Here is a 54,535-nt window from a genome sequence, read left to right as displayed (position 1 = left end):
TCAGTTCGCCCAGTGCGGCCTCGATGGCACCGGTGAGCTGCACCGTGTCGGCCGCGGGCTGCTTTTGCACGCTCACGATCACCGCCGGTGCGCCGTTGTAGCCGGCGTCACCGCGCTTCATGGCGGCTGCGTAGCGCACCTCGGCCACCTGACTCAGAAGAATCGCACGGCCTTCTTTCCAGGCCACCGCGACGCCCTGCAGGTCTTCGACGCGGTTGGTCCGCCCGATGTGGCGGATGAGGTATTCGCGGCTGTTGAGGTCGATGAAGCCGCCGCCCGCATTGCCGGCGAAGCCGCGCAGCGCCTGCTCTACCTGCGTGAGCGAAACGCCGAACTGCGCCATGCGCGCCGTGTCGGGTTCCACCCGCAACTGCCGCACATCGCCGCCAATCGGTATCACCTGCGACACCCCCGCAATCGACAGCAGGCGCGGCCGCAGCACAAAGTCGGCATATTCCCGCGCCCGCATCGGGTCGGCGGCCGTCTTGCCATCGCCCGCGGACAGCGGCAACGCGATCAGCATCACCTCGCCCATGATCGAGGAGACCGGGCCCATGACCGGTGCAATGCCCGCCGGCAGTTGCTCGCGCACCTGTGCGAGGCGCTCGGCCACGAGCTGGCGGTTGCGGTACACGTCGGTGCCCCAGTCGAATTCGGCATACACGATGGAAAGGCCCACGCCCGAAGTCGAACGCACGCGGGTCACGCCCGGCATGCCGTTGAGCGCCGTCTCCAGCGGAAAGGTGACAAGCTGCTCTACCTCCTCGGGTGCCATGCCACCCGCTTCGGTCAGCACCGTGACCAGCGGCTTGTTGAGGTCCGGAAACACATCGACCGGCGTGCGCCACGCCGTGATAGCACCGTAGACCAGCAGCAGCAGCGCCATCGCGAGCACGAACAAGCGGTTGCGCAGGCTGTTTCGAACGATCCAGTTGAACATGTGGAGCGGCTCCGTTCAGCGGATCTGCGCAATGAGCGGTGCGCCTTGCACCACCACGCGGTTGTCGGCGCCCAGGCCCTGGGTAACGATCACGGTGGCGGCGTCGAGCGCGCGGTATTGCACCGGCTGCGGTATGTAGCGTTCGGCGCCGGACTTGATCCAGACGATCGGCTCGTTGGCGCTGTTGCGCACGACGGCCTGCGCGGGCAAGACGAACCCTTTGATGCGCTCGTTGAGCGATGCGACGACCGTGACCGGCTGACCGACCGCGAGGGGCATCGGGGTGCCCGCCTTCTCGGGCTGCGCGCGAAAGGTCAGCGGCAACACGCCGTCGCGCAAGGACCGCGCGGCACCGAGCAACTTCAGCCTGACACCTGGAATGCCCTGCAAGAAGGCGTCGCCGACTCGTGTCGGCAATGCCGGGTCGGCGGTCGTCGCCTCGACCAGCACGCGGCTGGGGTCGATCACTTCGAACAGCACGTCGCGCGCTTCGACGATCTGCCCGGCGACCGCATCGGCGCGCGCGACGACGCCGGCGACAGGTGCCGTCAGTGCCTCCCGCGAGCCCAGGCTGGCATCGATGCTTCTCTCTCGCGCCGTGAGGCTCTCGAGCTCGGCCCGGGCGGCTTCGATCTCCTTGCGCGGCACGGTGCCCTCGAGCGACTGCAGGCGCTGCACACGCTTTGCCGCCAGCTCCCGGTTGCTTCGCAACTCGGTCAGTTGCGACTGCTGCGCCGCGAGTGCATAGGGCTCGGCATGGTGCTGCACATAGGCGAGCACCTCGCCGCGCTGCACGGCCTGCCCCGCCACCGGCAGCCCCGCCGGCCCCGGCATGATCCGCCCGCCGTGCGCCGGCTGCACGCGCCCGCCGGCATTCGGGTCCATCACGATGCGGCCGGAAAGCTCCACGGTCGCGTGGGCCTCGGTTTCGTTCGCGAGCACCGTCCGTACGGCCATGCGCCGTTGCGCCAGCATCGGCACCTGCACGCTTCCGTCGGGCAGCCGGGCCAGGCCGGAGGTGCTTCCACCGGTCGGCGCATCCAGGTGCTCGCCGTTGGGGCCGTGGGCGCCTGGCGCGGCGGATGCGGTGCCGAGGGCGGCGAGGTGCAGGGCGACAAGAATGCCGAGCGCTGCGCACCGGTGATTGCGCGTCATCCACCGCGGCGCTGAAAAAGTCATCTGCTTCATCGAGCGTCTCCAGAGCGTGTTGCCGTGCGGCCGCCGGGCCTGCGGCTCAGCGCGTAGATCACAAGACCCAGCGCGACGAGCGCCAGGACCAGCCATGCCGTCGTCGGCATTCCATGGCCGTGCCCGTCTTCATGCGAATGCGCGTCGGCGCCTTCGCTCGTGAGCGTGCCTTCCAGCAGATCGGATTCGGCACCCGCCACGACGGTGACCACCACCGCATGCGCGCCGGGGGCCTTCAGTGCCTTGAGAAACGCCGCATCGTCCACCGCGTAGTCGCCCATGTCCGCGTGGAACTTTGCGGGCGCCTTCAGTGCGCCGGTCTCGATCTCGACCTTTGCGTCCAGCACGGGTTCGCTGGTCTCGAAGCGGTTGATCAGCATCGAGAACTCGTCATCGCGCAGTTGGCCGACCAGTTCGAAGGCCTCCGACCTGGCTTCCATGCGTGGTGCCTTGCTCGCGCCGGACGCCGCCTGGGTGGGGCCATCGAGATGCTCGCCATTCGGGCCATGGGCCCCAGGCGATGCCATGGCACCGGCTGCGAAGAAAAGGAACAGGGCCGCTGCGAGTAGCACCAGGCGTTGATGCCACCTGCGCTGTGTGGCGTTCGATGAATCGATCATGGAAGAAGTCCGAGTGCTTGTTGGAGTTGGGCGTGGGCAAGGCCCAGGGCGGCCTGCTGGCGTGCGAGTGCCGCATCGGCCTGCGCCGCCGCGTTGGCGGCGCGCAGAAGTTCGGGGAGCGAGGTCTCGCCGGCCTTGAATGACGTGTCGACGAGTTGGGCGCGTTCACGAAGCAGCCCTGCGCGATCGCGAGTGCCGTCGAGTTGCTGCGCGGCGCTCTGGAGCGCACTTCGCGCCAGGGCCAGGTCAGCGTCTTGCCGCTCGCGCAAACGCTGCTCGGTGGCCTCGGCCACGTCGAGCTCGCCCACCGCCGCCGCCTGCAACGGCGCGTTGCGGCTGTCGGTGCCGAACGGGATTCGAAGGCCGATTCCGATGCCGCGTTGCGCCGCCTCTCCGAAACCGGGGGATTCCTCGCGGTATTTGACGGAGAGCTCGGGCGGGTCGCGGCGCGACAGGTTGACTGAATCCAGCCGCTTGCGCGCACGCTCGACGGCCTGCGCGGCCAGGCGCAGTTCCGGGTGTTCTTCGGTGGGCATATCGGCAAGGCTCGCCGCCGGCGGAGGCTGCAAGCGCGGCATGGCCTCCAGCCCGGTCAGCGTTTTCCATTGCGCGCGCGCGGCCTGCACGCGCTGGTCGGCGTCGCTCTGCGCGGATCTGGCATCCAGAAGCTCGGCGCGCGCCGCCAGTGCATCGGCTCGTGCGAGATCGCCGGCTTGGACGCGACGCTGCACGTCGTCGGCAATGCCTTGGAGATAGCGCGCCTGCGCGGCCACCGAAGCGGCTTCGGCCTGGGCTGCCGACAGCTTCCACGCCGCCTCCCTCACCTGGCCGGCCACGCGCAATCGGGCGGCTTGCGTTGCGGCGTCGGCAAGCTTCGACTCGGCGTCGGCCGCCGCGGCGCGCGCGTCGCGCTGGCCGGGCAACCAGAGCGGCCAGACAAGACCGACTTCCGTTTCGCGCCGCCCCGCATTCGAGTGCGCACGGTCGTTGAGATGGTTCAGCTCGACCGCGGGCGGCGCTGCCCAAAGGCTGGACGCGGCGGTCTGCTCGGCCCGGGCGCGCCGGGCCTGCGCATCCGATTCCCGGGCCTGCACGGCACGCTGCCAGGCGGCCTCGAGGGCGTGGCCGAGCGTTACGCCGGCCGGCAAAAAGGACGAAGGAACGGGCGCCTGCGCAGTTGCGGGCGCGGCTCCCAGAAGCACGCTTCCTGCGACGGCGCAGGACACGAACCATGGAACGGGTTTCACAAGACTCCTGACTGACGTGGAGGCGAGGAGCCCCGCGGATCGCGTGCACCAAGGCACAGCATCGTCCGGCGGGTTTCGCCTGCATGAAAACGACCCACCCGCGCAAGCGCTGGGTGAGCAAGGGCGTTTTCAGGCGGTCAGTCTTGGAGGTCGTCGAGGGCCGTCGGGATGCGGCCCGGCTCTTGGCAATTCGTTCACCGCCAGCGGCGGTGCGCCGACGGCCGGCGCAAAGGTGAACGACATGGTCGCCCAGACTGCCGAGCTGCCCAGGCAACCATCGGCGGCAACGTGCTGCAGGGATTCGTCGGACTCGTCCAGCGCGACCGATCCGTCATCGTGATGATGGTGGGCTTCGCCTTGCCAGTGAAGAACGGCGTGCCCGATTTCCTGCGCATCCGCGAACGCCGTCGTCTGCCCGGCCATGGCAAAGGCCTGCCAAAAGGCAGAGAGCAGCAGAAGAACCATCGCGAAGCGCCGACGCATGCAAACAGTCTACCGGAAGCTCCCGGCGCGGCTTCGAATGCCCGTGCTCCTGATAGGCTTGCCGACTCCCCTTCCCTGTTCCGTCCACCCATGCATGTTGAAAGCGACCGTCTGGCGCAAAGCAGAATCCCGTTTCCGCCCGCTCCGCAAGCATCGCCGCTGCGAGTCACGCCGGCACCGAAAGACACGCTCGGGTGCATGTCCAGCCATCTTCAACGGGACCAGGGCCTGAGCGCAAACGGCGTCGGAATCCACCGCAAGACCATGGCCCAGCCTCACCTCCACCATGTGGAGACGGAGCCCAGCGCTCGCGGCGTGCTGCTCGGCATCTCGATGCGCGACGGCCACAGCCGGCGCATCGTGGCCGGGCGGCATGCCTCGTGCCACGACTTCGACAGGGGGTCGATCTACATTCGCGGTTTTTCGGAACGCTATCGTGCCGACATCCGGCGCCCTTTCGATTTTGTGCTGCTCGAGATATCGCAGGCCAGCCTGGACCGGGCCATCGAGGAAAAGCCGGGCAAGCGCGTCGGCAGCCTGGCCCATGTGGCGGGCGTCCGGGACGAGGTGCTGCTCAACCTTGCCGAGGCCCTGGCGCCGGCGCTCGAGAACCCCGCCGGCGCGAGCATGTTGTTCGTCGAGCAGCTGAGTGTTGCCATGACGAGCTATCTCGTCGAAACCTACGGCGGCGCGGCAACGTCGGCCCCCCGCACCAACCGGATCCTGTCGCGCTCGCACGAGGCGCGCGCCAAGGAAATGCTGCGCAGCAAATTCGACGGCAGCATTTCAATCACCGAGATCGCCGACGCATGCGGGCTGTCGCGCAGCTATTTCATTCATGCCTTTCGCGAGACCACCGGCTGCACGCCTCATCAATGGCTGATTGCGCAGCGGCTGGAGCACGCGCGCGCGCTCCTCATGAACGCCGGCGCTTCGCTGGCGGACATTGCCGCGGCCTGCGGCTTTGCCGATCAAAGCCACTTCTCCCGTGTCTTCTCGCAGCATGCCGGCGTGCCGCCAGGCATCTGGCGGCGCAGGATGCGGGTTGCAGACACAGCGCCGCCGCGGCCAGGCTTTTGATGGCCCGTGTAGCGATCAGCCCTGGATGAACGCGAGCAGGTCGGCGTTGACCTGGTCCTTGTGCGTGGTGCAGGTGGCGTGCGGCGCACCGGCGTACACCTTGAATTGGCTGCCCTTGATCATCTTGGCTGCCAGCCTGCCGGTGGCGTCGATCGGCACGACCTGGTCGTCGTCGCCGTGGATCACGAGCGTGGGCACGTCGATCTTGGCCATGTCGGGGCGGAAGTCGGTCTCGGAGAACGCGGTCACGCAGTCGATCGTGGCCTTGATCGAGGCTTGCAGCGCGATCTGCAGCGTCTGCTTGAAAACGCCTTGCGACACGTTGGCACCCGGGCGGTTGGTGCCGTAGAAGAGCGTGCTGAAGTCGTCGAGAAACTGCGGGCGGTCCGCGGCCAGGCCGGCACGAATGCCCGCGAACAGCGATGCGTCGGGGCCCACGGGGTGGTCTTCGGTCTTCATGAACAGCGGCGTCACGGCGCTGATGAGCGCAAGCTTTGCCACGCGCGCACTGCCCTTGCGCGCGATGTAGCGGGTGACGTCGCCGCCGCCCATCGAGAAGCCCGCCAGGATCACGTCGTTGAGGTCGAGCTTTTCGATCAGCTCGGCGATGTCGTCGGCAAAGGTGTCGTAGTCATAGCCGGTCCAGGGTTGGCTCGAGCGGCCGAAACCGCGGCGGTCGAACGCGATGACGCGGTAGCCGCGTTCCGCGAAGAACAGCATCTGCGCGTCCCACATGTCGGCGCTGAGCGGCCAGCCGTGGCTGAAGAAAATGGGCTGCCCCGTGCCCCAGTCCTTGTAGTAGAGCTCGGTGCCGTCGCGCAATGTCAGTGTGGTCATGGTTTTTCAGTGGTAGTGGAGTTGAGGGAAAGGAGAAAGGAAAAAGAAAGCCGACATCGAAAAATCAGAGGGAAAGAAAGTGGTGCACCTCGGGCTTTCCGGGTCCGATGTGAAAGCGCACCGCTTCGTTCTGCAGGTCGGCATCGGCATGCGACACGCGCTGGTGCTGGCGCAGGTGCTCGGCCCAGGACTCGACGAGAAACCACTCCATCACGCGCTCCGCGTCGCCGGTGTGCTCGGTCACGCCCCATGCATAGGCGCCGTCGCGGCGGCGTTCGAGCGACAGGCGCTTCATCGCTTCCATGAACGCAGGCCGGTCTTCCTTGCGGATGCGGTACTCGACCTGCACCATCACCGGCCCGCGGTCATGCGCCACGGGTTCGGCCAAAAGCGGCTCGGGCCAGTGGTTCGAGGCCTGCAGGTCGGCTTCGCCGGTGGGCAGGCGCACCCGGTGAAAGATGAGGCCCGCAACCACCAGGCCCACGGCGCCCGCCACCAGCGTGTAAGGCACGCCGATCTGCTGCGCGACGAGGCCCCAGCCCAGGCTGCCGGCCGCCATTGCGCCGTTGAACACCGTGAGGTACACCGCCAGCCCGCGACCGCGCACCCAGTTGGGCAAGATGGACTGCGCCACGCCGTTGAGCGTGGTGAGCGCGATGATCCAGCCCAGCCCCAGCAGCAACAACAGCACCACCGCGAGCCATTGCGGGGGTGCAAAGACCAGCCCGCCCATTACGGCAGCGCTGAGCAGCGAAGCCAGCAGCAGCATGCCGTCGGCATCGAGCCGCGCGCGCAGCCGTGGCATCAGCAGCGCCCCGCCGATGGCGCCCGCGCCCACGGCGCCGAGCAACACACCATAGAAGCCCGCCGTGCCGCCGAGCATCTGGCGCGCCACGAGCGGCAGCAGCGCCCACACAGAGCTTGCGAACACAAAGAACACCGCAGCGCGCAGCAGCACCACGTGCAGCTCCTTGCTCGCCCGCGTGTAGCGGATGCCGGCGCGGAAGGCGCCGAAGAAGTTTTCGGACAGACCGGTGTCGGCGGCCGCGGGGCGCTTCCACCAGATGAGCGCCGCAATGACGAACACATAGCTCAGCACATCCAGGCCATAGGTCACCGCGGCGCCGAAGCTCGCGAGAATGAGCCCGCCTGCCGCCGGCCCGATGGAGCGCGCGATGTTGATGCCCAGCGAGTTCAACGCCACCGCACTCTTCAAGTCGCTGCGGGGCACCAGCTCGGGCACGATCGATTGCCAGGTCGGCCCCATGAGCGCCGCACCGATGCCGCCGACGAAGGTCAGCGCGATCAGGTATTCGACGGTGAGCGCGCCGGTGTGGGAGAGCACCAGCAGGGTGCCGCTCACGGCCGCGAGCACCAGCTGCACGAAGATCAGGAAGCGCCGCCGGTCGAGGATGTCGGAGAGCACGCCCGCCGGAATCGCCAGCAGAAAGATCGGCAGTGTGGCCGCGGTCTGGATCAGCGCCACCGCGGTCGGGTTGGCCGAGAGATCGGTCACCAGCCACGAACTCGCCACGTCGCGCATGAAGCTGCCGATGTTGCCGAGCACAGTGGCCGCCCACAGCACCGCGAACACCGGTTGGCGCAGGGGAGCGAAAGCGCCGGGCGGCGAAGCGCCAGCGCCCTTGGGGGAATCAGTCATGGGTGCGCTCCTTCAGGTCGAGCCAAGCCACGAGCACAAAGCCGCCGACCAGGCCCAGGTGTTCGAAGAATGAATTGGCGGCCATGAAGCGCTCGGGCTGCGGCATTTCCCAGAAGCGCAGCGCGACGAAGGTCGCCATCAGCGTGAAGCCGCCCAGCGCCAGCGCGCCGAGCCAGCGCAGGAAGCCCGTGAGAATGAGCGCCGAGGCGCCCAGCTCCAGCATGATGACCCCCACCGCCAGCGGCGCGGCGGGCGACAGGCCGAAGTGGTTCATCTCGGCGATGGCCGCGTTGAAGTCCATGGCCTTGTTGATGCCGCCCTGCAGGTAGGCCGCGCAGAGCAGCAGCAAGGCGACCCAGCGCACCGCGGGTGAAGTGGTCCAGCGCATGGCCATCACACCGCCCAGCAGGCGCAGCCCAGCGCGCCCCAGAAGCTCTTCAGGTCGGCAATCGGCAGCTTGCTGCTCCAGGCGGTTGCATGCTGGTGGCCGTGCACGCTGCAGTTGTTGGCACACGCGCAGGCCATGGCCGCGCGGCGCATCGCCTTTTGCAGCGGCGCGCCCTCGGTATCGCCCCAGCCGGCATAGCCGCCGAAGCTGCGCACCGGCGACCAGTCGGGCATGGCCGGCGGCGGCGCGCCTTCGTCGTGCGGCTGGAACGGCCCCGCGGCATACACCACCTTGCCGCCGACCATGGTCAGGAGCGCCGTGGTGTCGGCAATCTCGGACTCGGGGCAGGCGAAGAAGTCGAGATCCGGCACCATCAGGTCGGCCAGCATGCCGGCTTCGATGCGGCCCTTCTTGCCGACCTCGTTCGAGAACCAGGTCACGTTCTCGGTCCACATGCGAAGTGCGGCCTCGCGGTCCAGGCAATTGCGCTGCGGGTACAGCTGCATGCCGCCCACGGTCTTGCCGGTGACCAACCACGAGAGCGACACCCACGGGTTGTACGAGGCAACGCGCGTGGCGTCGGTGCCCGCGGACACCTTCACGCCCTTCTCGAGCATGCGCTTCACCGGCGGCGTGGCTTCGGCCGCACCGGCGCCGTAGCGCTCGACGAAGTATTCGCCCTGGTAGGCCATGCGGTGCTGCACGGCAATGCCGCCGCCGAGCGCGGCGATGCGGTCGATCGATTTTTCGGAGATGGTCTCGCAGTGGTCGAAGAACCAGTTCAGGCCCGCGAGCGGGGTGTCGCGGTTGACCTTCTCGAACACGTCGAGCGCGCGGTCGATGGTTTCGTCGTAGGTGGCGTGCATGCGCCACGGCCACTTGTTCTGCACCAGCACGCGCACCACTTCTTCGAGATCACCTTCCATTTCGGGCGCCATGTCCGGCCGCGGCTGGCGAAAGTCTTCGAAGTCGGCCGCCGAGAACACCAGCATTTCGCCCGCGCCGTTGTGGCGAAAGTAGTCGTCGCCCTGCTTGTACCTGGAGCTGGCCGTCCAGTTGAGGAAGTCCTGCTTCTCCTGCTTGGGCTTTTGCGTGAACAGGTTGTAGGCCAGGCGAATGGTGAGCTGGCCGGCATCGGCCAGCTGCTGGATCACCTGGTAGTCCTCAGGAAAATTCTGGAAGCCGCCGCCTGCGTCGATGGCGCCGGTCACGCCAAGGCGGTTGAGCTCGCGCATGAAGTGGCGCGTGGAATTGAGCTGGTATTCGAAAGGCAGCTTCGGCCCCTTGGCCAGCGTGGCGTAGAGGATGCTCGCGTTGGGTTTGGCCAGCAACAGCCCGGTCGGGTTGCCGGCTGCATCGCGCACGATTTCTCCGCCGGGCGGTGCCGGCGTGTCCCTGGTGTAGCCCACCGCACGCAGCGCCGCGCCGTTGAGCAGCGCGCGGTCGTACAGGTGCAAGAGGAACACCGGCGTGTCGGGTGCCACGGCGTTGAGTTCTTCGATGGTCGGCAGGCGCTTTTCAACGAACTGGTGTTCGGTGAAGCCGCCCACCACGCGCACCCATTGCGGCGCGGGCGTGATCGCGACCTGGCGCTTCAGCATCGCCATGGCGTCGGCCAGGCTGCGCACGCCATCCCAGCGCAGCTCGAGGTTGAAGTTGAGCCCGCCGCGAATGATGTGCAGGTGGTTGTCGATGAGGCCCGGCAGCACGCGCCTGCCCTGCAGGTCGATGACCCGGGTGCCGCCGTCCGCCAGCGGCAGGATGTCTTGCGCGCGGCCTACGCGAGTAAAGCGGCCGTCCGCAATGGCGACGGCATCGGCCACGGGGTTGGCGCGGTCCAGCGTGGTGAAGCGGCCGTTGTGCAGGATCAATTGAGGGGCGGTGGTGCCGGCCATGTCAGACGTCCTTCTTTCCGGCTGCGGTGCCGGCTTCGGCCTTGGCGCATTGCGGCAGTTCGCCGAACACATGCAGCTTGACCTGGTGCCGCAGCCACGAGGTGGCCACGGCATCGGGCTTGATCACGCTCTTGATGAGCGGCGGGATCTGCTCGCCGAGCAAGATGCCGAGCAGCCCCACGAGGGCAATGACCGGCGGGGCCGGCGAGCGCACCTGGAACAGTGCGTAGATCACACCGACCAGCAGGCCGAGCGCGAGCGACAGGACGTAGGGCTTCATTCCGTTCACCTGGCCATCAGCCTTCGTGGGCGCCGAACATGGTCTTGGCGTAGGTCACGCCCAGGCCGTAGGCGCCGCCGAACTTCTTCGCGATGCCGGTGGTGAGTTCGTAGGTGTCGGTGCGGGCCCAGTCGCGCTGCAGTTCGAGCAGGTATTGCAGCGAGGTCATCGGCTGCGCGCCGGCCTGCACCATGCGATCCATGGCGCGGTTGTGCGCTTCGGTGGACACATCGCCGCAAGCGTCGGCAATCACGAACACCTCAAAGCCCTGGTCGATGGCCGACAGTGCCGGGCCGACGATGCACACGCCGGTCCACAGGCCCGACAGCACGATGCGCTTCTTGCCGATCTCGTTCACGCGGTCGATCACCGCGGCGTCTTCCCAGGTGTTCATCGAGGTACGGTCGAGCATTTTCTGGCCCGGGAAGGCATCGGTGATCTCGCTGAACATCGGGCCCGAGAAACTCTTCTCGGCCACGGTCGTGAGGATGGTCGGCACGCCGAAGCCGGCGGCCGCGTTGGCGACCAGGGCGGCGTTGTTGCGCAGGTTGACCGCATCGATCGAGTGCGTGGCAAATGCCATCTGCGACTGGAAGTCGATCATGACCAGCGTGTGGTCGGCGGGGGTCAGCAGCTTGGAACCGGCGGTGGGGGTGGCTTTGATGGACATGGGACTCTCCGTGAGTTGGTGAAAAAATTTAGGTCTTGCGTTGCCATGCATCGTCGTTTCGGCGCCGATGCCTGTCTTGTCGATTAGTGAGGCCGTTTGGACATTTGCCGTCCGCGCCGGCCACGGGCGCATGTGCAATGTCAGAAAGAAGGCAACTCTTTCGGGCGCAGGTCGAACACCAGCACCTCTGCGCCCTGGCCGCGCGCCAGGTCGAGCCGCTCTTCGCCGCGCACCCGCGCACCGTCGCCCTCTCCCAGCCGCTGGCCGTTGACTTCCACGCTGCCGCGCGCCACATGCACATAGGCATGGCGATCGGGGCCGAGCGTGAGCGAGGCGGCTTCATCGCCGTCGAACAGGCCGGCGTAAACGCGGGCGTCCTGGTGCACGGCAAGCGAGCCGTCGGTACCTTCGGGCGAGACGATCAGCCGCAGGCGGCCGCGCTTTTCTTCGGGCGCGAAGTGCACCTGCTGATAGCGCGGTGCAACGCCCTTGGCATTGGGCACGATCCAGATCTGCAGGAAGTGCAGCGGATCGGTGGCGGACGAATTGAACTCGCTGTGGCGCACGCCGGTACCGGCGCTCATCATCTGCACGTCGCCGGGGCGGATGACGGAGCCGGTGCCCATCGAATCCTTGTGCTCGAGCGCGCCGTCGAGCACGTACGAGAAGATTTCCATGTCGCGGTGCGGGTGGGTGCCGAAGCCGCGGCCGGGGTGCACGCGGTCGTCGTTGATCACCAGCAGGTCCGAGAAGCCCTCTTGTTCCGGGTCGTGGTAGTGGCCGAAAGAGAAGGTGTGGCGGGACTTGAGCCAGCCGAAGTCTGCAAGTCCGCGGTCATTGGCGCTGCGAATTTCCAACATGATTGAGGTCCTTGGTGGTTGCTTGGTTCGATGTGATTCACAATCGCTTCGGAGAAGAATCTCCGAGGCATGGCTGAATCATCTTTCTTTCACCAAGGCCTGTTGACGAAACTTTTAGCCGTCAATCATCGAATTTTTCGATGATTCAATTCTTGAAGGACTTGCCGTGCTCAAGCTCAGCCTCGAAGCCATCGAACTGGTGGACGCCATTGCGCGCCACGGCTCGTTTGCCGCCGCGGGCACGCGCCTGAACAAGGTGCCCTCGACCATCTCCTACGCCGTGGGCAAGCTCGAGGAGCAGCTGGGCATGCTGCTGTTCGTGCGCAACGGGCCGCGCGTGACACTCACCGCGGCCGGCGAAGAAATGCTGAAGGAAGGCCGCTGGCTGCTCGGCGCCGCGGGCGATCTCGAATCGCGCATGCGGCAGATCGCCACCGGGTTCGAATCGGAGCTGCGGCTGGTGCACGACTCGCTGATTCCTACGCAGGCATTGATCGACGACATTCGCGCGTTCGAGGCGCTGCGCTGCGGCACGCGGCTGCGCATCGGGTGCGAGGCGCTCACCGGCACATGGGAGGCATTGCGCGAAGGGCGCGCCGACATCGTCATTGCCGCAGGCGAAGGACCGGCCGGCGGGGGCTACCAGGCGGTGATGGTGGGCAGCCTCGAGTTCGCGTTCTGCGTGGCGCCCACGCATCCGCTGACCCGGCTCGAGCGGCCGCTGCATCGCGGCGATCTGCTGGAACACAACGCCATCGTGGTGAGCGACAGTGCGCGCACCCTCTCCGACCGCACCGTGGGGCTGCTTGCCGGCCAGCACCGCGTGGCGGTGCCGAGCATGGCCGCGAAGATCGCCTGCCAGGCCGCGGGCCTGGGGCACGGCTTTTTGCCGAGGGCCTGCATCGAGGGCGAACTGAAGCGCGGCACGCTCATCGAGCTGCAAACCGAAGAGCCCCGCGCACCCGAGGCGTTCTGGCTTGCATGGAAGACCGGCGCCAAGGGAAAGGCGCTTCAGTGGTGGGTGAAGCAGCTGAACCGGCAATTGGTTCCGGCACTGCTGCCGAGATCGGCCTGAACCCGTCCGGGCCGCGCGCGAATCAGCCCGCGATCAACCCGCGATCACCCCGCGTTCAAGCGCCGCCAGCGCGCGGGAGACGTGCCCATGTGCGCGGTGAACACCCGCGTCAGATGGCTCTGGTCGGAAAAGCCGCAGGCGGTGGCAATCTCCGCGATCGGAAGATGCGGCTGCCCCAGCAGGCGGCGCGCCGCTTGCACGCGCTGCGCTACAAGCCATGCATGCGGCGTATGCCCCGTGGTCTGCTTGAAGGCCTTGCTGAAGTGGCTGCGCGACAGCGCACATTCGCGCGCGGCGTCGCCCAGCGACACGTCCCCGGCAAGGTGCTCCATGAGAAACGCCTTGGCGCGGCGCTCCTGCCAGGGCGCGAGGCCACGGGCTTGCACCGGCGCCGGCCCGGCCACGCCGCCGTAGGCATGCACCACATGCGCCTTCAGCGCCAGCGCCATGTGTTCCACGAACAGCCGGCTCGCATCCTGCGGATGCATCAGCACCGGCAGCATGGCGCGCCCCAGATGGGCGACCACCGGATCGAGCGTGCCCGCGGCGCAGCCCAGCCGGTCGACACGCGGCATTTCCATTTCTTCGGTGAACGCATCGATGGTTGCGCGCGGCAGATGGAAGAACACCGAATGGAAGGGACTGCTCACGTAGGCCGAGGCGCGCCGCGAAAGATCGGCAATGTGAAAAGCGCCCTCTTGCTGCAGGCCCAGTTGCCGGCTCTTGCCGTCGCGGATGATGCGCCGGCTGCCGCCCGGATTGATCTCCACGCTGAGCAGGAACGCGTCTTCGGTGGGCAGGGGCGCGAGCACGAAGAGATGCGGCAGTTCATAGCGCATGCGCGCAATGCCCAGTTCGCAGCCACGCCGTGACCTGCTCACGAAGGACTGAACCGCGTCGATGCCGTACTGCGATGCGAGCCGTTGTCCGAAGTGGCAGCCGATACCAGGAGCACTCAGCATTTGGGAACGATGCGCAGGGTCATGGAACGATTGTCGGCTGGGAGAAACCGCATGGTAGCCAGTTGGGCTGCTCGAATATGCGGGCGGCGGGTGCATTACTGGGGAACGAATTCGGTGCCGGCGACCTGTTCAAGCGGCAACCAGAGCGTGAAGCGCGTTCCGGCGCTGCCGGACTCCCAGTTGACGGTGCCGCCGATGGCCGTTGCGCGCCGCTGCTGGTTGCGCAATCCCCGGCCTCGTCGATGCAGGGCCTCCTCCACGGCAAAGCCCTCGCCGTTGTCTTCGATCACCACGCATACGCCCTGCCCGTCCGTTGCGGTGCTGAAGCGGATGGTGGTGGCCCGGGTGTGGCGCAGCACGTTGGCCACGCACTCCTGCATGATGCGCAAGATGTGCAGTGCGCTGCCGGGGTTCAGCCACGACAGCGCGGGCACCGACTGCACTTCCCAGCGCAGCGCGAGGCCGGCGCTCTCTATGCGTGGTGCCAGGCGAAAGCGCAAGGTGGCCAGCAACAGCAACAGATCGGCATCCACGCTCTCCATCGAATCGATGGCAAGCTTCAGGTCGTCCATGCAGCCCTTGAGCACGCCGGAGATCTCGCTGTCGGTCATGGCGCCTTGCTCGACCGAGCGAATAGCGCTGATCAGCGAAGACCCCAGCCCGTCGTGCATGTCCTGCATCAGGCGCCGGCGCTCGGCGCCGAGCATTTGCTCGTTCTCGACCACGCGCAGCCGCTGGTAGCTTTGCTCCAGCTCGGTTTCGCGCGCCTGCAGGCGTTGCGCCAGCCCCTTGTTCAACCGGGCCACTTCGGCAAACGCGCCCGTATACCGTTGGAACATGATGTACGAGAAGATGAAGAACAGGCTGATGATGGCGTAGGGAGAGGTGTACACGCTCTCCGGGCTGACCAGGTTGTTTTGCAGCAGCCCGTCATACGAGGTGAATGCGACGGCCGCCACCGCCCAGCCGGCCACCAGGCGCCCCTCGGGCAGCTTCGCACGCAATGCCTTGCGCAGGTTCACGGCAAAGATCAGTACCGCAACGGGCAGCACCGCCAGGTTGAGCAGCGGCGTGAACAGATAGAGACTCGGCATCGCCTCGGATGCATGCGGCAGGGTCGCGACGCTGCAGGCCAATGCCAGGACGACAGACAAGCGGGTCAGCCAGGCCGAGGGCTGCTGATGCAAGCGCTGCAAGAACAGGTGGATGAGGATGATCAGCCAGAGCAGCGAGACAACGGTGATCCATTCGAACCATTCGTCCGAAATCGGCAGGTAGTCGCCGCTCACAAAATAGTGGAGCGTGCGTAAGTAGGCCAGTGCCGAGATGGCAAAGAACAGCAGGTAGAGCAATTCGCGCCTCCGGCCCAGCCACACCGCAAACGCGAATGCGCCCACCGCCAGGAATGCGGCACTGCCCATGAACGGCAACTGCACTTGCAGCAACTGGCGCACCTGGTAGCGCCAGCCGAGCGAGTGCTGGTCACCCACCCACACCGTCGAAACTCCGCTGCCGCTGCTTCGCAGGCGATCGATGCGAATCAGCACCGAGCGCGGAGAAGGCGTGTTGGCCGCCGCGTTCAGCGGCACAAGCAAGGGTTGGTTGTAGCCGTTGTGCACGGCGCTGCCTTGCGATTGGTAGAGCAGCACGCCGTCGCCGTACACCGCAATGCGGCCCAGGGTCTTCCAACGCGGCAGGTAGAGAAGGCGCGGCTGTGCTGCCGATGGCGCCAGGCCGGCCAGCTCGATGCGGTACCAATCGGTGATGGTGTTCACACCGCCTGACGACGTGGGAACCAGTTCGCGCTCGGCCGTGTGCGGCAGGCTGACTTCCAGCCATCCGTCGACCGGCAGCCTGGCTTCCTCGATGCGTCGCGGCGGGGCCGAATAACCCGTACCCGGGATGGACAGCAACTCGGCCCGCGTGATGTGGACGGCGCCATCGGGCTGCCCCGCAGCCGCATCCGCACCCGGCGGCTGCATGGCGCTCGCACATGGCAAGGCCAGCCACAGCGCCACGGCCCACCAGGCCATCTGCTGATGGTTCCTGCGGCGGGGGGTGGAGTCGCGATGCATCGGCCGAGTCTGTGGTTCGTTACCACTAATGTATGAGACAAGGTCGCCTGTGACGGCCAGCGAGCGTCAGTGGCGTATCTGCCTTGCGTCCGGGACCGCAGGAAGCCGTCCAGTTCCGCGGGGTCAGGCTCCTGGCCGGCCGGGCTTGCGGAGCATGGGCGTGACGAGCGGGGCCGAACCCACCTGGATCTGGCCTATTACCTCGAAGCCGTGGTGCTGGTAGAACGGAATGTTCTGCGTCTTCGACGCCTCGAGGTATGCCAGCGATCGCTCCTCATCGCAACGGGCGAGAGCGTGGCGCATCAACGCCGCCCCAATGCCTTTGCCCTGGGCGTTCGGCTCGACGCCGATCTGGGGCAAGTACCAATGAGCTTCTCGAGGATGCGACTTTTCGATCTTCTCGAAGGTGGCCAGCAGGTCGTCCATGTGCTCGGGCTTTGCCGTGTCACGGAACACTTTTTCGAGAGCCTGGCCGTTCGGCGCCACGCCGGGAGGCAACCAGAGTGCGGCGCCGCAGAAGTCCACGGACACATAGGCCGTGCCGTACTGGAAACTGCTGCCTGCGAACTCGCCTGTGGCCACGGGCATGGCCAAGAGATAGTCGTGCACCGAAGGCCACGCGAACCGCGCAGGCGGATCGGTGAGGAATGCCGCCACGATCGCTGCGACGGCGCGCGGAATCTCGTCGGACGTGGCACTGCGGATCTCAATCGACTGCTGGTTCATTTCGTCCTCCTCATGTGAAAACGGAAGGTTCGCACTTGCCGGAAAACTCGGGTTGTCGCACATATAGTAGGCCTCGCGCGGGATTCGCGCAGGCATTCGTCGACAAGCGGCAGTCCAGCGACCGCTTGACTCGGAGGAGACTCGTATGGGACTTCTAACCTTCAGCCTCAACCTCACCCTGGACGGCTGTGTCGACCACCAGGAGGGAATCGCAGACGACGAGACCCACGCCTTCTTCACCCGCCTCATGGACGACGGAGGGGCGATGCTGTGGGGCCGCACCACCTACGAGATGATGGAGAGCTACTGGCCGGCCGTCGCCCACGGCGATGCGGACGCGCCGCCAGCAGTGCGCGAATGGGCGATCAAGCTGGAGACTAAGCCGAAGTACGTCGTGTCGTCGACGCGAACGGACTTTTCGTGGGCCAACAGCCACCACATCGCCGGCGACTTGCGCTCGGGCGTGCAAAGGCTCAAGGACGCGACCCCGGCCGGCGTGCTCCTCGGTAGCGGCAAGCTCGCGGCCGAGCTGGACCGGCTGAATCTGATCGACGAGTACAAGTTCCTCGTTCACCCCAGGATCGCCGGCCACGGCCCGACCCTGTACCAGAGCGGGTTGCCCAGCACGCGACGACTCGAGCTGGTTTCGGCGAAGCCGCTCGGCAACGGCGCGGTGGCAATGCATTACCGGCGAGAGCGCGGCTAGCAGTCGGTTGTAGCGCACGCCTGCCGCGCGGCCCGTCGCTGCACCAAGGCTGCGACCGGATACAGTCGGCCAAAAGCGGGCCATCCGCCTCTCCTTGCAGTGAAGCATGCTTCCGGCCGCCGACATGGCAAGATTGAATTGCACGCTCAGCATTGGGCGGCTACACGAATCAATGCTCAACCACAAATGAAGTTCGGATACACCATCATCTACGTGCCAGATGTCGAAGCCTCGTTACGGTTCTTTGAGCAGGCATTTGGCTTCCCTCGACGGTTCCTGCATGAGTCTGGAACGTACGGCGAGGTTGAGACTGGGAGTACGACGCTTGCCTTCGCGCACCACGAACTGGCATCCACAAACTTTGACGGCGGCCATGTAGCCGCCTCGGAGTCGAAGAAGCCTTTGGGCATGAAACTGGGTTTCGTTACCGACGACGTTGAATCTGCGCACATGCGCTCGTTGGCGGCGGGCGCGACAGAATTGGCCGAACCTCGCACCAAGCCCTGGGGACAAGTCGTGTCGTATGTGCGCTGCCCAGACGGCACGCTCGTTGAGCTCTGCTCTCCCATGGGGGGCTGATATCGGTTGACTCGTTCAGGCCAGGAGCTGACGGTCAGACCTGTGGCAGGATTCAAAGATGTCGCCTCGCGTCATCGAAGAATTGAACCAGGAGCTTCAGGATGCCGTTTGTTCTTGACGGTGGCTGCCTCTGCGGAGCGGTCAAGTTCCGCGTCAAACAGGCGCCGCTTAGAACCCTTGTTTGTCACTGCACTTTCTGTCAGCGGATGACGGGCTCCTCGTTCTACGCCAACTCCGTATTCCCCGTCGAGGCAGTCGAGTTCAACGGTGGCGAGATACGCAAGTACGAGCACACATCGGATGTAAGCGGGAAGAAGGTCTATGTCGAGTTCTGCCCAACTTGCGGAACGACCGTCGGCCTTACCTTTGAGCGCTGGCCCAATCTGCGCGCACTCTCTCGGGGCTGCTACGACAACCCCAATGCGGTGGAGGTAGCGGCGAACATTTGGACCCGCTCGGCGCAATCGGGCGTCGCCCTGCCTGCTGAGATTGACTGCTTTGCGAAGGCAAGGCTGAGCCCCGAAGGGCAGCCGGAGCATCCTGCCAAGTATCCAGTACCAGTCATGGCCCGGTAGTCGCTCAACGATGCTCAATGTCTCATTGGCGCTTGGTGGAGGTTCTCGCCGATTGGTCGATTACAGGGCCAAGGCCGTTCCTGCATCACGCCAGTGGCGCTACATCCCGGTTCCGTTCGCGTTCTTCTCGCGCGGCTGGTTGCTGTCTGACAACTGCTCCGACGGCGGGCCGAGTGCCCCGCTGTCAGCACCCGCGCTTTTTGAAGTCCCGCCGCGCCGGCTGTTGTTACCAGTGCCTGAGTAGATCTCATCGTCGTCGAAATTAACTTCGGCTTCCGCTCCGGGGTCACCGCCGCTCACTCGGCCGTGCGACGGCGGATTGGGGCCATGAGGGCCGATGGGGTCGAGGCGGCCCGCCTCGTCACCAGGATCTTGTGCTCGCTTGGGCATGCCTGCTCCTTTTCATCATTTCGGCAAGAAGCCAAGATTCAATGCTCGTGGCGATGCCGTGGCGTGGGCTAAACGGGATTGCCGGTGTAGGAATTGCGCCCAGGTATCGGGGTCTTGGTCATTGACGCACCTGGCCGGCGGCGGCGTCACCTGTATGGTTGAACGTTTCGATGTCTCGACCTCAACGGCTCGTTACGGCCAGGACCGGACATTCTGGCGGACGTCCAGTTTTGTCTTCCAGAAGCATGTGCCTCATACAAAGGAGCGAGGAAGAGTGGCTACCACTATGTATTGCTGGCGATGCAAGATCGATCTCCCGATTCTCACGGAGGAGGAATATGAACTGGTCTTCCCTAAGAGTTTCATAGAGCAGATACGGGAATATCGCGAGAAAACAGGGGTCGACTTACGTCAGGCACAGACGGACGTCGGAGAGCAAGCGCTAGCAACTTATGAGCGCATCACCGGCTTCAAAGAGACCAATCCTCTTGCTCTTTACCACCATCGCCTGAGCCTCTATGGGCCGCCGTGTTCTGAATGCGGGAAGCCGCTTCGCACTCCCGCCGCGAACTACTGCGCCACTTGCAGCGCGCCGCGCGTCGGTTCCGACGCTGGGCATTGACCTTGGCGACCAGCCGACCTCTGAAGCAGAATCCTGCGGGTAGTCATTCGATCCTCCGTCATATTCGTCATGCTCAAACAACCTCGGTTCGTGATCGCAGTGCGCGACCTGGCCCGGTCCGCCGATTTCTACCGCGACGTCCTGGGGTTCTCGATCGAGTGGAAGGAAGTGCCCGGCTGGCGTCTGTTCAGACGCGACGCCTGCACCATCATGGCGGGAGAGTGCCCGGACACACCTGCCGCGCGGGAACTGGGCGAGCATTCATATATGGCCTACGTTGAGGTCGACGATGTCACTGGCTTGCACAAGGATCTGGCTGCGCGGGGTGTTCAGATGGTCAAGGCTCTTCGTACAGAGCCCTGGGGCATGCGAGAGTTTGGAATCGAGACCATTGACGGTCACCGCATGATGTTTGGAGAGGATGTTTCTGGCCCTGACTGAGCCGAGGAAGCACCGGCGGTTGCCGGCCAGAACCGGCCGTTCACGGTGCCCCTCCACAACTTCAGAACACTCGGGGATGATGAAGGTTCAACCGTTGACGCGACGACGACTTGCTACCTACATGGCTCTTGCGAGTACCGGCCTGTCGAGCCATTTACTTAAGGCTGCCGAACAGAGCCACCCTGTCGCTGAGACCAGAAACGCAATGCAGCTTCAAATCGATCACGTCATGTTTCCGGTGTATTTCAACAATGCATTCTTGGACATTGTTGAGAAGACCTGGAAAGGCAAAGCAATCGGAAGAGTTTTTGCCCAACCTCAGAACGCCGCCTTCAAGGCGGTGTACCTCCAGGGCAAGAGCTTCTACGTCGAGCATCTATCGACAGTTGAGTCCGAACCGTATTGGTCCAACACCCTGTATATCGTCGTACCGAAGGAATTTTGGTCGTATTACGCAGCGCCGGCTCTTCGCTCGGAACACTTCCTCATGCCTCGCTTCGGATGCGGCTATTCGCTCGTGAGTCCGGAGTTTCCTCATCTGCACTCAAGTCTTCCTGAGCAAAGCAATGACGGTCTTTCCATCCTGATTTCCTCCGCGCTCGAAGCCGAGTTGAAGACGCTCGCCGGGAGAACGTGGAGTTTGCCGCCTCACGTGCGGGTGCACAACGGGCTGCATCACGCGCACGACATGGTTGTGGTCGATGGCAATTCGAAAGTCATTGCGCCGTTGTACCAAGCCAACCCACTCTTACGGGAATACCTCTAAGCCGCATCGACGGTCAGCTTTGGAGAAAACTGTACAGCCGGTATGGGCCCACACCAGCCGTACGCTTTGCTCCAAAGCAGCCCCCCCGGATCAAGAATTCAGCATTCTTGCAACAACCGCCTCCAGCACGCCAGCTCAAATCAACCATCAGTATTTCTCTGCTTGCTGCCCGGGCAGCGGCCCGCGATGCAATGCGACCCCAGGCGTATCCAGCACCAGCTTCAGCACATTGCCGTGGGTGGAGTCGGTCACGAAGAGCGTCGCTCTGCCGGGCCCGCCGAACGCGATGTTGGTCGTCGACGCACTGGCCGGGCCGCGCAGCACCATCACAGGTTCCGCGCGCTGGTTGAGCACCCACACGTAGCCGAGGCCAGGATTGGCGACCAGCAGGCGCCCCTGTGTGTCGACCGCAAGTCCATCGGGGCCGCTGGGGCCGTAGGAGGTAAAGAACTGGCTCACCTTGGCCACGCTGCCGTCGGGCAGCAACGGAACGCGCCAGATGCAGTTGCCGCGCGTCACCGCGAGATACAGCAGCCTGCCATCGGGGGACAGCGCCACGCCGTTCGGACTCGGCACGTTGGAGAGCAGCAGGTCGAGCTGCCCATTCGGGCGCAAGCGATAGAGCCGGCCCGACGGATCGTGCAATCCGCTCTGGCCCTGGTCGCTGAAGTAGATGTTGCCCTCTGCGTCGAGCACAAGGTCGTTGACGCCCTTGAAGCTCTCGGTGTTGCGCCGCTGCAGGTGCGGCGTGACATGGCCGGTGCGCACGTCGACGCGCATCAGTCCGTTCTTGTAGTCGGTGACGAGAAGCGTGTGCGCGTCGATGAACTTCATGCCGTTCGGCTCGCCGTCGTACTCCGCAACCTGCGTCCATTCGCCCGCGGCGTCTATGCGAAAGATCCGGCCAAAGGGAATGTCCGAGACGTAGAGATTGCCGGCGTCGTCGAACACGGGGCCTTCGAGAAAGGAATCGGTGGGTTGGCCTCCGCGGTTGGCGTCCGCCCAGGCGCTCCGCTCTTGCCGCCGGAAGATGCCGGGCATGGTGGTGAAGGTCTGGAGCTCCAGCACCTGGGGCGCATGCAGTAGGTACAAGTCTGTCTCCTTGAGGGCCTCGGCCCCACGGGTTTAAAGGGGCGGTCTGCCCGGCAAGTCAGCCGGCCGCAAAGCCGTAGAGCTTCGCGGGGTTGTCGACCAGGATGCGGCTGCGCACCGCCACGCTCGGGCACCAGGCCGCGAGCACATCGGCCAGGTCGGCGTCGTTCACGGTGTTGGGATTCTCCGTGGTGTGCGGCCAGTCGCTCCCCCAGACCAGGCGCTCGGGTGCCGCTTCAACCAGCGCCCGGCCCATGGCAGCGCAATCGCGATAGGCCGGTGCGCCGTCGCGCGAGCGCATGTACACGCCGGAGAGCTTGACCCAGGTGTTGCCTGCGTCGAGCAGTCGCCGCATGGCCGTGTAGGCCTCGCCATGGACCCCCTCGGCCGGATCGATGCGGCCGATGTGGTCGATGACCAATGGCACCGGAAGCGCCGCAAGCACGGGTGCGAGCTCGACCAGTTGCTCCGGCTGCATAAAGACCTGGACGTGCCAACCCAGCCGAGCCGCCTTTCCCGCGAGCGTGATGAGCATCTGCGCGGTGGTCGTGCCCCAGGACTGCGGCGTGACGAAGTTCACCCGCAGGCCGCAGATGCGGCGCGCGGCAAGACGGTCGAGCTCTTCGTGGGAAACATCCTGCCCGACGACGGCAATGCCGCGCGCGTGCTCGCCCAACTGCGCCAGCGCGTCCAGCGTGCAGGCGTTGTCGGTGCCGTAGGTCGAAGGATTGACGACCACTGTGCGCGTGGTGCCAAGCCGCCGCTGCAGCAAACGATAGTCGCCCACTTCGGCTCGCGGCGGCTGGCGCTTCCAGTGCTTCGATGCGGCAAATCGCGGATCGAAGATGTGCATGTGGCTGTCGCAGGCGTCCGGCGGAAATGCGAGCACGGGCCGGTTCAGTCCCACCGAATGAGGAACCGGCTGCGAGAGCGGGTTGGCGGTCATCGACGACGGCTCAGTCGAGCTTGATGCTGCCCTTGCGGATCACGTCCGCCCACTTGGCATCTTCCTTCTTCAGGAACTCGGCGAACTCGGCCGGCGTCGAGCCCACCGGCTGCACGCCCACGTCGACGAAGCGCCGCTTGACCTCGTCCTCCTTCAGCACCTCGACCACGGCCTTGTGGAGCTTCTCGGCGACAGCGGCAGGGGTGCCGGCGGGCAGCAGCAGGCCATTCCATTCGTACGCCTCGTAGCCGGGCGCGACGGTCTCGGCAATGGTCGGCACGTCGGGCAGGCGCGGCGAGCGCTGCGGCGACGACACCGCCAGCGCGCGCAGCTTGCCGCTGGACACCAGCGGGTATGACGCGGCGATGGTGCTGAACATGAAGTCGACCTGTCCGCCCATGGTGTCGACGATGGCCGGGCCGCCGCTCTTGTAGCCGACGTGCACCATGTCCAAACCGAGCCGCTGGCGCAACAGTTCGGCTGCAAGGCGCTGCACGGTGCCGCTGCCGCCAGATGCGAAGTTGATCTTCCCGGGCTCCGACCTGGCCTTGTCCGCGAGGTCCTTGATGGTCTTGACGGGCGACTCCGCGCGCACGATGACGATGTTGGGTGCCAGCGAGACCAATGCCAGCGGCTGCAAGGCGTTGGCGGCGAACGGCATGCGCGGAAAAAGGTGCGGGTTGATCGAGTACGGCGTTGCGTCGTACAGCACCGTGTAGCCGTCGGGTGCGGCCTTGGCGGCAAAGCTCGCCCCGATGGTGCCGCTGGCGCCTGGCTTGTTGTCGACGATCACGCTGGTGCCGAGCTTCGCGCCGACGCGCACCGCGAGCACCCGCGCGAGCGCATCGGCGGAACCGCCGGGCGCATACGGCACCACGAGCGTGATGGGCCGCTCCGGAAAGGCGGCCTGCGCAGACGCGGCGGCGGCAAGAAGGCAGGCGCCGAGCATGCGCCGGATGGTGTTGTGAATCATGGGTTCCTTGCGATATTCAAAAAGCGGGCGGCGCATTCATTCGCGCAGCTCGGCAGATTCAGTTGGTCGCGGCCTGGCGCGCCAGCACCTGCAGCAAGTTCTTCGCGGCACCCACGCCCATGTTCACATAGGCATCGCCGGTCACGCCGCCGATGTGCGGGCTCAGCACAATGCGTTTTTCGCCCTGGAAAGGGTGGCCGGGTGCCATCGGTTCGACCGCGAAGCTGTCGAGCCCGGCCATGGCGACCTGGCCCGAGCGCACGGCTTCGAGCAGGGCATCCTCGTCGATCAGGCCGCCGCGGGCCGTGTTGACGACGATCACCCCGCGCTTGCATTGCGCCAGCGTCTGTGCGTTGAGCAGGCCTCGGTTGTCTTCCGTCAGCGGGCAGTGCAGCGAGATGGCGTCGGATTCGCGCCAGAGCGTGGCAAGGTCCACCGCTTCGACATGGGCCGGCAGATTTTTGGCGAACGGGTCGAACCCCAGCACGCGCATGCCGAGCGCATCGGCCATGCGCGCAAAGCGCAGGCCGATCGCACCCAGCCCCACCAGGCCGACGGTGCGGCCGCCGAGCTCGAGGCTCTTGTGCGTGGCCTTGTCCCAGTGGCCGGCATGCATGCGCGCGTCCAGCGCCACCACCGACTTGGCGCAGGCAAGCAGCAACGCGAGGGCCTGCTCGGCGACGGCTGCGGCGTTGGCGCCTACCGCCGCGACCACCTCGATGCCGCGGACGCTCGCCGCCGCCTTGTCGATCGTGTCGGTACCGCTGCCGTGCTTCGATATCACCTTGAGCGATGGAGCGGCGTCCATGACGGACGCGCCCACTTTGCCGTAGCGCACGATGATGGCCACCGGATCATGCGCGCGGCACAGGGCAACCAGGTCTTCCTCGGTCGGTGTCTTGCCCGCGTAGACGACCTCATGCCCCTCGAGCAGTGCGAGCGCTTGCGGCGCCAGGTCGGCGCCCGTCACGACGATGGCGCTCACAGCGTCTCGCCTTCTTTCAGCACGCCGGCGGTGCGCAGCGCCGCATCGAGCCATTTGGCGGTGGTGTTCCCGTCCTTGATGGCAGCGATGCGCGCGGCCTCGTCTTCGACCTTCTTCTTGGCAAGCGGCAGCAGGGACTCGATCTTCTCGCGCTCCACCACGACCACGCCGTCACCGTCGCCAATGACAAAGTCGCCGGGGTTCACCGTGACGCCGCCGATCGACACCGGATGGCCGATGCGCCCGCCGATGTTCTTGGTCGGGCCGTTCGGATTGGTGCCGACGCAGAAAACGGGGAAATCCATCTCGTCGATCTCGCCGCTGTCACGGCATGCGCCGTCCATCACGACGCCGGCGATGCCGAGCTTCTTGCATGCGGTCATCATGATCGTGCCCATGAGCGCCGCGGTCTGGTCACCCTTGCCGTCGATCACCAGCACGTCGCCGGGCTTGGCCATGGCGATGGCGGCGTGGATCATGAGGTTGTCGCCGGGGCGCACTTCCACCGTGATGGCCGTGCCGGCGAGCCTCATGCGGGGACGCAGTGCCTTGATGCGGCCGTCCACCGCACCGCGGCGCCCCGCCACGTCGGCCAGGATTGCCGGTTGAAAGTGGGCCGCCTGGGCCACGATGTGCGCGGGCACGCGGTCGAAGTTGCGAATGATGTCGGGAAGATTGGAAGGCATGGCGTTCTTTCGGATGCAAGAGATGAAAGTGGTCAGTCGACCTTGGCGCCGGATTCCTTGACGATCTTGCCCCAGCGGCCGATGTCGTCGTGGATCAGCTTGGCGAACTGCTCCGGAGTTCCGCCGAGCGCATCGGCGCCCTGGCTGGCGAGCTTTTTCCTGACCTCCGGGTCCTGCAGCGCCTTGTTGAACGCACCGTTCAGCTTGGCGACCACGTCCTTCGGCAAGCCCGCCGGCCCGGCAACGCCGAACCAGGTGACGGCTTCAAAGCCCTTGAAGCCCGATTCCGCAACGGTGGGCACCGACGGCAGGTCCGCGGTGCGCTTGGGCGAGGTCACGGCAAGGGCGCGCATCTTTCCGTTCTTGACGTAGCCGATCAGCGTCGGCACAGACGACATGTACATCTGGATCTGCCCGCCGATCAGGTCGGTCGAACCTTGCGCAGCGCCCTTGTACGGAACGTGCGTGAACTTGACGGCTGCCGTCTTCTGGAACATCTCGGTGGCGAGATGCGCCACCGTGCCGCTGCCGGAACTGGCGTAGTTCAGCGACTCGGGCTTGGCCTTGGCAGCGGCCACCACGTCGGCGAGCGTCTTGTAGGGCGAGTCCGCAGCCACCACAAGGACGAGCGGCGCGCTTGCAACCTCGACGATGGGGGTCAGGTCCTTCTCGGGGTTGTAAGGCAGCTTGGCGTAGAGCGTGGGGTTGATCGCCAGGTTGCTGGTCTGGCCCAGCACCAGCGTGTAGCCGTCGGCGGGTGCCTTGGCTGCGGCATCCACGCCCAGGTTGCCGCCGGAGCCGGGCTTGTTGTCGATGATGATCGACCATCCGTTGGCGACGGCCACCTTGTTGGCAACTTCACGTGCAATAAGGTCGGTGCCGCCGCCAGCCGGAAAGGGAACGATCAGCTTGATAGGGCGCGATGGATACGCCTGTGCGGACGCCGTCGAGTGCGCCATGAGCGTTGCACCGGCAAGTAGCGTGATGGCGGCGATGCCGATGAGGCGGCGCGAAGCAGCCGCCGTGAGGGCGCGATGTGGCATGAACTTGTCTCCTGTTTGGCCCACCCTGCTCGATTGCGGGCGGTGCGTTCAGTAGAGGCAAGTATTCGGCGCTGGGCCTATTCAGTCCAATCGATAGTTTTTGAAGATCGATAGATCTGGCTTTTGGTATCAGCCCGGCGGCGAGTCGGCGTATTTCGCCAGCAGGCGGATCAGCCGTTGGGCTGCCGGGGACACATAGCCGCTGTCGCGATAGGTCACGACCATGCGGCGGCGCATGGTCGTGGCCGGCAGCTTCACTTCGCGCAAGGCTGCGCCGGAACGCCCCGCCTGCAGGTGAAGACGCGAGATGAAGCTCAGCAGGCCTGTCTCGCCGATCAGTGTCGGCAGCATCAGCAGCATCGTGCTCTCGACCTGCACCACAGGCCGGTGAATGCGATGGCGATCGAAGGTCTGGTCAAGCCAGTCCCGCGTCGGGGCCCCAGGGGGCTGGAGCACCCATCGATAGCCCGCCAGGTCCTTCAGGCTCGGCTTCGGCTTGTCGAAGATTGGGTGCGTATTCGAGGCGGCGACCACGATCACGTCCTCGGCCAGATTCTGCGAGGCGAACCCGGGTTCAGCAGCGCCTTCGGTGCCGACCATCAGGTCGATATCGCCGGCGCGCAGCAGCGGCTTCAGGATGTCGACCAGCGCCACGGTGGTCCGCAAAGTGACGTCGGGTGCCTCGCGCATCAAGTCGCGCGCGGCCGGAGGCAACAGGAACTGCGCGGCCGTCGGAACGATGCCGATCTTGATGTTTCCGGTCAGGCCCCTGCCGATGTCGTTGATTTCGCGGCGCGCGCTTTCCACATCGAAGCGTGTGCGCTGGGCCCATTTGAGAAGCGCCTTCCCCGCACTGGTCAGGCGGATGCCGCGTCCTGTTTTCTCGAAGAGCAGCGCGCCGCACGCTTCTTCCAGCCGCCGTACGCAGCTTGTCAGCGCCGGTTGCGTGCGGTGCAGCCGTTCGGCCGCGCGCCCCATGTGCTCGAGCTCGGCAATGACTTCAAAGTACTGGAGGTCGCGCAGGTCCAGGATGAACTCCAAGAATTTATTCGAAGACTACAACCAGGGCCGCAGCCCCGCCTCACTCCACCGTTACGCTCTTCGCAAGATTGCGCGGCTTGTCCACATCGGTTCCCCGCGCGCAAGCCGTGTGATACGCCAGCAGCTGCAGCGGCACCACGTGCAGCAGCGGCGACAGCGCGCCGTAGTGCTCTGGCATGCGAATGACGTGCAGGCCTTCGCTGCCCTTGATCTTCGTGTCGCCGTCGGCCAGCACATAAAGCACGCCGCCGCGGGCGCGCACTTCCTGCAGATTGCTCTTGAGCTTTTCGAGCAGGGCGTCGTTCGGCGCGACCGCGACGACAGGCATTTCGCTGGTGACCAGCGCGAGCGGGCCGTGCTTGAGCTCGCCGGCGGCATAGGCCTCGGCGTGGATGTAGGTCACTTCCTTGAGCTTGAGCGCGCCTTCCAGCGCAATGGGGTAGTGCAAGCCGCGGCCGAGGAAGAGCGCGTTGTCCTTGCGTGCGAAGTCTTCGGCCCAGCCGATGATCTGCGGCTCGAGCGCGAGCACCGATTGCAGCGCGACCGGCAGGTGGCGCATTTCCTTCAGGTAGCGCGCCTCGTCGGCTTCGGTGAGACGCCCCTTGGTCTGCGCAATAGCGAGCGTCAGGAGGAAAAGGCCGGCCAGTTGCGTGGTGAAAGCCTTGGTCGAGGCCACGCCAATTTCGACGCCGGCGCGCGTGATGTAGGCGAGCTTGCACTCGCGCACCATGGCGCTGGTGGCCACGTTGCAGATGGTCAGCGTCTGCTCCATGCCGAGCGATCGCGCATGCTTGAGCGCGGCGAGCGTGTCGGCGGTTTCGCCCGACTGGCTGATGGTGACGACGAGCGTCTTGGGGTCGGGCACCGAGTCGCGGTAGCGGTATTCGCTCGCAATCTCGACCTGCGTCGAGATCTTGGCGATGCCCTCGAGCCAGTACTTGGCGGTGCAGCCGCTGTAGTAGCTGGTGCCGCAGGCCAGGATGAGGATCTTGTCGATCTCCTTGAACACGCGGTGCGCGCTGGCGCCGGTGGCACCGTCCTGCCCGATGCCGTCGAACAGCTCCGGCACGATGCCGGCCACGCCTTCGAGGGTGTCGCCAATGGCGCGCGGCTGCTCGAAGATCTCCTTCTGCATGTAGTGGCGGTAGGGGCCGAGCTCGGCCGCGCCGCTGTGCGCCTGCACGGTGCGCACCTGCCGCTGCACGGGCTTGTGGCCGCGGTCGACGATCCAGTATTTGCCGGGCTGCACATCGATCACGTCGCCTTCTTCGAGATAGACGATCTGGTCGGTGACGCCGGCCAGGGCCATGGCATCGCTTGCAAGAAAGTTCTCGCCGCCTTCCTTGCCCACGCCAAGAATGAGCGGCGAGCCCGCGCGCGCGCCGACCACGCGCTGCGGTTCGTCGCGGCAGATCACGGCAATGGCATAGGCGCCGTGCAGCTGCAGCACCGCGGCCTTCACGGCCTCGAACAGGTCGCCGTCGTACAGGCTGTCGACCAGGTGGGCGATCACCTCGGTGTCGGTCTGGCTCTCGAAGACATAGCCCTTGGCTTCGAGCGCTGCGCGCAGTGCTTCGTGGTTTTCGATGATGCCGTTGTGCACGAGCGCGATGCGGCCGGGGCGCGCGCCTTGCGCGTCGGCGCCGGGCCCATGGCTGAAGTGCGGGTGCGCGTTGTGCACGGCCGGCGCGCCGTGCGTGGCCCAGCGCGTGTGGGCGATGCCCGTCAGGCCTTCGACATGGTCTTCGCGCACTTGCGTGACGAGGTCCGCCACGCGCGATGTGGTGCGCGCACGCGTGAGGCCGCCCGCATGAACCGCGACGCCGCAGGAGTCATAGCCGCGGTATTCGAGCCTTTGAAGCCCCTGGACGAGGACCGGAACGATGTTGCGATGGGACGCTGCGCCGACGATGCCGCACATGGTGAGCTGCCTTTGAATGAGGAGAGAGCCAGATGGTAGAGATGAGGCGAAAAAATATGCACTCGAAATATCGATCTTTCTGAATATTTATTTCACCCTTCTCTTCGTATGAACTTTTATTCCATAATTCATACATATATGGAACCGATCTCGCTCGATGCAATAGATCTTCGCCTGCTCGACGCGCTGCAGCGCGATGCCTCGCAGACCAATCAGCGGCTGGCCGAAGATGTCGGCATTTCGCCTCCGACCTGCCTGCGCCGCGTTCAGCGCCTGCGCCAGGAAGGGCTCATCGAGCGCCAGGTTGCACTGCTTTCGCCGGACCGCCTGGCCGCGGTGCTGGGCCACGGCCTGCAGGCGGTGGTCGAAATTTCGCTCGACAGGCAAGACGCGGCAGCACTCGACGCCTTCGAGGCGCGCGTGATCGCCGACGACGCCGTGCAGCAATGCTGGCGCGTTTCGCCGGGCCCGGACTTCGTGCTGGTGGTGGCCGCCCGCGACATGCCCGGCTACGGCGCGCTCGCGCAGCGGCTTTTCAACGCCGACGCGAACGTGCGCAACGTCAAGGCCTTCTTCAGCCTGAAGCGCGCGAAGTTCGAGCCCCGGCTGCCGCTGGGCTGATCCGCCGCCTCTTCAGGCCTTGGGCTTCTTCTGCGGGCGCTTCCAGTTGGGAAAGCTCACCGGCTTGCTCCGCGCCACGGTAAGGGCGCCCGGCTCGGTCGACTTGTTCACGGTCGATCCGCCCCCGATGGTGCCGCCCGCACCAATGGTGACCGGGGCCACCAGCACGCAGTTGCTGCCCACGTGCACGTCGTCCTCGATGACGGTGCGGTGCTTGTTGGCGCCGTCGTAGTTGGCGGTGATGCTGCCCGCGCCGTAGTTGACGCGCTGGCCCACCGTGGCGTCGCCAAGATAGGCCAGGTGATTGGCCTTGGCACCATCGGCCAGGGTCGAGTTCTTGACCTCGACGAAGTTGCCGATGTGCACTTCGGCCCCCAGTTGAGCACCGGGCCGCAGCCGCGCGAAGGGGCCGATGAGCGACCTTTCGCCGACGGTGACGCCGGCCTTCTCGCCTTCGATGTGGGTGAACGGGTGGATCACCGCGCCCGCCTCGATGCGCGCATTGGCAATCACGCAATTGGCGCCAATGCGCACGCCCTCGCCCAGGAACACCGAGCCTTCGAACACGCAGTTGACGTCGATCTCGACGTCGGCCTCGCAAGCCAACGTGCCGCGCAGGTCGAACCGCGCCGGGTCGGCGAGCCGCACGCCCTGGGCCATGAGCGCCTCGGCCTGCCGCAGCTGCCAGGCACGCTCGAGCGCCGCCAGCTGCGCGGGGCTGTTGATGCCCGCCACCTGGAGCGCGTCGGTCGTGACATGCGCCACCACAGGCACGCCGTCGGCGGCGGCCAGCTTGACGATGTCGACAAGGTAGTACTCGCCCTGGGCGTTGCGGTTGTCCAGCCGGGCCAGCCAGCCCTTGAGCAGGCGAGCGGGCACGGCCATCACACCGCTGTAGATTTCGCGGATTTCGCGCTGCGCCTCGGTCGCGTCCTTGTGCTCGACGATGGCCGTGACTTCACCGCCCTCCTCTTCCGTGGCGCGGATGATGCGCCCGTAGCCCGTGGGGTCGTCGAACTCGATGGTCAGCAGCGCGAGCCGCTGGCCTGCGCTGGCCGCAATCAGCGCGCGCAGCGTTTCCTCGCCGATGAGCGGCACGTCGCCCGACAGCACCAGCACCGTGCCGTCTTCGGGCAGGAGCGGAACTGCCTGCTGCACCGCGTGGCCCGTGCCAAGCTGCGGCTCCTGCCGCGCAAACTGCAGGGCGGCGCCGACGCCGTTGCCGGAAGACATCGCCGCCTCGACCTCGGCCGCGCCGTGGCCGGTCACCACCACCACGTGGCGGGCGCCAATGCGCGCCGCGGTGCCCGTCACATGCGCGAGCAGTGCACGCCCGGCCAAACGATGCAACACTTTGGGCAGCCTGCTCTTCATGCGCGTGCCTTTGCCGGCCGCCATGATGACCACGTCGACCGGTCCCTGGTTGTCTTGCGGAATCTGATTCATGCTTCTTTCTACCCGAATGCGTTGCGCCAAGTTGGCGCGAATTATCGGCGTGCTGCTTGTGGCCGCCGCGCTGGGCGCGTGCAGCACGATCAAGCTGGCCTACAACAACCTGCCCGAGCTGAGCTACTGGTGGCTCGACGCATACGTTGATTTCGACGGTTCGCAAACGCCCAAGGTGCGCGACGAGCTCGCGCAACTGCTGAGCTGGCACCGTCAGAACGAACTCCCCCGGGTGCTCGGCGTGCTGCAGGAAGCGCAGGCCCTGGCGCCGCGCGACGTGACCGCGGCGCAGGCCTGCCGCATGGCGGACCAGATCCGCGAGCGCCTGCTGGCGGTAACCGAGCGTGCGGAACCCGCCGGCACCGAGCTGGCCCTGAGCCTGACCGAGGCGCAACTGCAGCAGCTCGAGCGCAAGTATGCAAAGAACAATGCCGAATACCGCAAGGAATGGCTCGACCGCAGCCGCGCCGAAGTGCAGGAAAAGCGCTATGAGAAGTTTCTCGACCGCCTGGAAGATTTCTACGGCCGGCTGACGCCCGAACAGCGCGAACTGGTGCGGCGGCAAGTGGTGCAGTCGGTGTTCGACCCGCGGCTGGCCGGCTCCGAGCGCCGCCAGCGGCAGCAGGAGGCGCTGGCGCTGCTGCGCGGCTTTAACGCCACCAAGCCGTCGCCGGCCGAAGCGCGCGCGGCCATCCATGCCTACGTGATGCGCATTGCCGATCCGCCGCCCGGACCCTGGCGCGATCACCAGCAAGCACTGCTGCAGGAGGGCTGCCGCAACCTGGCAGCCCTTCACAACGCCACCAGCGCTAGCCAGCGCGAACAGGCCGTGCGGCGGCTGCAGGCCTACCAGGACGATCTTCGGCAACTGGTGGCTGCGCGCTGAACGGCCCTGCCCCAAGATGCCGCAGGGCGCCGCGAGTTCAGATCAGCGGCGTGGGCCGCATGGGGCGTTCGAAATAGTCGCCCAATGTTTCGAGCGCATGCGGCTCGAGAATGCGCAGCCAGCCCGCGTCGAGCTTGTAGAGCCCCAGCCCCTGCAGCTTGCGCAGCGTCTTGTTGGTGTGCACCAGCGAGAGCCCGAGCGCATCGGCCAGGTGCTGCTGGTTGAACGGAAACTCCACCCAGCCGTCGCGCACCATGCCGACCCGCTCGGCCCGGCGGTACAGGTGCATCAGCAGCATGGCGACCCGTTCACTCGCATTGCGGCGGCCGGTGGTCACCAGGTTGTCGTCCACCATCTTTTCCTCGCGCGCGGCGAGCCAGGTGATGTCGTAGCCCAGCTTGGGCTGGGCGTGGAACAGTTCCCAGAGCCGGTCGCGCGAAAAGGCGCAAAGCGTGGTGTCGGTCACGGCCTCCACGCCGTGCGTCTGGCCGTCGGCAAATTCATCCTGCAGGCCGATGAAATCGCCGGGCAGCAGAAAACTCAGGATCTGGCGGCGGCCGTCGCTCAGCGTCTTGTAGCGAAATGCCCAACCCGAATAGAGGGTGAACAGCTGGGCGCTTGGCCGATGCTCTTCGACGATGGCGCCGCCGGCCGGAACACGGCGGGCGCCGACCCGGAAGGACTCGATGGTCTTGAGCTCTTCCGCCGATGCCGGCAAGAAGGCCTCGAGCTTGCGCAACGCACAGTCGTCGCAGGGATTGGCCCCCTGCGGCGGCAAGGCAGGGGGTGAATGGTCCTCGAATTTCACGCGCCACTATAGGCTTTTTACCTGTGTCTTTTTACATTTCGGCGTGTGCCCGGGCTTCATAAACTTCGCACGTTTTCCGCACCCGTTCGCATGACAGAAGAAACGTCGCTTTTCGAGATTTTTTATTGCAGTGTGCTCACGCAAGACCTGCCACCCGCCACGGTCGGCGCCATAGTGACCCAGGCCCGTGCACGCAATGCGCAACACCAGATCACCGGTCTCTTGGTTTTTGACGGCATGCGCTTCTGCCAGCATCTCGAAGGCCCGCCCGAAGCCGTGAAGACGCTGATGCAGCGCATCGACCAGGATTCCCGGCACACCGATGTGCGGGTGGTCTACCAGGGCGCCCTGGCCGCCCGCCGTTATTCGGGCTTTGGCATGGGCCTGGCCGAAAGCGAAGGGCCTCACCTCATGGCCGGCGTGCACGCGCTGGAAGGCGAAGCCGCCCTGAAGCACTTCCTGGCGCTGCGCTCCAGCTTCGACATCAACGGCTGAAAACGAAAAAGGCGGCCGAAGCCGCCTTTCCGCCGTGGGGAGTCGACCGGTCAGGCCGCAGGATCCCACGAGTAGGTGGCACCGTAGCCATCCCACGCTTCCATGACGATGCGCTGGCCGGCGGCCACGTTAAGCGACTCGCCGGGGGCCAGCACCAGGTCTTCGCTGGCCGTGGCCGAGGTGGCGTCCGGCGTGATCCACACACGGCCCTGCTTGACGCGCAGCACGCTGGCCGACCGCGCCTTGAGGCTCATTGCCTCGCCGGGGGCAATTTGCCAGGCACCGCGGCGCACAGCCGGCGGAACGGCGGAAGCGGTACGGGCAGACGACAGGGAAGCGAGCGATTCGTTGGTGCAGACGGCGGTGGACATGATGAAACTCCTTGGGCTTGCCGAACTGCGATGACACGGAGGGGAGGCAATGGCGCAGTTCGGGAATGAATGATCGTTCGGGGCCTGTTGGCAGTCCAATGAAAACGAAGTAGCCTACTGATTCCGAATCCGCATCAATCCTCAGATGCCCTCCACGCCCTCGTCCATGCAGCACTCCCAAACCCATCTGCGCTCCCGCCCCATCTCGGCCGGGCATCTGCGCGCCTTCGAAGCCGTGGCGCGGCACCTGAACTTCCGGGCCGCCGCCGAAGAAATGGCGCTCACCCAGTCGGCGGTCAGCCGCCAGATCCAGTCGCTGGAAGAAGAAGTGGGCGTGGCGCTGTTCCTGCGCCATACGCGGGCCGTGGAGCTCACGAGCGCCGGGGCGCAACTGCTGCTGGCAGTGCAGCAATCGCTGCCGCGCATCGATACGGCGGTGCGGCAGATTCGCCAGAGCGCGGGGCGCAAGAGCGTGTCGCTCACCACTTTTGCATCTTTTGCATCGATGTGGCTCATTCCGCGGCTGGAGGCCTTTCAGCGCGACAACCCCGAAATCGACATCCGTATCGACGCCAGCGACGTGGCAGTGGACCTGGAAGTGGCCGACGTGGACATCGCCCTGCGCTACGGCCCGCGCGAGGCCATGCCGGCCACGGCGGTTCGCCTCTTCGGCGAAACCCTGACGCCCGTGGCAAGCCCCTGGCTGCTGAAGAGCAGCCCGCCCATCAAGACGCCGGCCGACATTGCCGGCTTTACGCTCATCGAGGCCGGCGACGCGCACCGCACCCACCTCGAATGGCTGACCTGGCGGCGCTGGTTCGAAGTGAACGGCCTTGAAAGGGCGCAGCCCAAGCGCTGGCTCTACTTCAACTATGCCTACCAGATGGTGCAGGCCGCGCTCACCGGCCAAGGCGTGACGCTGGCGCGCAGCTCGCTCATCGCCGAAAGCCTGGCCAACGGCGACCTGGTGGAGGTGCTGCCGCAGCACCGCATGGATTCACCGATGGGCTACTGGCTCATCGCCGGGCCGCGCAACGCGCTGCGGCCGGAAATCAGGGCCTTCTGGGATTGGCTCCAGGCGCAGGCCATCACCACGCGCGAGACCATCGGCGAGGTGCCCGACCCGGACACCGTGGACAACATCGACTGAGCCAGCGGCCAGCGGCCGCCGCGCGGCTCAGGACGTCGGCCAGACGACGCCGTTGTCGTTGAGGATGGCATCGAGCGGCAGGTCGTGCGCCTCGGGCTCGTATTCGTCGAGAAAGCCGTTGGTAAAGCCCAGCCCCACCGTGAACGGGCGCGGCTCCAGCGCGGCCAGCGTGCGGTCGTAAAAGCCGCCGCCGTAGCCCAGGCGATAGCCGCCGGCGCTGTAGCCCACGCAGGGCACGAACAGCAGCGTGGGCACGATGAGCTCGGTGTCCTTGGGCTTCGGAATGCCGTAGGCGTCTTCTTCCATCTGGCAGCCGGGGTACCAGGCATGGAAGGTCAGCGTCTTGTGCACCTTGTTCATCACCGGCAGCCCGATGCGGCGGCGCTGCGGCTCGTCGATGAGCTCGCCGTCTTCCTTCCAGCGGTGCAATGCGGGCAGCGGATCGAATTCGCCCTTGATGGGCCAGTAGGCGCCAATCACGGTGTCGGGCCGGCCGACCAGCCAGATCCGCATCACCCGCTGCAGAAGATCGGCCCTGGCCAGGCGGTCGGGCATGGCCAGGCGCTGCTCGATCAGCGCTTTTCGCAGCTGATCCTTGAGAAAACTCACGGTCGCCGAGGTGTCGGCATCCTTTGACTTGTCCATAATCCCCCGATGCAGTTCCCAAGCATTTTGGCATCCATGCGCCACCGCCCGCGCCGCGCAGCGCCCGCACTCGTTTTTTCCGCTGTTGTAGCAGCTGCCGCACTGCTTTCACAGCAGCACGCCGCCGCGCAGACCAACAGCAACGACGACGTGCTCATCCAGATGAAGCAGGCCTTCCAGCGCGGAGACAAGGGCCGCCTTTCCGCCCTGCTGCCCCAGGCGCGCGGCCATGCGCTCGAACCCTGGGCCGCCTACTGGGAGCTCAAGGCACGCCTGCAGGAAGCTGCGCCGAACGAGGTGCAAGACTTTTTCGCCCGCTACCCGGGCACCTACCAGGAAGACCGCCTGCGCAACGACTGGCTGCTGTTGCTGGGCCAGCGCCGCGACTGGGACGGTTTTTCCGCCGCCATAGCCGGCTTCCGCATGGGCGACGACGCGCAGGTGCGCTGCTATGCGGTGCTGGTCGAGGCCCTGCGCTCCGGCACCGCCACCCAGGCCCAGGCCGACGAGGTGCGCCGCAACTGGTTCGCTCAGAAGGAGGCCGACGACGGCTGCCTTACCGCCGCCGACCGCATGGTCGCGGCCCGACTGATCGCGACCAACGACGTCTGGAAGAAGGCCCGCCTGGCCATGGAGGCCAACCGCCCGCAAGCCGCGCGCGGCGCCGTGACCATTGCCGCCCCCGATGCGCTGCCGCTGTTCGAAGAGCTCAACGCCAGCGCAGCCAAGTTCCTGGCCGGCCGCGCCTTCGTGGCCGCCAAGTCGCGCAAGGAGCTGGTGGTTCTGGCGCTCATCAAGATTGCCATGGCCGACCCGGAACAGGCCGCCACGCAGCTCGACAGCAAGTGGGGCCCGATGCTTTCCGCCGAAGAGCGCAACTGGCTCTGGGGCACCATCGGCCGTCAGGCGGCGGGCAAGCTTTCGCCCATGGCGGGCAGCTACTTCGCCAACGTCACCAAGAACAGCGACCTGTCCGACGACATGCTCGGCTGGCGCGTGCGCGCCGCGCTGCGCAACGGCCAGTGGAAAGAGGTGGCGCCCGCCATCAACGCCATGAGCGAAATCGCCCAGCTCGACCCCACCTGGGTCTACTGGAAGGCGCGCGCCCTCAGCGCCGCGGGCGGCGACGAGCGCCGCGCCCAGGCACGCGAGCTTTACCAGAGCATTGCCGGCACGCGCGGCTTCTACGAAATGCTGGCGCTCGAAGAACTCGGCCAGCGCACCGTGACGCCGACTCGCCCGGCGCCCCTCACGCCCGAAGAGAAGAACGCCGCGCGCAGCAACCCCTCGCTCAGCCGCGCCCTCTACGCCATTGCCATCGGCCTGCGCCCCGAGGGCACGCGCGAATGGAACTACGCCACCAACCTGCACGACAAGGGCGGCATGGACGACCGCGCGCTGCTGGCCGCGGCCGACCTCGCTTGCCAGCGCGAAGTGTGGGACCGTTGCATCAACACCAGCGAGCGCACCAAGGGCGTGATCGACGCGGAGCAGCGCTTCCCCATGCCGTTCCACGACACGGTGCTGCGCAAGAGCCAGGACATCGGGCTCGACCCGGCCTACGTCTACGGACTGATCCGCCAGGAAAGCCGCTTCATCATGGACGCGCGCTCGGGCGTGGGGGCCTCGGGCCTCATGCAGGTCATGCCCGCCACGGCCCGCTGGACCGCCCGCAAGATCGGCATGAACGACTTCACGCCGGGGCAGATCAACGACCGCGAGACCAACATCACCATCGGCACCAACTACCTGAAGCTGGCGCTCGACGACTTCGACGGCTCCATGGCCCTGGCCGCCGCGGCCTACAACGCCGGCCCCGGCCGGCCGCGCAACTGGCGCAACGGCCCGGTGATGGAAGCCGCGATCTGGGCCGAGAACGTGCCCTTCAACGAAACGCGCGACTACGTGAAGAAGGTGCTGGCCAATACGACCAACTACGCCGCGCTGATCACCGGGCGCCCGCAATCGCTGAAAGAGCGCCTGGGCCGGGTGGGCCCGCGCGACGCCTCCGAGCCCGAACCCAACAAGGACCTTCCCTGACATGAGCTGGGGCGACCAGGTACTCGACACCGTTGCGGCCGAGTTCTCGGACGTGGGCGACGTCGCCCAGCTCACGCGCATCGTGGTTCGCCTGATGCTCGCCGCGGTCATCGGCTTCATGCTCGGCTTCGAGCGCGAGCAGCAGGGCAAGGCGGCCGGCGTGCGCACGCACATGCTGGTGGCCATCGGCTCGGCGCTGTTCGTGCTCATTCCGCAGCAGACCGGCATTGTTCCGGCCGACATGAGCCGCGTGATCCAGGGCCTGGTGGCGGGCGTGGGCTTTCTTTGCGCCGGCACCATCCTCAAGCAGGGCAAGGACGAGCACCAGGTGCAGGGCCTCACCACCGCCGCCGGGCTGTGGATGACCGCCGCCATCGGCATGGCCTGCGGGCTCGGCCGCGAAGTCACCGCGGTGTTGAGCGCGCTGCTGGCGCTGGCCGTGCTCTCGCTGGTGCCGCGCCTCGTGAGCCTGATCGAGCGGCTGGTCGGTCCGCCGCGCGACGAAGGCAAGAACGGCGAGGCGTCCCGCGTGATCGCCTCTCCTGAAGACCCGCCGCCGCGCTGAAGAAAGGCCCGATGGGCGCGCTGCACGCATCAATTCGCGCGCGCTTCGGCATCAATCCGCACGTGCGGCCCGGCTAGCATTGAAGGCTTTCTTCTCATCTGAACCGCAGGATCACAACGCGATGCGCAAGCTCTACATCGGCAACAAGAACTACTCGTCCTGGTCCATGCGGCCCTGGGTGCTCATGAAGCAGGCCGGCATTCCGTTCGAGGAAGTGAAGGTGCGCTTCGATTCGTTCGAGGCCAATTCGCAGTTCAAGAAAACCATCGGCTCGCTGAACCCTGTTGCCAAGGTGCCGGTGCTGGTCGACGGCGACCTGGTGGTGTGGGACACGCTCGCCATTGCCGAATACCTTGCCGAGACATTTCCCGAAAAGCAGCTGTGGCCCCGCGCCGCGGCCGACCGGGCCCGCGCGCGCAGCATCTGCGCCGAAATGCACTCGGGGTTCGGAAACCTTCGCAGCCTCTGCGTCATGAACATCGAGGCGTCGCTGGCCGACGTCGGCGCGCAGCTGCTGAAGGACAACCCCGGCCTGCAGGGCGAGGTCGACCGCATCGTGCAGATGTGGACCGACCTGCTCAGTGCCCATGGCGGCCCGATGCTGTTCGGCGAATTCAGCAATGCAGACGCCTACTTCGCACCCGTGGGCACGCGCATCAAGACCTACGGGCTGCCCGTGCCGCCGGTCATCTCGGCCTACATCGAGCGTGTGCAAGCCCTGCCCGGCGTCAAGGCGTGGATCGACGACGCCCTGGCCGAGAAAGACTTCCTGCAGTTCGAAGAGCCGTACCGCAAGGCGCGCTGAGCTCTTCGAGGCCGAGGCTCAGAAGCGATAGGTCACCGCGAGGTACGTCACGATCGGATTGAGCTTGAGCCTGGCTTCGCTGGTGGCGACCGGAAGGCCGGTGATCGACGTGGTGGTGAGCTTGGCCTTGGTTTTCAGCGGAATGTAGGACACCGAGAACGACACGCCCCAGTTCTTGTCGAACTGGTAGGCCACGCCGGCATTGAGCACGGGCGCGAACGAACTGTCGAGCTTGGCGGTGGTCGAGGTGGAAAGCGGCGGCTGGCGCATCTGGCTGCCCAGGGCGCCCTGCAGGCCCGGCGTGAGCTTGACGTCGCTGTACCAGACATAGGTGGCGCCCAGGCCCACGAACGGACGGAAAGCACTGCTACCTTCGTTGAAGTAGTACTTGCCCAGAATCGTCGGGCTCCATTGCCGCGCTTCGCCGAGCTCGCCGATGCGAGCCAGCGTGCCTTCGCCGTCGAGCTTGAACTTTGGCGGAATGCCCAGCACCCCCTCCACGGCCCAGTGGCTGTCGACGAAATAAACCGCGCTCAGGCCGAGCGTGTCGGCGTCGCTCACCGACGCGCCCGAACCGGGCACCACGCTGCGCACCGGCGCCGTGAAGGTGAGCGGCTTGCTCGAATCCTGCGGTGACATTCGAAGCCAGCCTGCGCCGATGACCCAGTCCCCGGCGTTCTGCGCCCACGCGCTTCCGGATGCCATTGCGCTCACTGCCGCCAGCGCAAACATTGTTTTCTTCATGGTGTGATTGCTCCTTTGGTTTTAATGTTCGTGGCACGCGGCAGCTGCTGAAACAGCGGCTACCTTTCGGGCAAATCGGCGAACGTTCCTTTGATTTGCCAGAAAATTATCGAACGGTCGTTCTATTTCTTGGCGTATGGATATCCCTACACTGGAGCGCATGAAAACGTATCTCGTCGGTGGCGCGTTGCGTGACCGGCTGCTCGGGCGGCCGGTGTCCGACCATGACTGGCTGGTGGTGGGCGCCACACCCGAAGAAATGACGTCGCGCGGCTACCTGCCCGTGGGGCGCGACTTTCCGGTGTTCCTGCACCCACAGACCCGGGAGGAGTACGCGCTGGCCCGCACCGAGCGCAAGAGCGCTCCCGGCTACCGCGGCTTTACCGTGCATGCGTCGCCAGACGTCACCCTGGAGCAAGACCTGGCGCGGCGCGACCTCACGGTCAACGCCATTGCAATGCCCGCGGAGTGGGTGCAGCCCGATGGAAGCTTCGAGCCCGATCCAGACAAGCTGGCCGATCCCTTCCACGGCCGGCGCGATCTGGAACAGCGAGTGCTGCGCCATGTCACCGACGCCTTCCGCGAAGACCCGGTGCGCATCCTGCGGGTGGCGCGCTTCGCCGCGCGCTTCGACGATTTTTCGGTCGCACCTGAAACCATGGCCCTGATGCGCGAAATGGTGGCAGCCGGCGAAACCGGTGCACTGGTGGCCGAGCGCGTCTGGCAAGAGCTGGCCCGCGGCCTGATGGAAACGCGCCCCTCGCGCATGTTCGATGTGCTGCGGGCTTGCGGCGCGCTGGCCGTGCTGCTGCCGGAAGTCGACAGGCTCTGGGGCGTGCCGCAGTCCGCGGAGCATCACCCCGAGGTAGACACCGGTGTGCACCTGATGATGGTCCTCGACACCAGCGCCAGGCTGCAGGCGCCGCTGGCGGTGCGCTTTGCCTGCCTGATGCACGACCTTGGCAAGGGCACGACCGAACCCGCTCTGTTGCCGCGCCATACCGGCCATGAGAAGCGCAGCGCCGAACTGCTGCACGCGGTGTGCGACCGCTGGCGCGTGCCGGTCGACATTCGCGAACTGGCCGAGGTGGTGGCGCGCGAGCACGGCAACGTTCACGCCAGCGGCGAACTCGATGCACCCGAACTGGTGCGCCTGCTGGAGCGCTGCGATGCGTTCCGCAAGCCCGCGCGCTTTGCCGAGGTGCTGCTGGCGTGCGAGTGCGACTCGCGCGGCCGGCTCGGGTTCGAAGACCAGCCCTACCCCCAGCGCGAGCGGCTGCTGGCGGTGCTGCGCGCGGCGGCCGGCGTGGCGACCGATGCGGTCGCACGCACGGCTCAGCAGTCGGGCGCCACGGGCCCGCAGATCGGCGAGGCGATCCATCGCGCGCGCGTGGAGGCCGTGGCGGCCGTGACGGCGTTGCCGGGCTGAAGCGGCCCCGCCGCGGGTAACGTCCGACTTTGGCCGACACGGGAATTGCTATGCCCGTGTTATGGTTTTCGGCGATGCCAATGTCTTCCAAAGTGCCCTCACAACTGCCCCCTCCGTTGGGGCGAGATTCAGCCCTTTTTCTCGACTTCGACGGCACGCTGGTCGCACTTGCGCCCACTCCCGAGGCTGTCGAAGTTCCTCCCGCGCTGGTGGCACTGCTCGAGAACCTGCGCGATCAGCTCGGCGGTGCGCTGGCCGTGGTGTCGGGCCGCCAGATCGACGCCATCGACCGCTTTCTTGCGCCGCTGCGGCTGCCGGCAGCCGGCGAACACGGCGTGCAGCGGCGCGATTCGAAGGGCCGCATGCAGGAGCAGCACGCCCCCGACCTCGTACCCATTCTCGAGATTGCCAATGAACTGGCGCGCGTGCATGAAGGCCTCCTGGTCGAGCGCAAGCACGCGGCCATTGCACTGCACTACCGGCTCGCGCCGCAACTGGAGGCCGTGTGCCGCGACGCCATGTCGCGCGCCATTGCGGGCCGGCCCCAGCTCGAGCTCCTGCATGGCAAGTTCGTGTTCGAGGTCAAGCCGACGGGCATCAACAAGGGCATTGCGATCGAGGCCTTCATGAACGAGCCCCCGTTCGCCGGACGCACGCCGGTCTTTGCTGGCGACGACACCACCGACGAGAGCGGCTTCGCGGTGGTGCAGCCACGCGGCGGCATCGGCATCAAGGTGGGCTCGGGTCCGAGCCTGGCACTGCACCGGCTCGAATCGCCGCGGGCGGTGTACGAATGGCTGGTGCAGTTGCGCGATCAACTGGCCGCGCCGGAACACAAGAAAGATGAAAACCCGAGGAGTGCTGGATGAGCGAACTGCAACTGCCCAAGGCACCTGAAGACCGTGCGGGCATTTCGCTTGCCGGCGCCGCCGGGCCCGACGACCGTGCGCCGGTGGATCCGCGCGCCGCGGCTTCGGCGGTACCGCGCGGCTTCGGGCCGCCGGCCGAGCCTTCGCTCAATGTGGGCGTGATTGGAAACTGCGCCTACAGCGCGCTCATCGACGCACGCGGACGCGCCGTATGGTGCTGCCTGCCGCGCTTCGACGGCGATCCGGTGTTCAATGCCCTGCTGCACCCCGGCGACGACGCCGGCGCCTGGGCCATCGAAATCGAAGACTTCGCTTCCAGCAAGCAGTGGTACGAGCCCAATACTGCGGTGCTGCGCACCCAGCTGTTCGACAGCGCCGGCCAGGGCATCGAGATCACCGACTTTGCGCCTCGCTTCTACAGCCGCTCGCGCTACTTCCGGCCGCTGATGCTGGTGCGCCGCGTGCGCCCGATTGCCGGCGCGCCGCGCATTCGCGTGGCGCTCGATCCGCGCTTTCAGTGGGGTGCCTCGGCGCCGGTTGAAGTCACCCGCGGCAGCAACCACATTCGCTACGTGGGGCCGGACCTCACGCTGCGGCTCAATACCGACGCATCGATTTCGCACATTCTTTCGCGCCAGCCCTTCGTGATTTCGCGCGAATACAACTTCATGTTCGGCGTCGACGAAACCCTGCTCGACGGCATTGCCGACACGGCGCGCAGCTTCGAGCAGGAAACCATTGCCTACTGGCGCACCTGGAGCAAGCGGCTGGCCATTCCGTTCGAGTACCAGGACGCGGTGATCCGCGCGGCCATCACGCTCAAGCTATCGCTCTACGAAGACACCGGCGCCATCGTGGCCGCCATGACCACGAGCATTCCGGAGGCGCCGGGCAGCCAGCGCAACTGGGACTACCGCTACTGCTGGCTGCGCGATGCCTTCTTTGTGGTGCGTGCGCTCAATTCGCTGAGCGAAGTCGGCACCATGGAAGACTACCTGCGCTGGCTGGGCAACGTGGTGATCGGCTCGCACGGCGAGCACATCCAGCCGCTCTACGGCATCGGGCTGGAGCGCGAACTGCCCGAGTCGATGGTCGAGAACCTTGCGGGCTACCGCGGCATGGGCCCCGTGCGCGTGGGCAACCAGGCGCAGGAGCACTTCCAGCACGACGTCTACGGCAACATCGTGCTCGGCGCGGCGCAGGCCTTTCATGACCACCGGCTGCTCGCGCGTGCGGGCGTGGCCGAGTTTCCGCACCTCGAAGCAGTGGGCGAACAGGCGATCCGCGTCTATGGCACACCGGACGCGGGCATGTGGGAGCTGCGCACCCGCGCCCGCGTGCACACCAGTTCGGCACTGATGAGTTGGGCCGCCTGCGACCGGCTGGCCAAGATCGCGCGTGCGCTGGAGTTGCCCGAGCGCGCCGCCTACTGGCACGGCCATGCCGCGCGCATGAAGGAAGAAATATTGGCCAAGTCGTGGTGCGAGGAGCGCCAGGCCTTTGCCGAGAGCTTCGGCGGCCACGAGCTGGACGCCAGCATCCTGCTGATGGTGGAGGTGGGGCTGATCGACGCGCGCGACCCGCGCTTCATTTCCACCGTCGACGCCATGGAAAAGTCGCTTTGCGACGGCCCCTACATGCGCCGCTACGAAGCGGCCGACGACTTCGGCAAGCCCGAGACCGCATTCAACATCTGCACCTTCTGGCGCATCGACGCACTGGCCAAGATCGGCCGCAAGGCCGAGGCCCGCCAGATCTTCGAGACCATGCTGGCGGCGCGCAATCCGCTCGGCCTGCTTTCGGAAGACACGCATCCGGTCACGGGCGAGATGTGGGGCAACTTCCCCCAGACGTATTCGATGGTCGGCATCATCAACGCGGCGGTTCGGCTGTCGGCGCCTTGGGATTCGTGCATATGAGTCGTCTGGTTGTTGTTTCGAATCGCGTGGCGGATCCGCGAAAGCCCGCGGCGGGGGGGCTGGCGGTTGCGCTCGGCGAAAGCCTGCAGCAAAGCGGCGGCCTGTGGTTCGGCTGGAGCGGGCAGATCGTGGAAGACGGCCCCACGGGCGAAGGCGAGCTGCACATGCAGCAGGCCGGCAAGGTCACGCTCGCCACCATCGACCTGAGCCGGGAAGACCACGACAGCTTCTACCTGGGCTACAGCAACGACGTGCTGTGGCCGGTGTTCCACAACCGGCTCGACCTGGCCCACTTCGAAGCCGGCTTCATCGGCGGCTACCGGCGCGTGAACCAGCTGTTCGCGCGCAAGCTGATGCCGATGCTCAAGCCAGACGACATCATCTGGATCCATGACTACCACCTGATCCCGCTCGCGGCCGAGCTTCGCGCGATGGGCTGCACGCAGCGCATCGGCTTCTTCCTGCACATTCCGCTGCCGCCGCAGATCATCATCGCGGCCGTTCCGCAGCACGAGTGGCTCATGCGCTCGCTTTTCTCCTACGACCTGATCGGCTTCCAGGCGCAGCAGGACGTGCAGCACTTCGAGCACTACGTGCGCAACGAGGCGCATGGCGAATACCTGGGCGACGACATGTACCGCGCCTACGGCCAGACGGTGCGCTGCAGCGCCTTCCCCATCGGCATCGACGTCGACGAGTTCGCGGCGCTCACGCATGCCAAGGAGTCGCGCGACATGTTCGAGACCATGAAGCGCGAGTACTCGCAGCGGCGGCTGCTGCTGGGCATCGACCGGCTCGACTACTCCAAGGGCATTCCGCAGCGGGTGCGCGCCTTCCGCGAACTGCTTGCCAACTATCCCGAGAACCGCCGCAGCGCCACGCTGATCCAGATTGCCTCGCCCACGCGCGAAACGGTCGATGCCTACGGCGACATCCGGCGCGAGCTCGAGTCGCTGTGCGGCGCCATCAACGGCGACTACGGCGAGCTCGACTGGATGCCGGTGCGCTACATCCACCGCATGGTGGCCCGCAAGCGCGTGCCGGGGCTGTGCCGTGCGGCCGCGGTGGGGCTGGTGACGCCGCTGCGCGACGGCATGAACCTGGTCGCCAAGGAATACATTGCCGCGCAGGACCCGGCCGACCCCGGTGTGCTGGTGCTCTCGCGCTTTGCCGGTGCGGCCGAGCAGCTGAAGGAAGCGCTGCTGGTGAACCCCTACGACACGCACGGCACCGCCGAAACCGTGCAGCAGGCGCTACAGATGCCGCTCGAGGAGCGGCGCGAACGGCACCAGAAGCTGCTGTCGCGCATCCGCGAGCAAGACATTCACTGGTGGCGGCGCAGCTTTCTCGATGCGCTGCGCGAAGCGGCGAGCCAGCGGTAGAAAGCCGCGCGGCTAGGTTCCGGTCAGCAGCCGCACCAGCCGCATCACCGGCCGCGTTTCCGCAGGCTGCCTGGAGGCCGGCGCAACCGCCGCCTGCCGCGGCGCATGCACGCGCAGCCGCACCGGCGTGAGCGCCGAGAGTTCGATCCATCCGCCGCGCTCCAGGCGATGCACGTCGCCTTCGTTCAGCACGGCCTTGGCGGTGAACACCGTGTCGCCAAACCATGACGGCGGCGACACCAGCTGCGCGCAGCCTTCCAGCATTTCAATCCAGGTGGCGGGGTCGAGCGAGGCACGCAAGGCCTGCCCAGGGTGCAGCACGAGGGTATCGGGCAATCTATCGAGCGTGAGGGGAGACATGGGCGCACCTTCTGGAGTTGGTGCGGTCATCGTAGGAATTCGGGCGCCCGGAAAACAGGCACACGCCAAGGCGATTCGCACCGGAACAGCGCCCGCCATCAGGCATCTGTTATGGTCGTTTTTCTGCGCATCTGCATCTGTTTTCGGACGCGCGACAGGAAGAGCATCGACGCCATGGATTCGCTACCGCTCTACCGCCAGCTTGCAGCACGCTATGTGGACGCGATCCACACGGGTTCTCTCAAGCAGGGCGACAAGCTGCCTTCGCTGCGCAGCCTCATGCGCCTGCACGACATCAGCCTGTCGACGGCGCTGCAGCTGTGCCGCACCATGGAGAGCGACGGCTGGGTCGAGGCGCGCGACCGCTCGGGCTACTTCGTGCGGCGGCCCAAGCGGCTGGCCATTACCCCCATGGAAGAGCCCGCGGCCGGCGTGCCGCCCGATCCGGCCCAGTACGTGGGCATCCACGCCAAGGTGTCGGACTTCGTGGCCCGCCGCCGGCAGATTCCGGAAAAGCTCAATCTCTCGATTGCGCGCGGCGCACCGCAGCTGTACCCGGCCGAGGCCTTGCGCAATGCGATGACGCGCGTGCTGCGCCAGCAACCCGAGCTGCTGACGGTGGCGGCGCAACTGAAGGGCCATCGCCAGTTCCGCGAAGTGCTCGCGCAGCGCAGCGTGCGCGTGGGCATGACGATCTCGCCGGAAGACATCCTGGTGACCAACGGCTGCATCGAGGCGCTGAACCTCGCGTTGCGCGCCGTGGCGCAGCCGGGGGACACGGTGGCGGTGGAGTCACCCACCTTCTACGGTTTGCTGCAGGTGCTCGAGAGCCTGGGCATGCGCGCGCTGGAAATCCCGACCAGCCCGCAGACCGGTATCTCGATCGAGGCGCTGGAACTCGCGATCGGCGCCTACGACAACATCAAGGCCGTGGTGGTGGTGCCGCACCTGCAGAACCCGCTGGGCAGCGTGATGCCAGATGCGCACAAGGCGCGGCTCGCGCAGCTGTGCGAGCGGCACGCCATTCCGCTGATCGAAGACGACACCTACAGCGAGCTCGTCGACGCGCCATTGCCGCCGCGCGCGCTCAAGTCCTGGGACACCAGCGGCAACGTGATCTATTGCGCCTCGCTGCACAAGATCCTGGCGCCCGGCCTGCGGCTGGGCTGGATCACCGCGGGCCGCTGGCAGGCCCGGGTGGAGATGCTCAAGTTCGCGCAAACGCGCAACAACGAGGGGCTTTCGCAAAGCGCGGCGGGCCTGTTCATGGGCACCGGCGCCTACGACCGCCATTTGCGCCACCTGCGCGCCTGCCTGAAGACGCAGCGCGAGCAGACCGCCGATGCAATTGCCGGCTACTTTCCGGCGGGCACCCGCATCAACCTGCCGCCGGGCGGGCTGCAGCTATGGGTCGAGTTGCCCGAGCGGCTTTCTTCATCGCGGGTTTTCGATGCGGCGTTGGCCGAGCGGATCGTGGTGGCGCCCGGCACGCTGTTCTCGAACTCGTCGCGCTTCGACCATTACCTGCGCATCAACTGCGGCTGGCCGTATGGCGAGGCGGTCGACTCGGGCCTGCGCCGCCTGGGCCAGATCGTCGAGACGCTGATGAGCCGCAGTGCGCCGGCGTCAGAAGGTGTGAAGGAACCGTCGCGAGCGCCCCGAGCTTGCGTCGAGGACCGGAACCGTACTCGCGTACGGTGAGGACCGCAGGTGCGAGATCGGGGTGCGCAGCAGGTTCATTCGCACCTTCTCAGTCGAGCAGCGCCAGGGCGGCGTAGTCGCCGACCTTTTCACCGAGCCCTGCGGGCACCAGCGTCACGCCGCGCGTGAGCGGAAGCAGCTTGCCGTCGACCTGCGCCTGCAGCCGCGGCAGCAAAAAGTCGCGGTGGTGCCAGAACACGCTGCCGCCCAGGCTGATGCGCTGGAGATCGAGCGTCGCCACCAGGTTGTAGAGCATGCGTCCGGTGACGCGGCACAGCGCGTCGACGATGCTTATGGCATGCGGCTCACCCGCCGAAGCGGCGGCAAACAGGTCGGGCGCGGGCTGCCCGAAACGGCGCGCAATGGAGTTACCCGCCACCAGCGCCTCCACGTCGCCAAGATTGCCGCAGCCGCAGAGCGCGCCGCTCGCGTCGTCCGCCACGAAGCTGTGGCCCGCGTGGCCGGCATTGCCGTTCTTGCCGCGCAGCGCGCGACCATCGACGCACAGGCCCACGCCCACGCCGGTGCTCCAGGTAACGTACGCGCAGTTGTCCATCCCTTGCAGCGCACCCCACTGGCGCTCGGCCTCCAGCGCGGCCACGGCGTCGTTCTCGACCCGCACGCTGCCGAAACGCCGCGCCAGCGGTGCTTCGATGATGGCCGTCATCCAGTCGTTGGGCAGGCCGCGCGCCGGGCCGGCAATGCCGCCGCAGATATTGGGCGTGGCCAGCTCCACCATGCCGTCCCGCAGCTCGAAGGGGCCGGTCGACGAGACGCCCACGCGGTCGATCGTGGCGATATCGATCCCCTGCTCGGTGCAGGCCTCCTCGATCATCCGCATGATCTGCACGGCCACGGCGTCGTTGTCGCCGGTCTTGGCCGTCGGTTCGCTGCGGCGGCCGACCAGCGGCGCATCGCTCGATGCGGAAAGGCTCACGGCCACCTTGGTGCCGCCGATGTCAACACAGGCTCTCATCGCGTGGTTCTTCTCTTTCTTTTCGGTTTCTGGTTCATCGAAGGCGCTAGATGAAGCGCGCCACCAGCGCCGCGATCATGCTGAGCACCAGGGTGCTGGAGATGGGCAATTGCCACTCGCGGCCGAAAGCGCGGAACTCGAAGTCGCCAGGCAATCGCCCGAAGCCGAACCGGCGCAGCCAGGCCGTGAGGCCGCTCATGAGCACCAGGGCAAGGACGACGACGATCAGCCAGCGGAACATGGGAACAGTCTAGGCCGCAAGAACGGCCATGGCTTGTCGGTGAAGTTCGGGCGTTGCGGCCGCAATAACCCTGCCGTCGGACTCCAGCCCCAGCGGCCGGCCCTGCCAGTCGGTGATGACGCCGCCCGCCGCCTCGATCACGCCCGCCGGCCCCAGGTAGTCGTACGGCTGCAGCCCGGTTTCCACCACCAGGTCGATGGTGCCGCCCGCAAGCTGGGCATAGCCGTAGCAGTCGCCGCCGAAGCGGCGCATCGCGCATTGGCGGCTGAGCCGATCGAAAGCCTGCCAGTCGGCCGGCGCAAAGATGTCCGGCGAGGTGGTGACGATGCGGGCCTTGGCCACGTCGGTGCAGCCGCTGGCATGCACCGGCTGGCCGTCGCGCGTGGCGCCCTTGCCGGCCTGGCCGATCCAGCGCTCTTTCAGCACCGGCATGTCGATCATGCCGAGCACCACGCTGGCGCCTTGCAGCACGCCGATCAGCGTACCCCAGAGCGGAGAGCCGGTAATGAAGCTGCGCGTGCCGTCGATCGGGTCGAGCACCCAGACGCGTTCGGCGTCGAGCCGCTCCAGGCCGTGCTCTTCGCCGAAGATGCCGTCCGCCGGCGCACGGGCGGCCAGAATTTCGCGCATGGCCGTTTCGGCGGCGCGGTCTGCGAGCGTGACGGGGCTCTCGTCCGCCTTCGTGATGATGTCCAGCGGCGTGCGGAAATAGTGCATCGATTGCGCGGCGGCCGAATCGGCCAGCGCATCGGCAATCGACAGGAGATCGGGGGTCGGGGAGCTCATGAAAGAAGTGAAGCGGGCCAAAACTGCGATTAGACCCGAGCCGGACCCGGTTTGACATGCCAGGGGCCGGCGCTCTAGCATGGGCCGAACTACCCGTCCCACTCGATCCCTGATCACCACTGAATGGCTTCATTTCGATTTTTGCGCATGGCGCTGCTGGCGCTTTTGCTCGGCTCCATGGCCGTACTGGCCCAGGCCGCCCCTTCTGCGTCGGAGCAGAAGCTCATCGACACGCTGATCCAGCGCGTTTCGCAGATGAAGACGATGACCTTCATGCGCAACGGCAAGGCGCACGACGCCGACGATGCCGCCAAGCACATGCGGGCCAAGTTCGACCACTTCAAAGACGAGATCGTCACGGCCGAAGACTTCATCGACCGCTGCGCTTCCCGCTCGGAAATGACCGGCAAGGCCTACCAGGTCAAGATGCCGAATGGCTCGATGAAGGACGCCAAGGAGTTCCTGAACGCCGAGCTGCGCACGCTGCGCAAGGGCAGCGCGAAGCCCGGCGCCGGCTGAATCGTCCGATCAGCGCTGCTGGCCCCAGCGCCGCACCGTCAGGCGCTCCAGCGTCTTGAAGCCCAGGCTTTCCACCAACAGGCCGATCAGCACCACCATCGCCAGGCCAGCGAACACGCGGTCGGTGTAGAGCTCGTTGCGGTTCTGGAAGATGTACCAGCCAAGGCCGCCCTTGCCCGACGAGGCGCCGAACACCAGCTCGGCCGCGATCAGCGTGCGCCAGGCAAAGGCCCAGCCGATCTTCAGCCCCGACAGGATCGACGGCAACGCGGCCGGCACCAGTATCTGCAGCACGTAGCGCAAGCCCTTGAGCCCGTAGTTGCGCCCCGCCATCCGCAGTGTTTCGGGCACGCCCTGGAAGCCCGCATAGGTGTTGAGCGCCAGCGGCCACAGCACCGAATGGATCAGCACGAACACCAGGCTGCCGCGCCCCAGGCCAAACCACAGCAAAGCGAGCGGCAGCAGCGCAATGGCGGGCAGCGGATTGAACATCGAAGTCAGCGTGTCCAACAGGTCGCGCCCGATCTGCGTCGACACCGCGAGCGTGGTGAGCGCAAAAGCCAGCAGCACGCCGGCCAGGTAGCCCTGCAGCAGCACCGCCAGCGAGATGCGCACCTTCTCGATGAGTTCGCCGCTCGCCAGCCCCTCGGCCAACGCGAGGGCCGTGGCGCTGAAGGTAGGCAGCAGCAGGTCGTTGTCCTGCCATCGGGCCGCAAGCTCCCAGAGCACCGCGATGACGATCAGGATCAGGCCCTTGCGAACGCCGGCCTGGGCCCAGATGCGCGTCGGCAGTGGCAGGGTTCGCTTGACCGGCACCTCGGTGAAGGGCTCGAGCGTGCGCTCGTACTCGGGGCGGATGGGCGGAACGAGTGCGCTCATGCTGCGGCCTCTTCGTGCTCTTGCCCTTGCTCCTGCTCTTCTTCGAACAGCATGTCGTGAATGCGCTGCGCCGTGCCCTGGAACTCGGCGCCGCCCAGGCTGGCCAGCGAGAAGCCGTGGCTGTTCAATTCGGCACGCATGCGGCCCGGGTGCGGCGACAGCAGCGCCACGCGGTTGCCAACCACCAGCGCCTCCTCGATGGAATGCGTGACGAAAAGCAGCGTGAAGCGCACCTCGTCCCACAGCTCGAGCAGCTCCTGCTGCATCTTGCGGCGCGTGAGTGCATCCAGCGCGGCAAAAGGCTCGTCCATCAACAGCACGCGCGGCTGCATCGCCAGCGCACGCGCAATGGCCACGCGCTGCTTCATGCCGCCCGACAGCTGGTGCGGATGCACGTCGGCGAACTTGGCAAGGCCCACCTTGTCGAGGTAATGCAGCGCGCGTTCGGCCGCTTCCTTCTTGCCGAGGGTGCGCGAGGCGAGCAGCGGGAACATCACGTTCTGCTGAACGGTCTTCCACGGTGGCAGCTGGTCGAACTCCTGGAACACGACGATACGGTCGGGGCCCGGCTGCGCCACGCGACGGCCGTCGAGGCGGATCTCGCCTTCGACGGGCTGGATGAATCCGCCGACGGCCTTCAGCAGCGTGGACTTGCCGCAGCCCGACGGGCCGAGCAGCACGAAACGGTCGGCGGCGTGCACGTCGAAGCTCACGCGGTGGGTGGCGCGCACCACGCGCTCGGGCGTACGGTATTCGAGGCTGACGCCGTCGACCTGGAGGAGCGGCGCGAGCGCTTGCCTCTCGTCTTCCTCCCTCCCCTCCCGGGGGAGGGCCGGGGTGGGGACAAGCGGCGTTGGCGTCGCCACCGTTCTGCCCGCCCCCATCCTCGCCTTCGCCCAGAGGGGGAAGGAGTCAAAGCCGGATCGCGCCTTCGCCGTGCTCATTCAATTCCCCGAAGCGTTCTGCGCATCGTCGAAGAAATAATCCTTCACCGAAGCCGGCTTGTTCTTGATCGCGCCCACCCGGTGCATGAACTCCGCCAGCGCATAGGTGTTCTGCGGCGTGGTCTTGAACTGCACCTCGGGGTTCTTGATGATCTTCAGCAGCAGCTCGCGGTCGATCTTCGCGTTGCCCACCTTCAGGTAGATGTCCGCCGCTTTCTCCGGATTGGCCGTGACGAACTTCGCCGCCTCGTCGAGCGCATCGACAAACGCCTTGTAGGTCTTCGGGTTCTCGCTGCGGAATTTCTCGGTGGCATAGAGCACCGTGGCCGAGGCCGGGCCGCCGAGCACCTGGTACGAGTTGAACACGATGTGCGCGTTCGGATTGCCCGCGAGCTCCTGGTCCTGGAATGGCGGGTTGCCGAAGTGCGCCGTGATCTCGGTGCCGCCCTTGATGATGGCCGCCGCAGCATCGGGATGCGGCACCGCCACGCTGATCTTGTCGAGCCGGTTGAACTCCTTGTCGCCCCAGAGCTTGGCCGATGCGAACTGCAGCACCCGCGACTGCACCGAGACTCCCACCGCCGGCAGGGCGATGCGGTCCTTGTCGGTGAAGTCTGCAATGGTCTTCACGTTCGGGTTGTTGCTCACCAGGTAGTAGGGAAAGTTGCCCAGCGATGCCACGCCCTTCACGTTCTGCTTGCCCTTGGTGCGGTCCCACAGCGTGAGCAGCGGGCCCACGCCGGCACTCGCTATCTCGATGTTGCCCGAGAGCAGCGCGTCATTCACCGCCGAGCCGCCCGAAAGCTTGATCCACTCCACCTTGGCATCGACACCGGCCGCCTTGGCGTGCTTCTCGATGAGCTTTTGTTCCTGCGCGACATTGAGCAGCAGGTAGACGATGCCGAATTGCTCGGCGATGCGGATCTGCCCTTCGGCATGGGCAGCAAGACTGCCCGCGAGGAGACCGAAGCCGGTGACGAGCGCGGCGGCCTTGCGTGTGAATCGGTTCATTGAAATGAGTCCAGGAGAAGATCAGAAAGGCGTGTCGCCGACGATGGTGGTGCGGTTGAGGCGCCGTCGCAGATGGTCGGGCGTGCCCGCCGCAAGGTGCATCAGCGAGCGGTTGTCCCAGAACACCAGATCGTGCGGCGCCCATTGGTGGCGATACACGAACTCGGGCTTCACGCTGTGCGCGAACAGCTCGGCCAGCAGTGCGTCGCTTTCTTCCTGCGGCAGGCCGACGATGCGCGTCGTGAAATGCTCGCTGACGAACAGCGCCTTGCGGCCCGTTTCCGGGTGCGTGCGCACCACCGGCTGCACCGCGGGGGCGACCTGGTCGATCTGCGCCTGCGAGAGCTTGGGGCGCCACGGGTTCTTGGCGCGCAACTCTTCGTACTTGGCGAGATAGCTGTGCTCGGCCTTGAGCGGCAGGATGCGCTGCTGCAGCTCGGGGTCGAGCGCTTCCCAAGCGAGATGCTGATCGGCAAAGAGCGTGTCGCCGCCTTCGCTCGGCAGCTCTTGCGCATGCAGCAGGGAGCCTAGGCTCGGCTGGGGCTTGTACGAGATGTCCGAGTGCCAGTAGACGCCCGCATCGCCCAGGCCGATGGGTTCGCCGTTTTCCTTGATGTTGGAAACGATCAGGATCTCGGGGTGGTTCTTCAGGTGGAACTGGTGCAGCACGTGAACTTCGAGCGGGCCGAAACGGCGGCTGAAATCGATGTGCTCTTGCGGGGTGATCCGCTGGCCGCGGAAGACCAGCACGTGGTGGTCGAGGTGCGCTTGGTGGATGCGCTTGAAGTCTTCAGCGCTGATGGGCTTGGAGATGTCGAGCCCGATGATTTCGGCACCTACGGGGGCGGTGAAGGGGCGGACTTCGAAGTGCTGCCGGGCTGGGTCGGGCTGGGTCATCCCGCCAATGTAGGTTTGAGGGGGTGCTTTCTCAAACGAACTCTTTGTTGGTAGCTTATGTAGCTGGCTTGGTTTGCTTCCCGAGGCCGGGTCTCGCCCCGGCGGGCGACTCACTTTCTTTGCTTCGCCAAAGAAAGTAAGCAAAGAAAGGCGACCCCTACTGTCTGCGTCCCTGCGCTTCGCTACGGGAAACCTGCGGTGCTCGACTCCGGCGGGAGTCCGCAGAACTCGCTTCGCTCAAACAGCTGCGGCCCTGATCCCGCCTCCATCTGCGCTCCTCGGCGCATACAGAAG

Annotated in this window: 57 protein-coding genes (1 of these 57 cut by a window edge); 21 read left to right on the top strand and 36 right to left on the bottom strand. The window is 66.1% G+C overall.

Features of this window, described 5'->3' with window-relative positions; all coding sequences use genetic code 11:
- The 4 genes in view from V9L20_RS22140 to V9L20_RS22125 are tightly spaced (at most 15 nt apart) and all read right to left on the bottom strand, a layout consistent with a single transcriptional unit that may run on beyond the window.
- Positions 1-940: the 5' portion of an efflux RND transporter permease subunit gene (locus tag V9L20_RS22140; protein WP_337298251.1), read on the bottom strand. 2,204 nt of this gene lie to the left of the window's left edge; only the first 940 of its 3,144 coding nucleotides appear in the window; its start codon is at positions 938-940; its stop codon lies beyond the left edge, outside the window.
- A gap of 15 nt (positions 941-955) precedes the next feature.
- Positions 956-2,119: an efflux RND transporter periplasmic adaptor subunit gene (locus V9L20_RS22135; protein WP_443098618.1), complete on the bottom strand. Its 1,164-nt coding sequence runs from the start codon at positions 2,117-2,119 to the stop codon at positions 956-958.
- Between the two features lie 5 nt (positions 2,120-2,124).
- A complete protein-coding gene (locus V9L20_RS22130; RefSeq protein ID WP_337298250.1) occupies positions 2,125-2,748 on the bottom strand; it encodes a hypothetical protein in 624 nt (207 codons plus the stop codon).
- On the bottom strand, positions 2,745-3,950 hold the full coding sequence (locus V9L20_RS22125; RefSeq protein WP_337298249.1) for a TolC family protein: 1,206 nt from the start codon (positions 3,948-3,950) through the stop codon (positions 2,745-2,747). The genes V9L20_RS22130 and V9L20_RS22125 overlap by 4 nt, the downstream gene beginning before the upstream one ends.
- Before the next feature lie 333 nt (positions 3,951-4,283).
- On the opposite strand from V9L20_RS22125, the gene V9L20_RS22120 reads away from it, so the two are divergent.
- Entirely contained in the window at positions 4,284-5,558 is a 1,275-nt protein-coding gene (locus V9L20_RS22120; protein ID WP_337298248.1) for a helix-turn-helix transcriptional regulator, read from the top strand.
- Positions 5,559-5,573: 15 nt separating this feature from the next.
- On the opposite strand, the gene V9L20_RS22115 is transcribed toward V9L20_RS22120, so the two are convergent.
- From V9L20_RS22115 to V9L20_RS22085, 7 genes are all read right to left on the bottom strand, one after another.
- Positions 5,574-6,395 carry an alpha/beta fold hydrolase gene (locus V9L20_RS22115; protein WP_337298247.1) on the bottom strand — a complete coding sequence of 274 codons (822 nt, stop codon included), beginning with the start codon at positions 6,393-6,395 and terminating at the stop codon, positions 5,574-5,576.
- 64 nt (positions 6,396-6,459) lie between these two features.
- Positions 6,460-8,055 (bottom strand): MFS transporter, encoded by a 1,596-nt coding sequence (locus V9L20_RS22110; RefSeq protein ID WP_337298246.1) that lies wholly within the window; start codon positions 8,053-8,055, stop codon positions 6,460-6,462.
- Positions 8,048-8,443 carry a DoxX family protein gene (locus tag V9L20_RS22105; RefSeq protein WP_337298245.1) on the bottom strand — a complete coding sequence of 132 codons (396 nt, stop codon included), beginning with the start codon at positions 8,441-8,443 and terminating at the stop codon, positions 8,048-8,050. Before V9L20_RS22105 ends, V9L20_RS22110 begins: the two co-directional genes overlap by 8 nt.
- 5 nt (positions 8,444-8,448) lie before the next feature.
- On the bottom strand, positions 8,449-10,338 hold the full coding sequence (locus tag V9L20_RS22100; protein WP_337298244.1) for an amidohydrolase: 1,890 nt from the start codon (positions 10,336-10,338) through the stop codon (positions 8,449-8,451).
- A gap of 1 nt (position 10,339) precedes the next feature.
- A complete protein-coding gene (locus V9L20_RS22095) occupies positions 10,340-10,618 on the bottom strand; it encodes a DUF1427 family protein (protein WP_337298243.1) in 279 nt (92 codons plus the stop codon).
- A gap of 16 nt (positions 10,619-10,634) precedes the next feature.
- Positions 10,635-11,288 (bottom strand): hydrolase, encoded by a 654-nt coding sequence (locus V9L20_RS22090; protein WP_157612132.1) that lies wholly within the window; start codon positions 11,286-11,288, stop codon positions 10,635-10,637.
- Between the two features lie 140 nt (positions 11,289-11,428).
- The gene (locus V9L20_RS22085; protein WP_337298242.1) at positions 11,429-12,148 is read right to left on the bottom strand and encodes a pirin family protein; all 720 of its coding nucleotides are present in this window, start codon (positions 12,146-12,148) and stop codon (positions 11,429-11,431) included.
- A gap of 166 nt (positions 12,149-12,314) precedes the next feature.
- Between V9L20_RS22085 and V9L20_RS22080 the strand changes: the two genes are divergently transcribed.
- A complete protein-coding gene (locus tag V9L20_RS22080; RefSeq protein WP_337298241.1) occupies positions 12,315-13,223 on the top strand; it encodes a LysR family transcriptional regulator in 909 nt (302 codons plus the stop codon).
- Positions 13,224-13,267: 44 nt separating this feature from the next.
- On the opposite strand, the gene V9L20_RS22075 is transcribed toward V9L20_RS22080, so the two are convergent.
- From V9L20_RS22075 to V9L20_RS22065, 3 genes are all read right to left on the bottom strand, one after another.
- Entirely contained in the window at positions 13,268-14,185 is a 918-nt protein-coding gene (locus V9L20_RS22075; RefSeq protein WP_337298240.1) for an AraC family transcriptional regulator, read from the bottom strand.
- A gap of 95 nt (positions 14,186-14,280) precedes the next feature.
- The gene (locus tag V9L20_RS22070; RefSeq protein WP_337298278.1) at positions 14,281-16,167 is read right to left on the bottom strand and encodes a sensor histidine kinase; all 1,887 of its coding nucleotides are present in this window, start codon (positions 16,165-16,167) and stop codon (positions 14,281-14,283) included.
- A 216-nt stretch (positions 16,168-16,383) separates the two neighbouring features.
- Positions 16,384-16,986, bottom strand: a complete 603-nt coding sequence (locus V9L20_RS22065; RefSeq protein ID WP_337298239.1) for a GNAT family N-acetyltransferase — start codon at positions 16,984-16,986, stop codon at positions 16,384-16,386.
- A gap of 145 nt (positions 16,987-17,131) precedes the next feature.
- On the opposite strand from V9L20_RS22065, the gene V9L20_RS22060 reads away from it, so the two are divergent.
- The 3 genes from V9L20_RS22060 to V9L20_RS22050 all read left to right on the top strand — a co-directional run bounded on the left by V9L20_RS22060 (position 17,132) and on the right by V9L20_RS22050 (position 18,846).
- Positions 17,132-17,692, top strand: a complete 561-nt coding sequence (locus V9L20_RS22060) for a dihydrofolate reductase family protein (RefSeq protein WP_337298238.1) — start codon at positions 17,132-17,134, stop codon at positions 17,690-17,692.
- 186 nt (positions 17,693-17,878) lie between these two features.
- Positions 17,879-18,271: a VOC family protein gene (locus V9L20_RS22055; protein ID WP_337298277.1), complete on the top strand. Its 393-nt coding sequence runs from the start codon at positions 17,879-17,881 to the stop codon at positions 18,269-18,271.
- Positions 18,272-18,372: 101 nt separating this feature from the next.
- Positions 18,373-18,846 carry a GFA family protein gene (locus V9L20_RS22050; protein WP_337298237.1) on the top strand — a complete coding sequence of 158 codons (474 nt, stop codon included), beginning with the start codon at positions 18,373-18,375 and terminating at the stop codon, positions 18,844-18,846.
- A 99-nt stretch (positions 18,847-18,945) separates the two neighbouring features.
- On the opposite strand, the gene V9L20_RS22045 is transcribed toward V9L20_RS22050, so the two are convergent.
- The gene (locus V9L20_RS22045) at positions 18,946-19,236 is read right to left on the bottom strand and encodes a hypothetical protein (protein ID WP_337298236.1); all 291 of its coding nucleotides are present in this window, start codon (positions 19,234-19,236) and stop codon (positions 18,946-18,948) included.
- A gap of 121 nt (positions 19,237-19,357) precedes the next feature.
- Here V9L20_RS22045 and V9L20_RS22040 point away from each other — a divergent pair, with 121 nt between their 5' ends.
- The 3 genes from V9L20_RS22040 (at position 19,358) to V9L20_RS22030 (ending at position 21,065) form a co-directional block, all read left to right on the top strand.
- Complete coding sequence (locus tag V9L20_RS22040; RefSeq protein ID WP_337298235.1) at positions 19,358-19,858, top strand: hypothetical protein; 501 nt, start codon at positions 19,358-19,360, stop codon at positions 19,856-19,858.
- 69 nt (positions 19,859-19,927) lie between these two features.
- Positions 19,928-20,299 carry a VOC family protein gene (locus V9L20_RS22035; RefSeq protein ID WP_157611571.1) on the top strand — a complete coding sequence of 124 codons (372 nt, stop codon included), beginning with the start codon at positions 19,928-19,930 and terminating at the stop codon, positions 20,297-20,299.
- Positions 20,300-20,375: 76 nt separating this feature from the next.
- Positions 20,376-21,065: a hypothetical protein gene (locus V9L20_RS22030; protein WP_258505364.1), complete on the top strand. Its 690-nt coding sequence runs from the start codon at positions 20,376-20,378 to the stop codon at positions 21,063-21,065.
- A 147-nt stretch (positions 21,066-21,212) separates the two neighbouring features.
- On the opposite strand, the gene V9L20_RS22025 is transcribed toward V9L20_RS22030, so the two are convergent.
- The 8 genes from V9L20_RS22025 to glmS all read right to left on the bottom strand — a co-directional run bounded on the left by V9L20_RS22025 (position 21,213) and on the right by glmS (position 29,752).
- A complete protein-coding gene (locus V9L20_RS22025) occupies positions 21,213-22,157 on the bottom strand; it encodes an SMP-30/gluconolactonase/LRE family protein (protein WP_337298234.1) in 945 nt (314 codons plus the stop codon).
- A 58-nt stretch (positions 22,158-22,215) separates the two neighbouring features.
- On the bottom strand, positions 22,216-23,103 hold the full coding sequence (locus tag V9L20_RS22020; protein ID WP_337298233.1) for an amidohydrolase family protein: 888 nt from the start codon (positions 23,101-23,103) through the stop codon (positions 22,216-22,218).
- 10 nt (positions 23,104-23,113) lie between these two features.
- Entirely contained in the window at positions 23,114-24,076 is a 963-nt protein-coding gene (locus tag V9L20_RS22015) for a tripartite tricarboxylate transporter substrate binding protein (protein WP_337298232.1), read from the bottom strand.
- A 58-nt stretch (positions 24,077-24,134) separates the two neighbouring features.
- Positions 24,135-25,061, bottom strand: coding sequence for an NAD(P)-dependent oxidoreductase (locus tag V9L20_RS22010; protein ID WP_337298231.1), 927 nt, complete (start codon positions 25,059-25,061; stop codon positions 24,135-24,137).
- Positions 25,058-25,747: an RraA family protein gene (locus V9L20_RS22005; RefSeq protein ID WP_337298230.1), complete on the bottom strand. Its 690-nt coding sequence runs from the start codon at positions 25,745-25,747 to the stop codon at positions 25,058-25,060. Before V9L20_RS22005 ends, V9L20_RS22010 begins: the two co-directional genes overlap by 4 nt.
- 32 nt (positions 25,748-25,779) lie before the next feature.
- The gene (locus V9L20_RS22000; RefSeq protein WP_258504112.1) at positions 25,780-26,790 is read right to left on the bottom strand and encodes a Bug family tripartite tricarboxylate transporter substrate binding protein; all 1,011 of its coding nucleotides are present in this window, start codon (positions 26,788-26,790) and stop codon (positions 25,780-25,782) included.
- Positions 26,791-26,919: 129 nt separating this feature from the next.
- Entirely contained in the window at positions 26,920-27,831 is a 912-nt protein-coding gene (locus V9L20_RS21995) for a LysR family transcriptional regulator (protein WP_337298229.1), read from the bottom strand.
- Between the two features lie 40 nt (positions 27,832-27,871).
- On the bottom strand, positions 27,872-29,752 hold the full coding sequence (gene glmS, locus V9L20_RS21990) for a glutamine--fructose-6-phosphate transaminase (isomerizing) (RefSeq protein WP_337298228.1): 1,881 nt from the start codon (positions 29,750-29,752) through the stop codon (positions 27,872-27,874).
- A 138-nt stretch (positions 29,753-29,890) separates the two neighbouring features.
- Here glmS and V9L20_RS21985 point away from each other — a divergent pair, with 138 nt between their 5' ends.
- Positions 29,891-30,373, top strand: coding sequence for an Lrp/AsnC family transcriptional regulator (locus tag V9L20_RS21985; protein WP_337298227.1), 483 nt, complete (start codon positions 29,891-29,893; stop codon positions 30,371-30,373).
- Positions 30,374-30,385: 12 nt separating this feature from the next.
- Here the strand turns inward: V9L20_RS21985 and glmU are convergent, their stop codons facing one another.
- The gene (gene glmU / locus V9L20_RS21980) at positions 30,386-31,819 is read right to left on the bottom strand and encodes a bifunctional UDP-N-acetylglucosamine diphosphorylase/glucosamine-1-phosphate N-acetyltransferase GlmU (protein WP_337298226.1); all 1,434 of its coding nucleotides are present in this window, start codon (positions 31,817-31,819) and stop codon (positions 30,386-30,388) included.
- On the opposite strand from glmU, the gene V9L20_RS21975 reads away from it, so the two are divergent.
- Entirely contained in the window at positions 31,818-32,705 is an 888-nt protein-coding gene (locus V9L20_RS21975) for a DUF6279 family lipoprotein (protein ID WP_337298225.1), read from the top strand. The genes glmU and V9L20_RS21975 overlap by 2 nt on opposite strands.
- Before the next feature lie 37 nt (positions 32,706-32,742).
- Here V9L20_RS21975 and V9L20_RS21970 read toward each other — a convergent pair whose 3' ends face one another.
- Positions 32,743-33,513 carry a Crp/Fnr family transcriptional regulator gene (locus V9L20_RS21970; protein WP_337298224.1) on the bottom strand — a complete coding sequence of 257 codons (771 nt, stop codon included), beginning with the start codon at positions 33,511-33,513 and terminating at the stop codon, positions 32,743-32,745.
- A 90-nt stretch (positions 33,514-33,603) separates the two neighbouring features.
- Between V9L20_RS21970 and V9L20_RS21965 the strand changes: the two genes are divergently transcribed.
- Positions 33,604-34,008 carry a BLUF domain-containing protein gene (locus V9L20_RS21965; protein ID WP_258504106.1) on the top strand — a complete coding sequence of 135 codons (405 nt, stop codon included), beginning with the start codon at positions 33,604-33,606 and terminating at the stop codon, positions 34,006-34,008.
- A 50-nt stretch (positions 34,009-34,058) separates the two neighbouring features.
- Here V9L20_RS21965 and V9L20_RS21960 read toward each other — a convergent pair whose 3' ends face one another.
- Positions 34,059-34,379: a DUF2917 domain-containing protein gene (locus V9L20_RS21960; RefSeq protein ID WP_126747996.1), complete on the bottom strand. Its 321-nt coding sequence runs from the start codon at positions 34,377-34,379 to the stop codon at positions 34,059-34,061.
- Between the two features lie 166 nt (positions 34,380-34,545).
- On the opposite strand from V9L20_RS21960, the gene V9L20_RS21955 reads away from it, so the two are divergent.
- Positions 34,546-35,529 carry a LysR substrate-binding domain-containing protein gene (locus V9L20_RS21955; RefSeq protein WP_157612102.1) on the top strand — a complete coding sequence of 328 codons (984 nt, stop codon included), beginning with the start codon at positions 34,546-34,548 and terminating at the stop codon, positions 35,527-35,529.
- A gap of 27 nt (positions 35,530-35,556) precedes the next feature.
- On the opposite strand, the gene V9L20_RS21950 is transcribed toward V9L20_RS21955, so the two are convergent.
- Positions 35,557-36,174, bottom strand: coding sequence for a 5-formyltetrahydrofolate cyclo-ligase (locus V9L20_RS21950; protein ID WP_258504104.1), 618 nt, complete (start codon positions 36,172-36,174; stop codon positions 35,557-35,559).
- 36 nt (positions 36,175-36,210) lie between these two features.
- Here V9L20_RS21950 and V9L20_RS21945 point away from each other — a divergent pair, with 36 nt between their 5' ends.
- The 3 genes from V9L20_RS21945 (at position 36,211) to V9L20_RS21935 (ending at position 39,584) form a co-directional block, all read left to right on the top strand.
- Positions 36,211-38,214: a lytic transglycosylase domain-containing protein gene (locus V9L20_RS21945; protein WP_337298223.1), complete on the top strand. Its 2,004-nt coding sequence runs from the start codon at positions 36,211-36,213 to the stop codon at positions 38,212-38,214.
- Position 38,215: 1 nt separating this feature from the next.
- On the top strand, positions 38,216-38,779 hold the full coding sequence (locus V9L20_RS21940; protein WP_337298222.1) for an MgtC/SapB family protein: 564 nt from the start codon (positions 38,216-38,218) through the stop codon (positions 38,777-38,779).
- A gap of 121 nt (positions 38,780-38,900) precedes the next feature.
- The gene (locus V9L20_RS21935; RefSeq protein WP_337298221.1) at positions 38,901-39,584 is read left to right on the top strand and encodes a glutathione S-transferase family protein; all 684 of its coding nucleotides are present in this window, start codon (positions 38,901-38,903) and stop codon (positions 39,582-39,584) included.
- 18 nt (positions 39,585-39,602) lie between these two features.
- Here the strand turns inward: V9L20_RS21935 and V9L20_RS21930 are convergent, their stop codons facing one another.
- On the bottom strand, positions 39,603-40,328 hold the full coding sequence (locus V9L20_RS21930) for an OmpW/AlkL family protein (protein WP_337298220.1): 726 nt from the start codon (positions 40,326-40,328) through the stop codon (positions 39,603-39,605).
- A gap of 160 nt (positions 40,329-40,488) precedes the next feature.
- Here V9L20_RS21930 and V9L20_RS21925 point away from each other — a divergent pair, with 160 nt between their 5' ends.
- The 4 genes from V9L20_RS21925 (at position 40,489) to otsA (ending at position 45,927) form a co-directional block, all read left to right on the top strand.
- Positions 40,489-41,757 (top strand): multifunctional CCA addition/repair protein, encoded by a 1,269-nt coding sequence (locus V9L20_RS21925; protein ID WP_337298219.1) that lies wholly within the window; start codon positions 40,489-40,491, stop codon positions 41,755-41,757.
- 74 nt (positions 41,758-41,831) lie between these two features.
- Positions 41,832-42,626: a trehalose-phosphatase gene (gene otsB, locus V9L20_RS21920; protein WP_443098617.1), complete on the top strand. Its 795-nt coding sequence runs from the start codon at positions 41,832-41,834 to the stop codon at positions 42,624-42,626.
- The gene (locus tag V9L20_RS21915; protein WP_337298218.1) at positions 42,623-44,545 is read left to right on the top strand and encodes a glycoside hydrolase family 15 protein; all 1,923 of its coding nucleotides are present in this window, start codon (positions 42,623-42,625) and stop codon (positions 44,543-44,545) included. Before otsB ends, V9L20_RS21915 begins: the two co-directional genes overlap by 4 nt.
- Positions 44,542-45,927, top strand: coding sequence for an alpha,alpha-trehalose-phosphate synthase (UDP-forming) (otsA, locus tag V9L20_RS21910; RefSeq protein ID WP_258504096.1), 1,386 nt, complete (start codon positions 44,542-44,544; stop codon positions 45,925-45,927). The genes V9L20_RS21915 and otsA overlap by 4 nt, the downstream gene beginning before the upstream one ends.
- A 12-nt stretch (positions 45,928-45,939) precedes the next feature.
- Here otsA and V9L20_RS21905 read toward each other — a convergent pair whose 3' ends face one another.
- Positions 45,940-46,287: a hypothetical protein gene (locus V9L20_RS21905; RefSeq protein ID WP_337298217.1), complete on the bottom strand. Its 348-nt coding sequence runs from the start codon at positions 46,285-46,287 to the stop codon at positions 45,940-45,942.
- A 174-nt stretch (positions 46,288-46,461) separates the two neighbouring features.
- Between V9L20_RS21905 and V9L20_RS21900 the strand changes: the two genes are divergently transcribed.
- Positions 46,462-47,988, top strand: a complete 1,527-nt coding sequence (locus tag V9L20_RS21900) for an aminotransferase-like domain-containing protein (RefSeq protein ID WP_337298216.1) — start codon at positions 46,462-46,464, stop codon at positions 47,986-47,988.
- A 49-nt stretch (positions 47,989-48,037) separates the two neighbouring features.
- Here the strand turns inward: V9L20_RS21900 and V9L20_RS21895 are convergent, their stop codons facing one another.
- The 3 genes from V9L20_RS21895 to hisN are packed head-to-tail and all read right to left on the bottom strand — an operon-like array spanning position 48,038 to position 49,991.
- A complete protein-coding gene (locus V9L20_RS21895) occupies positions 48,038-48,964 on the bottom strand; it encodes an ROK family protein (protein ID WP_337298215.1) in 927 nt (308 codons plus the stop codon).
- Positions 48,965-49,010: 46 nt separating this feature from the next.
- Complete coding sequence (locus V9L20_RS21890) at positions 49,011-49,205, bottom strand: DUF2905 domain-containing protein (RefSeq protein WP_126747984.1); 195 nt, start codon at positions 49,203-49,205, stop codon at positions 49,011-49,013.
- Between the two features lie 9 nt (positions 49,206-49,214).
- Positions 49,215-49,991 (bottom strand): histidinol-phosphatase, encoded by a 777-nt coding sequence (gene hisN, locus V9L20_RS21885; RefSeq protein WP_337298214.1) that lies wholly within the window; start codon positions 49,989-49,991, stop codon positions 49,215-49,217.
- Positions 49,992-50,114: 123 nt separating this feature from the next.
- Between hisN and V9L20_RS21880 the strand changes: the two genes are divergently transcribed.
- On the top strand, positions 50,115-50,510 hold the full coding sequence (locus V9L20_RS21880; protein ID WP_337298213.1) for a DUF5329 family protein: 396 nt from the start codon (positions 50,115-50,117) through the stop codon (positions 50,508-50,510).
- 9 nt (positions 50,511-50,519) lie between these two features.
- On the opposite strand, the gene V9L20_RS21875 is transcribed toward V9L20_RS21880, so the two are convergent.
- Genes V9L20_RS21875 through V9L20_RS21860 form a run of 4 tightly spaced genes read right to left on the bottom strand, consistent with a single transcriptional unit; the run spans position 50,520 to position 54,241 of the window.
- Positions 50,520-51,389, bottom strand: coding sequence for an ABC transporter permease (locus V9L20_RS21875; protein WP_337298212.1), 870 nt, complete (start codon positions 51,387-51,389; stop codon positions 50,520-50,522).
- A complete protein-coding gene (locus V9L20_RS21870; protein ID WP_337298211.1) occupies positions 51,386-52,273 on the bottom strand; it encodes an ABC transporter ATP-binding protein in 888 nt (295 codons plus the stop codon). Before V9L20_RS21870 ends, V9L20_RS21875 begins: the two co-directional genes overlap by 4 nt.
- Positions 52,274-52,333: 60 nt before the next feature.
- Positions 52,334-53,344, bottom strand: coding sequence for an ABC transporter substrate-binding protein (locus V9L20_RS21865; protein WP_337298210.1), 1,011 nt, complete (start codon positions 53,342-53,344; stop codon positions 52,334-52,336).
- 21 nt (positions 53,345-53,365) lie between these two features.
- The gene (locus V9L20_RS21860) at positions 53,366-54,241 is read right to left on the bottom strand and encodes a TauD/TfdA dioxygenase family protein (protein ID WP_337298209.1); all 876 of its coding nucleotides are present in this window, start codon (positions 54,239-54,241) and stop codon (positions 53,366-53,368) included.
- Positions 54,242-54,535 lie beyond the last annotated feature (294 nt).

This window comes from Variovorax sp. CCNWLW225, from assembly GCF_037204045.1.
In the GTDB taxonomy this organism is placed as follows: domain Bacteria; phylum Pseudomonadota; class Gammaproteobacteria; order Burkholderiales; family Burkholderiaceae_C; genus Variovorax.
Note: the sequence above shows the minus strand (reverse complement) of the source record. Positions and strands in the feature narration are given on the sequence as shown.

Excerpts from the sequence above, each read along its gene's own strand:
- V9L20_RS22075 (WP_337298240.1), bottom strand. The coding sequence starts at position 14,185 with ATGCTGAGTGCTCCTGGTATCGGCTGCCACTTCGGACAACGGCTCGCA.
- V9L20_RS21960 (WP_126747996.1), bottom strand. The coding sequence starts at position 34,379 with ATGTCCACCGCCGTCTGCACCAACGAATCGCTCGCTTCCCTGTCGTCT.
- glmS (WP_337298228.1), bottom strand. The coding sequence starts at position 29,752 with ATGTGCGGCATCGTCGGCGCAGCGTCCCATCGCAACATCGTTCCGGTC.
- V9L20_RS22035 (WP_157611571.1), top strand. The coding sequence starts at position 19,928 with ATGCTCAAACAACCTCGGTTCGTGATCGCAGTGCGCGACCTGGCCCGG.
- glmU (WP_337298226.1), bottom strand. The coding sequence starts at position 31,819 with ATGAATCAGATTCCGCAAGACAACCAGGGACCGGTCGACGTGGTCATC.
- V9L20_RS22065 (WP_337298239.1), bottom strand. The coding sequence starts at position 16,986 with ATGAACCAGCAGTCGATTGAGATCCGCAGTGCCACGTCCGACGAGATT.
- V9L20_RS22115 (WP_337298247.1), bottom strand. The coding sequence starts at position 6,395 with ATGACCACACTGACATTGCGCGACGGCACCGAGCTCTACTACAAGGAC.
- V9L20_RS22000 (WP_258504112.1), bottom strand. The coding sequence starts at position 26,790 with ATGCCACATCGCGCCCTCACGGCGGCTGCTTCGCGCCGCCTCATCGGC.
- V9L20_RS22130 (WP_337298250.1), bottom strand. The coding sequence starts at position 2,748 with ATGATCGATTCATCGAACGCCACACAGCGCAGGTGGCATCAACGCCTG.
- V9L20_RS21905 (WP_337298217.1), bottom strand. The coding sequence starts at position 46,287 with ATGTCTCCCCTCACGCTCGATAGATTGCCCGATACCCTCGTGCTGCAC.
- V9L20_RS21965 (WP_258504106.1), top strand. The coding sequence starts at position 33,604 with ATGACAGAAGAAACGTCGCTTTTCGAGATTTTTTATTGCAGTGTGCTC.
- V9L20_RS22030 (WP_258505364.1), top strand. The coding sequence starts at position 20,376 with ATGATGAAGGTTCAACCGTTGACGCGACGACGACTTGCTACCTACATG.
- V9L20_RS21875 (WP_337298212.1), bottom strand. The coding sequence starts at position 51,389 with ATGAGCGCACTCGTTCCGCCCATCCGCCCCGAGTACGAGCGCACGCTC.
- V9L20_RS22050 (WP_337298237.1), top strand. The coding sequence starts at position 18,373 with ATGCCGTTTGTTCTTGACGGTGGCTGCCTCTGCGGAGCGGTCAAGTTC.
- V9L20_RS22045 (WP_337298236.1), bottom strand. The coding sequence starts at position 19,236 with ATGCCCAAGCGAGCACAAGATCCTGGTGACGAGGCGGGCCGCCTCGAC.
- V9L20_RS21925 (WP_337298219.1), top strand. The coding sequence starts at position 40,489 with ATGAAAACGTATCTCGTCGGTGGCGCGTTGCGTGACCGGCTGCTCGGG.
- V9L20_RS21930 (WP_337298220.1), bottom strand. The coding sequence starts at position 40,328 with ATGAAGAAAACAATGTTTGCGCTGGCGGCAGTGAGCGCAATGGCATCC.
- V9L20_RS21890 (WP_126747984.1), bottom strand. The coding sequence starts at position 49,205 with ATGTTCCGCTGGCTGATCGTCGTCGTCCTTGCCCTGGTGCTCATGAGC.
- otsA (WP_258504096.1), top strand. The coding sequence starts at position 44,542 with ATGAGTCGTCTGGTTGTTGTTTCGAATCGCGTGGCGGATCCGCGAAAG.
- V9L20_RS21955 (WP_157612102.1), top strand. The coding sequence starts at position 34,546 with ATGCAGCACTCCCAAACCCATCTGCGCTCCCGCCCCATCTCGGCCGGG.
- V9L20_RS22055 (WP_337298277.1), top strand. The coding sequence starts at position 17,879 with ATGAAGTTCGGATACACCATCATCTACGTGCCAGATGTCGAAGCCTCG.
- V9L20_RS21900 (WP_337298216.1), top strand. The coding sequence starts at position 46,462 with ATGGATTCGCTACCGCTCTACCGCCAGCTTGCAGCACGCTATGTGGAC.
- V9L20_RS21915 (WP_337298218.1), top strand. The coding sequence starts at position 42,623 with ATGAGCGAACTGCAACTGCCCAAGGCACCTGAAGACCGTGCGGGCATT.
- V9L20_RS21865 (WP_337298210.1), bottom strand. The coding sequence starts at position 53,344 with ATGAACCGATTCACACGCAAGGCCGCCGCGCTCGTCACCGGCTTCGGT.
- V9L20_RS21935 (WP_337298221.1), top strand. The coding sequence starts at position 38,901 with ATGCGCAAGCTCTACATCGGCAACAAGAACTACTCGTCCTGGTCCATG.
- V9L20_RS21860 (WP_337298209.1), bottom strand. The coding sequence starts at position 54,241 with ATGACCCAGCCCGACCCAGCCCGGCAGCACTTCGAAGTCCGCCCCTTC.
- V9L20_RS22110 (WP_337298246.1), bottom strand. The coding sequence starts at position 8,055 with ATGACTGATTCCCCCAAGGGCGCTGGCGCTTCGCCGCCCGGCGCTTTC.
- otsB (WP_443098617.1), top strand. The coding sequence starts at position 41,832 with ATGCCAATGTCTTCCAAAGTGCCCTCACAACTGCCCCCTCCGTTGGGG.
- V9L20_RS22095 (WP_337298243.1), bottom strand. The coding sequence starts at position 10,618 with ATGAAGCCCTACGTCCTGTCGCTCGCGCTCGGCCTGCTGGTCGGTGTG.
- V9L20_RS22060 (WP_337298238.1), top strand. The coding sequence starts at position 17,132 with ATGGGACTTCTAACCTTCAGCCTCAACCTCACCCTGGACGGCTGTGTC.
- V9L20_RS22105 (WP_337298245.1), bottom strand. The coding sequence starts at position 8,443 with ATGCGCTGGACCACTTCACCCGCGGTGCGCTGGGTCGCCTTGCTGCTG.
- V9L20_RS21940 (WP_337298222.1), top strand. The coding sequence starts at position 38,216 with ATGAGCTGGGGCGACCAGGTACTCGACACCGTTGCGGCCGAGTTCTCG.
- V9L20_RS21895 (WP_337298215.1), bottom strand. The coding sequence starts at position 48,964 with ATGAGAGCCTGTGTTGACATCGGCGGCACCAAGGTGGCCGTGAGCCTT.
- V9L20_RS22015 (WP_337298232.1), bottom strand. The coding sequence starts at position 24,076 with ATGATTCACAACACCATCCGGCGCATGCTCGGCGCCTGCCTTCTTGCC.
- hisN (WP_337298214.1), bottom strand. The coding sequence starts at position 49,991 with ATGAGCTCCCCGACCCCCGATCTCCTGTCGATTGCCGATGCGCTGGCC.
- V9L20_RS21950 (WP_258504104.1), bottom strand. The coding sequence starts at position 36,174 with ATGGACAAGTCAAAGGATGCCGACACCTCGGCGACCGTGAGTTTTCTC.
- V9L20_RS22085 (WP_337298242.1), bottom strand. The coding sequence starts at position 12,148 with ATGTTGGAAATTCGCAGCGCCAATGACCGCGGACTTGCAGACTTCGGC.
- V9L20_RS21945 (WP_337298223.1), top strand. The coding sequence starts at position 36,211 with ATGCGCCACCGCCCGCGCCGCGCAGCGCCCGCACTCGTTTTTTCCGCT.
- V9L20_RS22135 (WP_443098618.1), bottom strand. The coding sequence starts at position 2,119 with ATGACTTTTTCAGCGCCGCGGTGGATGACGCGCAATCACCGGTGCGCA.
- V9L20_RS22100 (WP_337298244.1), bottom strand. The coding sequence starts at position 10,338 with ATGGCCGGCACCACCGCCCCTCAATTGATCCTGCACAACGGCCGCTTC.
- V9L20_RS21985 (WP_337298227.1), top strand. The coding sequence starts at position 29,891 with ATGGAACCGATCTCGCTCGATGCAATAGATCTTCGCCTGCTCGACGCG.
- V9L20_RS21870 (WP_337298211.1), bottom strand. The coding sequence starts at position 52,273 with ATGGGGGCGGGCAGAACGGTGGCGACGCCAACGCCGCTTGTCCCCACC.
- V9L20_RS22020 (WP_337298233.1), bottom strand. The coding sequence starts at position 23,103 with ATGACCGCCAACCCGCTCTCGCAGCCGGTTCCTCATTCGGTGGGACTG.
- V9L20_RS21880 (WP_337298213.1), top strand. The coding sequence starts at position 50,115 with ATGGCTTCATTTCGATTTTTGCGCATGGCGCTGCTGGCGCTTTTGCTC.
- V9L20_RS21975 (WP_337298225.1), top strand. The coding sequence starts at position 31,818 with ATGCTTCTTTCTACCCGAATGCGTTGCGCCAAGTTGGCGCGAATTATC.
- V9L20_RS22070 (WP_337298278.1), bottom strand. The coding sequence starts at position 16,167 with ATGCAGCCGCCGGGTGCGGATGCGGCTGCGGGGCAGCCCGATGGCGCC.
- V9L20_RS22090 (WP_157612132.1), bottom strand. The coding sequence starts at position 11,288 with ATGTCCATCAAAGCCACCCCCACCGCCGGTTCCAAGCTGCTGACCCCC.
- V9L20_RS22005 (WP_337298230.1), bottom strand. The coding sequence starts at position 25,747 with ATGCCTTCCAATCTTCCCGACATCATTCGCAACTTCGACCGCGTGCCC.